Here is a 57,671-nt window from a genome sequence, read left to right as displayed (position 1 = left end):
CCGCGCCCGCAAGCATCGGATTCAGCAAGCCGAAGGCGGCCAGCGGAATGCCGACCAGGTTGTAGACGAATGCCCAGAACAGGTTCTGCTGGATCTTGCGCCACGTTCTGCGCGAGATGTCGATCGCGTCGGCGACGAGCGCCGGGTCGCCGCGCATCAGCGTGATGCCGGCGGCGTGCATGGCGACGTCGGTGCCGCTCGCCATCGCGATGCCGATGTCGGCGGCGGCGAGCGCGGGCGCGTCGTTGATGCCGTCGCCCGCCATCGCGACGATGCCGGCGTGGCGCATCTTCAGGTCGCGGATCACGCGGGCCTTGTCGTCGGGCAGCACCTCGGCGTGGAATTCGTCGATGCCGAGCGCCCGCGCGACGCTCGCCGCACTGCCGCGGTTGTCGCCAGTCACGAGCACGCTGCGGATGCCCATCTGCGCGAGCCGCTTGACGGCCGCGCGCGCGGTCGGCTTCACCGTGTCGCCGAACGCGATCAGCGCGAGCACTTCGGGGGCGTGAGGCGCGCGCGTCATCAGCCACGACACCGTGTTGCCCGCCGCTTCGAGTTCCTGCGCGCGCGTGGCAAGCGCGGTCGGCAGCGCGATGCCGAGCTCGCGCAGCCAGCGCGTGCTGCCGAGGGCGAGCGTGCGGCCGTCGACGTCGGCTTCGACGCCCCTGCCGGCGACGGCGCGAGCGGCGGCGGCGCTTGGCCCGCCCTCGTGTTCGCCGGCCATTTGCCCGAGCTGAGCCTCGTGCGCGCGCATCACCGCCCGCGCGAGCGGATGATCGCTATGCCGCTGCACCGCCGCCGCGAGCGCGAGCGCTTGGTCGCGGCTCGAGCCGCCGATCGGCTCGAACGCCGTTACCGATGGTTGGCCGAGCGTCAGCGTGCCGGTTTTGTCGAACGCGACGATCGACACGCGATGCGCGATTTCCAGCGCTTCCGCGTCCTTGATCAGCACGCCGTGGCGCGCGGCGACGCCGGTGCCGGCCATGATCGCGGCGGGCGTCGCGAGGCCGAGCGCGCACGGGCAGGCGATCACCAACACCGCGACCGCGTTCAGGATCGCGGTTTCCGCGCCCGCGCCGGCGAGCAGCCAGCCGATCAGCGTCAGCGCGGCGAGCGCGAGAATCGCCGGCACGAAGACTTCGCTGACGCGGTCGACGAGCCGCTGGATTGGCGCCTTCTCGGCCTGCGCGCTTTCGACGAGCCGGATGATGCGCGCGAGTGTCGTCTCCGCGCCGATTGCGGTGGTCGTCACCACGAGCGCGCCTTCGCCGTTGATCGAGCCGGCCGTGACGGCGTCGCCGGTCTGTTTCGGCACCGGTAGGCTTTCGCCGGTGATCAGCGCTTCGTCGATATGCGTGCGGCCTTCGAGCACCGCGCCGTCGACCGGTACGCGCTCGCCCGGCCGCACGATCACGACGGTGCCGACCCGCACCTGCGCGAGCGGCACCTCGCGTTCGCCGGCGCCGTCGCGGATGCGCGCGCGCTCGGGGCGCAGCGCGTTGAGCGCGCGGATCGCGTCGGTGGTCTGGCGCTTGGCGCGCGCCTCGAGCCACTTGCCGAAGCGCACCAGCGTGATCACGACCGCCGATGCCTCGAAGTACAGATGCATCGTGTCGCCCGGATGCATCGCGAGTTCGTACACGCTGATGCCGTACGCCGCCGATGTGCCGAGCGCGACCAGCAGGTCCATGTTGCCCGCGCCGGCGCGCACCGCGCGCCAGGCTGCCCGATAGAAGCGCGCGCCGAATATGAACTGCACGATCGACGCGAGCACGAATTGCAGCCAGGCTGGCAGCATCGCGTGGAGGCCGAACCATTCACCGAACATCGGTGCGACTAGCGGCAGCGTCAGCAGCGCGGACGCAACGACGCTCGCGAGGTCGCGGCGGGTTTGAATCCGCTTGCGGTCGACGACGGGGGCGTGGGTCGTGTCGAGGATGTCGCGTTCGTCGCCGGACGCGGCGATAGCTGCCGTTGTCTCGGCTGGAGCGGCAGCAGCGGGCGGCGCGCTCAACGTCGCTTCGTAGCCAGCTTTCCTGACGGCTGCGAGCAGCGCGCCGGTAACGGCGGATGCGCTGCCTTGCGGATGAACGGTGGCGGTTTCGGTCGCCAGATTGACCGACGCGCGCGCGACCCCAGACACCTTCGCCAGCGCTTTTTCGACGCGCAACGCGCAGGCTGCGCAGGTCATGCCGCCGATCTCCAGTTCAATGCTTCCCGGGGCGGCGGCGGGTGTCGCGGTTTGCGTCGCGCTTGGCGCGGCAAGCTCGGCGTTCGCGACCGGCGTCGCTTCGTATCCGGCCTTGCGCACGGCATCGGCCAGTTGCTGAGGCCCGAGCGTCGCGTCGCTTTCCACGCGGACGCGCTCGGTCGCGAGATTCACCGACGCGCGCGCCACTCCCGGCAGCTTGGTCAGTGCTTTTTCGACGCGGCTCGCGCACGACGCGCAAGTCATCCCGCCGACGTCGAGTTCGACGACGCGCATGGGCGAAGAAGAAGCAGAAGCGGCAGCGTCGGCGGGGCGCTGCGGGTTGGTAAGTGCGGTCATGGCAGGCGAGGCTCGTGGCGGCATTGGGCCGCATCGTGGATCCAGTATCGACCTTCCCATGACGGGAAGGTCAAGGCCGGATTATGCGGCCGCCGTCAGAACGCCGGCGGCGCATCGAGCATCGCCTGTCCCACCGCCTTCTGTTGATCGCCGTCGCGCGCGAGCAGCGTTTGCGCGGCGCCGCGCCGGTCTTCGGCCGCCTTGTTCTGCCCGAGCTTCCATTTGCCGACGAGCCGCGTTACCTCGATCTCGATACCGACGATCGCGCCGAGCATCTGCGCGATGTAGTCGGCGGGCGCGTCGCCCATCTTCCATGGCACCGGCTCGCCGGCCTCCATCTCGCGCGTGAGTCGCGCGACGAGACCGCGCACGAACGATTCATCGTCATGCACCACGATCCTGCCATGTGCATGCACGACCATATAGTTGTAGGTCGGCACCTGCTTGTGCGTTTCGTGTTTGCTCGGATACCAGCTCGGGGAAATATAAGCGGTCGGCCCCTGGAAGATCACGAGCGCTTCGGGATGGGTCGCGGCTTCCTGCCAGACGGGGTTCGCCCGCGCGACGTGCGCGCGCAGCACCAGACGTGACGAATCCGCCGCATCCGCCTGCGCCTCGAACGGCAGATGATTCGCATCGAGCCCGTTGGGGCCGTGCGTAATCAGCGCGCCGAACGGGTGCTCGGCGATCAGGCGATGAAGAACCTCTGGACGGTTCTCTTCGAAATGGGCGGGCATGTACATTGAAGTATTCCGAATGCAGGACGACGAAAGAGTGGAGGCGAACGGCCAAGCTTGCGGTTCGACGAATGCGCGAATCGAAAAAGCGTGGCGCGCTCGCGCGAGCCGTTGGCGCGGGAACATAATGTGGCGGCGACGTCGATTGTCACATCGGTGACGCGCCTGCGCGCTGTCAGCCGCAATTCCGTGCTTTGTGCTTGCCTGGCTAGCAAGGATACGATACAACGCGATGTTGTCGGAATCGCAATCCGCGGACTCGCTGCGCAGTGTTTCGGGAGAACTGCGCATGCACCAGGCGCTGCACACCGGCATCCCCCATAGGACCGCACGTTCCGCACTCTGAACGAATGACAAAAAATCTCCGAGAACTGTTTTTGCTTCAACGAACCTGCGCGTCGCTCGCGGGTCTCGCACTGCTGGCCAGCTGTGCGTCGACCCCCACCGCGACGCAACAACGCACCGGCTGGATCAAGGACGAAGTCGCCGACTCCTACGTATTCGGCTATCCGCTCGTGCTGATGAGTGCCGCGCGCGATGCGGCGGTTGGCACCGAGCCGGGTCAGGCGCCTTTCAACACGCTGCGTCACGCGCAGGCGCGGCCGCCGATCGGCGCGACCAATCCGCCGCAGCCGAGCCTCGACACGCTCGGCTCGACCGGCTGGCTCGACCTTGCCGCCGAGCCGGTGATCCTGGCGCTACCTGATTCGCATGGCCGTTACGTCGATGCGCGGGTGCTCGACATGTGGACCAACGTCGCGTGGTCGACGGGGCCGCAGTTCGCCGCGGGCATGGGCACCGCGAAGAGCTTGCGCGCGCAGACGATCGCGTTCGTCGCACCGGGCTGGAAGGGCGAGCTGCCGAAGGGCGCACAGCGCGTCGAAGTGCCGACGCGCAACGCATGGATCAGCGTGCGCATCCAGTCGAACGGCGCGCGCGATCTGAACGCGGTGCGCAAGCTGCAGCACGCGGTCCGTCTGGAGCCGCTGAGCGTGTTCGTCGGCGACGCGGAGCCGGCGGTGCCGCCGCGCGGTTACGCAAGCGGCGTCGCGGGCCCGAGCGGCACGCCGGCGCAGCAGGTCGCCGCGCTCGACGCGAGCGGCTTCTTCGGCCGTCTCGCCGACGCGTTGCCTGACAATCCGCCGACACCGGCCGATCCGCACGCGCTCAAATTTCTCGCCGACCTCGGCGTGACGCCGGGCGATCCTGTGAAGCTGCCGAAGTCATCCGATGCGCTCGCGGCCGGTCTCGCCGACGGTCGCAATCGTGTCGCGACGCCGCCGTCGAATCTGCTGAGCGCGAACGGCTGGAGCTGGTTCGGCGATACCGTCGGCAACTACGGTCCCGACTATGGGTTGCGCGCGTATGCGGCGAGCACACAGTTGGGCCTCGGTACGAAGGACGACGAAGTACGCGCGTTGGTCACGCAGGACAGCGACGGCAACGCGCTGAACGGCGCGAATCGCTATGTGATCCACTTCGCGGCGAACCAGCTGCCGCCGGTGCGCGGTTTCTGGACGATCACCGCGTATAAGAAGGATGGCGCGCTGGGCGAGAACGCGCCGGCGCGGCTCGCGGTTGGCGATCGCAATGGCGCGCGCCGCAATCGCGATGGTTCGCTCGACGTGGTCGTGTCGTCGACGCGCAGCCGGACCGGTAACTGGCTGCCCGCACCGCGCGCGGACATGCAACTGGTGCTGCGCCTGTATGCGCCGAAGCCGCAAGCCACCGACGGCAGCTGGCAGCCACCGCCGGTCGTGCGGCAATGATGTGAACGGCGCGCGGGCAAACCGCGCGCCGTCCGGTTTCGTTATCTAACGCTCGCGAAAATCTCGTTCGCGGGAAAGCCAGTCAGTCAGCAGCACGAATCGTCAAGGCGGGCCTGACATTCCTGTCTAACCATTGGTTCACGCCTTATACTGCCGCTTGCGGGATCTCTGTTTTTCGCGGCGGGCTTGCCGCCGCATTCCTCCACATCGAGCATGGCAAGCCTCAATAAAGCATCGTTAGCCTCCTCCATACAGACCGTGCGCGCAGTCGCGCAGTCGCGCCGTACGCGACGGATTCTCGTCGGTCTGCTGATCTTCGTCGTCGTGTTCGGCCTGCTCGGCTTTTTCGCAGCGCCTCCGCTGATTCGCCACATCGCGAGCCAGCAACTGAGCAAGCAGCTTGACCGGCCGGCGTCGATCGGCCGCATCTCGCTCAATCCGTACACACTGCGTTTCGAGGCCGACAACGTGCACATCGGCGAGCGCGGCGGCGCGGGCGACTTCGTCGATATTTCGCGCCTCATCGTGAAGCCATCGTGGAGTTCGCTGTTTCGCGGCGCGCCCATCGTCGACGAAGTGCAGGTCGATTCGCCGCGCTTTCATATCGTTCGCCTCGATGCGCAGCACTTCAATTTCAGCGACCTGATCGAGAAATTCGCGAATCAGCCGGCAAAACCGAATAGCAAGCCGACGCAGTTCTCTGTCTCCAACATTCGCGTCGAAAACGGCCAGATCAGGTTCGACGACCGGCTGCTCGGCACGAGCCACGTGATCGATCAATGGAAGCTCGGCATTCCGTTCATCGCGACGCTGCCATCGAAGACCGATATCTTCGTCGAGCCGCTGCTGCGCGCACGCATCGACGGCGACAGTCAGCTCGCGATCGACGGCAGGACCAAGCCGTTCGCGGCATCGCGCGAGTCGGAAGTGTCGCTGCGCTTCGACGAGTTCGACGTGCCGAAGCTGGTGTCTTACGCGCCGTCGAAGCTGCCGGTGATCGTGCAGTCGGGCAAGCTGTCCACCGACCTGAAGCTGAACTTCGAGATGTCGAACGACACGCCGTCGCTGCGCGTCGCCGGCACCGTCGATCTGAACGACGTCAACGTGCAGGATCAGGGCAAGGCGCCGTTTTTCGCGGCGCGCGCCGTGCATGTGGCGGCGGCATCGCTCGAACCGTTGAAGAGCATCTATCACTTCGACGATATCCGCATCGACGCGCCGAGCGCGAGCCTCGCGCGCGACAAGGACGGCGTGTTGAGCGTCGAGCATATGTTCGCGCCCGCGCCGGAAAAAACCACGGCAAAGGAAACCGCGGACGCGAATGCCAACGCCAAAACCGCCGCCGCCGAAAAGGCGGCCCCGCCGTTCGACGTCGCGATCAAACGTTTCACACTCAACGACGGCACCGTGAACGTACACGACGAAGCCGTGTCGCATCCGGTAGAAGCCGGGCTGCAAAACCTCGCGGTTACGCTGACCGATTTCTCGACGCTCGCGTCAGCGCCAGCGCACTACACGCTGAACACGAACCTGAAGAACATTGGCGGTTCGCTCGCCGCCGATGGCACGGTCGGCCTCGCGGCGAAGACGGCGAGCGCGAAGCTCGATCTGAAGTCGCTGAAGCTGCCGCCGTTGCAGCCGTATCTGGATACCGCGACGTCCGCGCAGGTGCTCGACGGCGCGTTGTCCGCGACGACGAAGATCGACGCGAACTGGTCGAAGTCGCCGATGGCGCTGACGGTCGCGGACACGCACCTGGACATGCAGGCGGTGAAGCTCGCGGCGCGCGGCGGCAAGACGCCGGTGATCTCGCTCGCGCAGGGCAACGTGGTAGTCAAACAGGTCGACGTCGCGGCGCGCACGGCCGACGTGACGAGCGTAGACGTAACCGGTCTCGCGGTAGACGCGCAGCGCCTGAAGGACGGCACCATCAATCTGAATGCGCTCGCGGGGGCGCATCAACAGGCGACGGAGCGCACGGCGATCCACGCGGCGAAACAGGCGCACGCGGAAGGCCCCGCATGGCACTACAAGATCGCCGAATTGACACTCAAAGACGCGACCGCCGATTTCACCGACAACACGACGCCGCAGCCGGTCAAACTGAGCTTTACGCCGGTGCAGCTGAAGGTGCAGAAGATCAGCGACGACTTGAGCCGTCCGCTGCCGGTAGACCTGCAAGCGACGTTGAACAAGAAGGGCACGCTTGCCGTGAAGGGCGACGTGACCGCGACGCCGCTGAAGCTGGCTGTCAAGATCAACGCGAACCGGCTCGACGCGGCCGCGTTCGAGCCGTACTTCGGCAACAAGCTGAACGCGGCGCTCGCGAGCGCGCTGCTGAACGCGAACGGGGATCTCGCGGTCGCGCAGGCGAAGTCGCTGAAAGCGAACTATCACGGCGACATGGCGCTCGTCGACGTGCGCATGCTCGACAAGGCGACGTCGAACCCGTTCGCGGGCTGGGGCTCGCTCGCGCTGTCGAACCTGAAGGCCGATTACGACGAGCACGGCACCGTGGTCGACGCAAGCCGCGTGACGTTCTCGAAGTTCTATGGGCGTGTGCTGCTCGACGCGCAAGGTAAGCTGAACCTGAAGGATGTGGTCGCGCACGAGGGCGGTACGGCGCAGTCGCTGACGCGCGACAAGAGCGGCTCGCACCCGATTCCGCTGACGCCCGAGGCGGTGTCCGAGGCAGTCGCGGCGCCGGCGCCGGTCGCGGCATCTGCCGCAACGCCCGGCAAGCCTGCCGCCACGGCCGTCGCCAGTGCCACGGCCGCGAGGCCGCCAGCAAACCCGGTCAAGATGCACTTCGGGCAACTGGTGTTGCAGCAGGGCCGCGTGACCTATACCGACAACTTCGTCAAACCGAACTACACGGCGAACCTCGTCGCCATTCAGGGCACGATCGGCGCGTTCGGTACGGAATCGACGACGCCCGCGCCGGTCGACGTGGCCGCGAAGCTCGCGGCCAACGGTCCGCTGACGATCCGCGGCACCATCAATCCGCTGATCGCGAAACCGGCGCTCGATCTGACCGCGAGCGCGCACGACATCGAGCTGACCAACCTGACGCCGTATTCGGCGAAATACGCGGGCTATCCGATCACGAAGGGCAAACTCAACGTCGATCTGCATTACAAGCTCGAGAACGACCTGCTGAACGCGAACAATCACCTGTTCATCGATCAGCTCACCTTCGGCGATCACATCGACAACGACACCGCGACCAAACTGCCGGTGCGTTTCGCGATCTCGCTGCTGAAGAACTCGCGCGGCGAGATCGACGTGAACCTGCCAGTGTCGGGCTCGTTGTCGAACCCCGAGTTCAGCATCGGCGGGCTGATCTGGCATGCGGTGCTCAATCTGCTCGAAAAGGCGGTGACCGCGCCGTTCTCGCTGATCGCGCACGCGTTCGGCGGCAATGGGGAGGACCTCGGTTACGTCGAATTCGAGGCCGGCTCGGCGACGCTCACCGATGCCGACAAGCAGAAACTCGACACGATCGTGAAGGCACTCACCGACAAGCCGTCGATCCGCATGGACCTGATCGGACGCGTCGATCCGAAGGTCGACGAGCCGGCGCTGCGCACGCAGTACGTCGATCAGATGGTCAAGCGGCAGAAGATCAAGGATACGGTGGGTAATGGTGAGAGCGTCGATCCATCGACGGTCACGGTCGATCAGAAAGACTACGACAAATATCTGACCAAGGCCTACAAGTCCTCCGACTTCAAGAAGCCGCACAACTTCATCGGCATGACGAAGACGCTGCCCGACGACGACATGAAGGGCGCGCTCGCGGCCAACGCACCGATCGACGACGCGAGCTTGCGGCAACTCGCGCAGCGGCGCGCGCAGAGTGTGCAGCAGTACCTGGAAGGCAAGATCGACAGAAGCCGCGTGTTTATCGTCGCGCCGAAGATGAATGCCGACGACATCAAGGACAAGGGTGCGACGACGCGGGTCGATTTCGGCTTGAAGTGACGCAGGAGTCGCGGCGCACGAGCCGTGCCGTTCGGCGAGCCGATAAAAAAAGCCCGACCTGAGGTCGGGCTTCAAAGTCGGCTGCGCCCTCCACAGGACGCAGCCCCTGCAAAACAGCGAGGCTGTATGCGTTGCCGCGTGGCTTAAGCAGCCAGCAGCGAGCGCAGCACGAACGGCAGAATCCCGCCGTGCTTGTAGTAGTCGACTTCGATCGGCGTGTCGATACGCAGCAGCACCGGAACACGCTTGTCGCCGTCCTTGCCGTGGATCACGAGCGTGACTTCCTGTTGCGGCTTGAAGTCGTCGCCGAGGCCTTCGATGTCGTACGTTTCTTCGCCGGTGATGCCGAGCGACTGCACGCTATCCGAGCCCTTGAACTGCAGTGGCAGAACGCCCATGCCGACCAGGTTCGAACGATGGATCCGCTCGAAGCTGCGTGCGACCACAGCCTTCACGCCCAGCAGTTGCGTGCCCTTGGCCGCCCAGTCGCGCGACGAGCCCGTGCCGTACTCTTCGCCCGCGAACACGACGGTCGGCGTATCGGCGTCGATGTACTTCATCGCTGCGTCATAGATGGACAGCTGTTCGCCGCTCGGCTGATGAATCGTCAGGCCGCCTTCGACGCGCGAGCCGTCCGCCTTCACCGGGATCATCAGGTTCTTGATACGGACGTTCGCGAACGTGCCGCGCATCATCACGTCGTGGTTACCGCGCCGCGAGCCGTAGCTGTTGAAGTCGGCCTTTTGCACGCCGTTTTCCTTCAGCCAGCGGCCTGCCGGCGAGTCTTCCTTGATCGAGCCTGCCGGGCTGATGTGGTCGGTCGTGACCGAGTCACCGAAGATGCCCAACGCGCGTGCGCCCTTGACCGGTGGGATGCTGGAAGCCGGCGTCATCGAGAAGTCCTTGCCGAAGAACGGCGGCTCGGCGATGTAGGTCGACTTCGGCCAGTCGTAGACCTGACCTTCTTCGCCCTCGATCTTGCTCCACAGGTCGCCCTTCTTCGTGAGCTGCGAGTAGTTCTTGCGGAACGCGTCGGCATCCATCGCGTACTTCAGCAGCGCGTTGACTTCTTCGCTGCTCGGCCAGATGTCGCCGAGGTAGATGTCCTTGCCGCCCTTGCCCTTGCCGACCGGCTCGGTCATCAGGTCGCGCGTGATGTTGCCGGCGATCGCGTATGCCACGACGAGCGGCGGCGACGCGAGGAAGTTCGCGCGGATGTTCGGGTGGATACGCGCTTCGAAGTTACGGTTGCCCGACAGCACCGCTGCCGCGACGATGTCGTTCTTCGTGATCGCGTCGTTCAGTTCCGGCGTCAGGTCGCCCGCGTTGCCGATACAGGTCGTGCAGCCGTAAGCGGCCAGCGTGAAGCCGAGCTTGTCGAGGTACTTCAGCAGGTCGGTCTTCGTCAGATACTCGGTGACGATACGCGATCCCGGCGCCAGCGACGTCTTGATGTGGGGAGCGACCGTCAGGCCAGCTTCGACCGCCTTCTTCGCAAGCAGACCGGCGGCCAGCAGCACGCTCGGGTTCGACGTGTTCGTGCACGACGTGATCGCGGCGATCAGCACGTCGCCGTTCTTGACGTCGACGCCGTTGCTGGTCGTGTATTGCGCGTCGAGATCGGCGGCCTTCTTCGCAAAGCCGTTTTCGGCGACCGGCTTCGAGAACAGGTCGGTGAAGGTCGACTTCACGTGGCCGATCTCGATGCGGTCCTGCGGACGCTTCGGGCCTGCCAGCGACGGCGCGACCGTCGCGAGATCCAGCGTGACGACCTTCGTGTAATCGATATCGCCTTCGCCCGGAATGCCGAACAGCTCCTGCGCCTTGAAGTAGTTCTCGAACGCCGCGATTTCCGCGTCCGTGCGGCCGGTGCCGCGGAAGAAGTCGATGGTCTTTTCGTCGACCGGGAAGAAGCCCATCGTTGCGCCGTATTCCGGCGCCATGTTGCCGATCGTCGCGCGGTCCGGCACCGACAGCGAGCGCGTGCCTTTGCCGAAGAACTCGACGAACTTGCCGACGACCTTCTCCTTGCGCAGCAGTTCGGTGATCGTCAGCACGAGGTCGGTCGCCGTCACGCCTTCGATCAGCTTGCCCTTCAGGTGCACACCGACGACGTCCGGCGTCAGGAAGTACACCGGCTGGCCAAGCATGCCTGCTTCGGCTTCGATACCGCCCACGCCCCAGCCGACCACCCCGATGCCGTTGATCATCGTCGTGTGGCTGTCCGTGCCGACCAGCGAATCCGGGTAGTACACGGTGTCCGCGCCGTCGGCCTTCTTGTGCACGCCGCGCGCGAGGTATTCGAGGTTCACCTGGTGAACGATGCCGACGCCCGGCGGCACGACCTTGAACGTGTCGAACGCCTGCATGCCCCACTTCATGAACTGATAGCGCTCGTTGTTGCGCTGGAATTCCAGCTTCATGTTCAGGTCGAGCGCGTTCTTCTCGCGGAAGTGGTCGATCTGCACCGAGTGGTCGACGACCAGATCGACCGGCACCAGCGGCTCGATCGACTTCGGGTTCTTGCCGACGGCCTTCGCGACGCCGCGCATCGCGGCGATGTCGGCGAGCAGGGGCACGCCGGTGAAGTCCTGCAGCACGACGCGCGACACGACGAACGGAATTTCGTCGACGCGCGCCGCGGTCGGCTTCCAGTTCGCGAGTTGCGTGACATGTTCTTCGGCGATTTTCTTGCCGTCGTAGTTGCGCAGCACCGATTCCAGCACGATACGGATCGAGACCGGCAGGCGGTCGATCTTGAGGTTTAGAGCCTTGCCGAGTTGCGGCAGGGAGTAGAACTTGCCTTTGCCGGAACCGCTGTCGAATTCCTTGAGCGTTTTGTGGAGGTTGTGGGCCATGGTGTTTTCCTTGGTTTGGATCGCGGAACTACAGTACTCAACCTAGATGACGTACAGATCGACGTATTCATTGACCGGCGTCGCTTCGAGCTTGGCCTGGTCGAGCGATACCTCGAGAATCGCCCGTTGTTGCTTGACCGGAAAGCGCCGCGCGAGGTTGGTCTTGAACTTCTCGACCAGCAACGGAATACCGTCTTCACGACGGCGCTTATGACCGATCGGGTATTCGACTACGACTTCATCGAACTTCGACCCGTCGTTGAATTCGATCGTCAGTGCGTTGGCGATCGAACGCTTCTCCGGGTCGTGATAGTCCTTCGTGAACTGTGGGTCTTCGACGCATTCCATCTCCGCGCGCAATGCATCGATACGCGAGTCCTGCGCGACTGAATCTTCGTAATCGGCAGCCGTCAGACGGCCGAAAATCAGCGGCACCGAGATCATGTACTGGATGCAATGATCACGGTCAGCCGGATTGTTCAGCGGACCTTTTTTATCGATGATGCGAATCGCCGCTTCGTGCGTGCGGATCGTGATGCGGCGAATGTCTTCGACGCGCCGGCCCTGCGCGGCGAGCTGCACGTGCAGCGCGAGCGCGGCTTCTACGGCGGTTTGCGCGTGGAACTCGGCCGGAAACGAGATTTTGAACAGCACGTTTTCCATCACGTACGAGCCGTACGGACGCTGGAACCGGAACGCGTTGCCGTTGAACAGCACGTCGTAGAAGCCCCACGTTTTCGCGCTGAGCACCGACGGATAGCCCATCTCGCCGGTCTTCGAGATCAGCGCGAGGCGCACGGCGCGCGAGGTCGCGTCGCCGGCGGCCCACGATTTGCGCGAACCGGTGTTCGGCGCATGACGGTAGGTGCGCAGCGCCTGCCCATCGACGAGCGCCTGCGATACCGCGTTGATCAGCTCGTCGCGCGTAAGGCCGATCAGCTGACCGACCACCGCGGTCGACGCGAGCTTGACGAGCAGCACATGATCGAGCCCGACCTTGTTGAACGAGTTCTCAAGCGCGATGCAGCCTTGAATTTCGTGCGCCTTGATCATGGCGATCAGGACGTCTTTCATCGTCAGCGGCGCTTTGCCGGCTGCGATGGCGGTGCGCGAGAGCCAGTCGGCCGTAGCGAGAATACCACCGAGGTTATCGGACGGATGGCCCCATTCGGCGGCGAGCCAGGTGTCGTTGAAATCGAGCCAGCGAATCATCGCGCCGATGTTGAAGGCGGCCTGGACCGGGTCCAGCTGGAACGACGTACCCGGCACCTTCGCGCCGTTGGGGACGATCGTGCCTGCCACGATCGGTCCCATCAGCTTGGTGCAGGCTGGGTAGGTAAGCGCTTCGAGTCCGCAACCGAGCGTGTCGATCAGGCAATGACGCGCGGTTTCCAGCGCGAGCGCGCTGTCGATCCGGTAATCCAGCACGTAGTCGACGATCTCGACCAGGACGGCGTCCGGGGCGGGTCGTACGTTGGAGATCGGGGCGGACATCGGGGGCTTCCCTGGCGGCGAAAATCAGTTGCCGGTCTTGTTGATCGCGTTCGATTGCGTTGCAGCCGGCGCGCCCTGTTCCATGGCGACCGTCTTGCACTCGTCGGCGAGACGCGAGCTGTCCTTGTCCTGGAACAGCATGGCCTTCGTCGGGATCACGACGAGGTCCATACCCGACGCTGCATCGTGGAAGCGGTCGGCGCCCGTCGTGGTCGCTTCGCGCGGCAGGTTGTAGTTCTTGTTCGCCCAGTGAACCACGACGATCTGGTCGCGCTTCATGTCGCCTTTCATTTCGAAAGCAAGGCCGTCCTTGCACGCCCACTTTTCAGCGCCTTCCGGGATCGGATCGACCTTCGCTTCCTTCTCCGGATTCGGCTTGCGCTTGATCAGGCGGCGCGGCTCCGGGCGCTTCGCGACGGCCTTGGTGGCCGGCTTCTTCGTGGTAGTGGCCGTGTCCGCAGCGGTGGCGTCAGTCGCGACGGTCAGCATCGTCGTGGACAGGGCGCCAATCATGGCGGCGATCATCAGCTTTTTCATGGAGAAAACCTTTCTATCAAAATCAGTTAAACAGTGCGCGGACGACCGGTCCGGCGGCCGCGCGGGTTGAACTGCACGCGCTGTGGAGCGCGCAGCGATCGTTATTTTCTCCTATTTAGCGGCACGTACTTTAAATTCTCGGGTCCGGTGTAATTCGCGCTCGGGCGGATGATCTTGTTGTCGACGCGCTGTTCGATGATGTGCGCGCTCCATCCTGCCGTACGCGAGATCACGAACAGCGGCGTGAACATCGCGGTTGGCACGCCCATCATGTGATACGACACCGCGCTGAACCAGTCGAGGTTCGGGAAAATCTTCTTTGCGTCCCACATCACCGATTCGAGCCGTTCGGCGATCGAGAACAGTTTCGTGTTGCCCGCTTCCTTCGACAGCTTCTTCGCGACTTCCTTGATGATCTTGTTGCGCGGGTCCGAGATCGTGTACACCGGATGACCAAAGCCGATCACGACTTCCTTGTTCTCGACGCGGCGGCGGATGTCGGCTTCGGCTTCGTCAGGCGTCTGGTAGCGCGACTGGATTTCGAACGCGGCTTCATTGGCGCCGCCGTGTTTCGGGCCGCGCAGCGCGCCGATCGCGCCGGTGACCGCCGAGTACATGTCCGAGCCCGTGCCCGCGATCACGCGGCCGGTGAACGTCGACGCGTTGAACTCGTGCTCCGCGTACAGGTTCAGCGACACGTGCATCGCATCGACCCACGCCTTCGACGGCTCGACGCCGTGCAGCAGATGCAGGAAATGCCCGCCGATCGAATCGTCGTCGGTTTCGACCTCGATGCGCTTGCCGTTGTGCGAGTAGTGATACCAGTACAGCAGCATCGAGCCGAGCGAGGCCATCAGCTTGTCGGCGATATCGCGCGCGCCGGGCAGGTTGTGATCGTCTTTCTCCGGCAGCACGGTGCCGAGCACCGACACGCCGGTGCGCATCACGTCCATCGGATGCGCGGCGGCCGGAATCCATTCGAGCGCGGCTTTCACGTTGGCGGGCAGGCCGCGCATCGACTTCAGCTTCGTCTTGTACGCGGTCAGTTCGGCCTGCGTCGGCAGCTTGCCGTGGACCAGCAGATAAGCGATCTCCTCGAATTCGCACGCCTCGGCGATGTCGAGAATGTCATAGCCGCGATAGTGCAGATCGTTGCCGGTCTTGCCGACCGTGCACAGCGCGGTGTTGCCCGCGGTCACGCCCGACAGCGCGACGGATTTTTTCGGTTTGAAGCCGCTTTGCGTTTCGTTGCCGCCGGTTGCGCCAGCGGCTTGCGTCGTCTCGCTCATGTTCCGCCTTCTCCTGTGTGCCGGCTCATCGCTGCCGTTTGAAAAACGCGTCGCTTATGCCACCGACTGTCGGTTGGCGCCCACTTGCAAAAAAAGCGGCGCCGCTTCTTGTGGAACAGCGCGGCCGGTGGTTTGCGCGCGGCGCAGCACCGACCAGTAATAGCGGTAGCTCGCGCGGTCGTGCAGCGTATCGCCGTGACGCGTCGGGCCCCAATGCGCGGACTGCGCGGCCAGCAGGATTTCGGTGGCCGTCGCGATTTCTTCGTCGCGCGGGGCGAACGCGGCGACGATCGCCTCGATCTGCGCGGGGTGGATGCTCCACATGCGCGTGTAGCCGAACTCGTTGCGGGCGCGCTGTGCGTCGTTCGCGACCACGCTCATGTCGCGCACTTCGGTGGTGACGTTGTGCGACGGCACCTTGCCGAACGCATGGCAGGCCGCCGAAATCTCGAGCTTCGCGCGCCGCACGAGTGGATGATCGAATTGGCCCGGCGAGCGCATCGCGGTATCGGGGATCGCGCCGTCGTGCGCGGAGACGAAGTCCATCAGGCCGAAGCTCAGCGCCTCGACGCCGGGCAGCGCGGCGAGTTCGAACACACGCGTAAGCGCGCCGTGGGTTTCGACCAGCAACTGCACCGGCACCGGCTGCGCGAGGCTGAGCTCGCGTCGCGTCGCCTCGATGAACGCGATCATTTCGGCGGCGTCGTGGACGTTGCGGATTTTCGGCAGCGTGATGTAAGCGGGTGCTCGCTTTGCGGCGCGCAGAATGAGGCGTACGTCGTCGCGCCAGTGCGCGTGAGCGAAGTCGTGGATGCGCACGCCGACGCGGCCGAAGCGGTCATGCTCGCTGCCCAGTAGCGATGCGACCAGTTCCGCGTGCTCGGCCTCGCGGCCGACCTGCGCGCCGTCTTCGCAATCGAGCGTGAGATCGAACACCGGGCCGAGTTGCCGCTGTAACGCGAGCGACTTCAGCATCAGCTTTTCGCTGCCCGCGTAGTGATCGCAGGCAGGCAGCACAGCGGGCGGCGCTTCGCCCTCGAACAGCACTTCGGCGGGTGTGAGAACGCGCATCTTCGGCGTGTGGGGCGTGGTGAGGATCAAGGATGTCGGATTCGGGCGTGCTCTGCACGAGTGCGGTCGGGCAACGGCAAAGCACGTTCGAATCAGAGGCGAATGGCGATGATCGCACGGCCATTCACACGAAAAAAACCGGAACCCGCCGCGCTGACGCTTCGGAGTTCCGGTTGATCGGCATCAGATGCTTAGCCGAGCAGGTGCTGAACGCCGTCGCGCTCTTCCAGCAGTTCCTGCAGCGTGCCGTCCATCTTTTCGCGCGAGAACGCGTCGATTGCCAGACCTTCGACGCGCTTGTACTCGCCGTTTTCGCAGGTCACGGGCACGCCGTAGATGATGTCTTCAGGGATGCCGTACGAGCCGTCCGACGGGATGCCCATCGTGACCCACTTGCCGTTCGTGCCGAGCACCCAGTCACGCACGTGGTCGATTGCAGCGTTAGCCGCCGATGCCGCCGACGACAGGCCGCGCGCTTCGATGATCGCCGCGCCGCGCTTGCCGACGGTCGGGATGAACGTGTTGCGGTTCCATTCTTCGTCGTTGATCAGCTTGGTCAGGTCCTGACCTTCAGCCGTTGCAACGCGGAAGTCCGGGTACATGGTCGGCGAGTGGTTGCCCCACACTGCGAGCTTTTCGATCGACGCGACCGGCTTGCCCGACTTGGCGGCCAGTTGCGACAGCGCGCGGTTGTGGTCCAGACGCAGCATCGCGGTGAAGTTCTTCTTCGGCAGATCCGGCGCCGACTTCATGGCGATGTATGCATTCGTGTTGGCTGGGTTGCCGACCACCAGAACCTTCACGTCGCGGCTGGCGACGTCGTTCAGCGCTTTGCCCTGAACCGTGAAGATTTCGGCGTTGGCCGACAGCAGATCCTTGCGCTCCATACCCTTCGAACGCGGACGCGCGCCGACGAGCAGTGCAATGTCTGCGTCCTTGAACGCGACCTTCGGGTCGTCCGTGATCACGACGCCCGACAGCAGCGGGAATGCGCAATCATCCAGTTCCATCACGACGCCTTTGACGGCGGCTTGCGCTTGCGGCAGATCGAGCAGTTGCAGGATCACCGGCTGGTCCTTGCCGAGCAGGTCGCCATTGGCGATGCGGAATAGCAGGGAGTAAGCGATTTGACCTGCGGCGCCGGTGACGGCAACGCGCTTTGCGGGCTTAGCCATTGAGAAATCTCCAGGACGATGCGTTAGACGCTAGGGAAAACGCCATTCTATATGCGCGTTCAGCGAAGCGTGATGAAACACGGCGGAATTCACTGTTCGCGTGCGGGCTCGGAATTGGCGAGACCGGGCGGCGCGTTGGGGCAAGACCGCCGTGCCGGAAAGCTGTACTGCCGGAGCGGGAGGGGATGGCCCAGGGCTTACGCCGGGCCGGGGCCGCAACTGCACGGTGCGGGCTCCTGCAAACAGCGCGTTTCGGCAAGCGTCGGGCCAGCGGGTGCAACACGGAGACAGCGCGCGAATGCAACGGATGGCGGCGAATCGAAACCTGGACTGCGTAGGGGGCAGCATGGTGCAGAGTGGCTGCCGGAGCGTCGCGGCACTGCATCAAACCGCCGCCGAAAAATCCCGCAAACCCTTGCTCGACAAGGAGTGTAGGAGTCGAAACAGACAAAGTCAACAGTATCTTATGTCTTATATAAGACACATCTATCGCGGGGAAAACCCTAGACGTGCCCCAGCCCTTTATGATGAAATGCGCGCATGAATTCGAACCCGGCGAATCCTGTGAACCCGAACGGCCAGGGGGCCGCCGGCGAAGATGTATCCGCTGTTTCCGCTGCGGCGTCGCCTACCTTCAGCCCCTTATATCAGCAGATCAAGGGCTTGATTACGCAGAGCCTCGAAAGTGGCGAATGGAAGCCAGGCGAGATCATTCCTAGTGAAGTCGAACTGGCCGCGCGTTTCAAGGTGAGTCAGGGTACGGTGCGCAAGGCGATCGACGAACTCGCCGCCGACAACCTGCTGGTGCGCCGCCAGGGCAAGGGCACGTTCGTTGCGACGCACAACGAAGAGCGCGCGCAGTTCCGTTTCCTGAGATTGCTCGCCGACGACGGTGTCGAGCATCCGCACGTGAGCCGTCTGCTCGAATGCCGGCGGCTGCGCGCATCGGCGGAAATCGCGCGGCAGCTCGATCTGAAGCCGGCCGATCCGGTCGTGCTGATCAAGCGTTTGCTGCAGTTCGACGGCGAAGTCACCGTGCTCGACGAAATCTGGCTGCCCGGCGTCGTGTTCCGCGGGCTCACGCTCGAGCGGCTGTCGGAGTACAAGGGTCCCCTCTACGCGATGTTCGAGACGGAATTCGGCACCCGCATGATTCGCGCGACGGAAAAAATCCGCGCGGTCGCGGCGGAGCCTGCCGTGGCGGACCTGCTGCATGTGCCGGCGGGTTTTCCGTTGCTCTCGGTCGAACGCGTGTCCTATACCTATGGGGACCGGCCGGTCGAAGTCCGGCGAGGTTGGTATGTCACAACCGGGTATTACTATCAGAACGATCTGAGCTGAATCGGGCTGAAACGAGGCGCGGCGTCCCACACGCGTGCCAATCGGAAGGCGCTTTCAATGCGCGCGCGGCAAAGGACCCAGCGTGGTTTTCGCTGCAGCGCGATATAAAAAGGCGCTAAAATCGCGGATTAGTGTGACTACATAGTAGGGGTCTAGCATGGCAGAAGCCGTAAAAAAACCGAGGCCGGAATTCCGGAACATCGGTATTGGGCAAATACTGACGGCATACCGTCTCCCGCTGGCGGGGCGCGTGTCGATTCTGCATCGCGTGAGCGGTGCCTTGTTGTTTCTCTTTCTTCCGTTTCTGCTGTTCCTCTTCGATCAGAGCCTGACTTCCGAACTGAGCTTCGAAGTCTTCAAGGGCTTCCTCTCCAATATCATCGTCAAGCTGATCACGCTCGTTCTCGCGTGGGCTTTCCTGTTCCACTTCTGCGCCGGCGTCCGTCACCTCGTGATGGATACGAATCATGATGCCGTGTCGAAAGAGAAGGGCAAATCGACCTCCATCGTGGTGATCGTCGTCTCGTCGCTGCTTACCATCGCATTCGCGGCAAAACTGTTCGGAGCATTCTAAAAAATGTCAGCCAATAACCGAATCGGTTCGAAGCGTCTCGTCGTCGGCGCGCATTACGGTCTGCGCGACTGGCTCGCGCAACGCGTCACCGCCTGCGTGATGGCGGTGTACACGGTGATTCTGCTCGCGTGGTTCTTCCTCGCGCACGACTTTTCGTACGACGGCTGGGCGTCGATCTTCGCGACGCAGTGGATGAAGCTCGCCACGTTCGTCACGCTTCTCTCGCTGTTCTACCACGCTTGGGTGGGTATGCGCGACATCTGGATGGATTACGTGAAGCCCGTTGGCACGCGTCTCGTCCTGCAGGCGCTGACGATCCTCTGGCTGCTCGCATGTGCGGGCTACGCTGCGCAGATTCTCTGGAGAGTATAAAAGCATGGTTGCAATCAAGAATTCTCTGCCGCGTCGCCGCTTCGACGTGGTCATCGTCGGCGCGGGCGGTTCGGGGATGCGCGCGTCGCTGCAACTGGCGCGCGCCGGTCTGTCGGTCTGCGTGCTGTCCAAAGTGTTCCCGACGCGTTCGCACACGGTCGCTGCCCAGGGCGGCATCGGCGCTTCGCTCGGCAACATGAGCGAAGACAACTGGCACTATCACTTCTACGACACGATCAAGGGCTCCGACTGGCTCGGCGACCAGGATGCGATCGAGTTCATGTGCCGTGAAGCACCGAACGCCGTCTACGAACTCGAACACTTCGGCATGCCGTTCGACCGTAACGCGGACGGCACGATCTATCAGCGCCCGTTCGGCGGCCACACTGCGAATTACGGCGAAAAGCCGGTGCAACGCGCCTGCGCGGCGGCTGACCGTACCGGTCACGCGCTGCTGCACACGCTGTACCAGCAGAACGTTGCTGCCAAGACGCAATTCTTCGTCGAATGGATGGCGCTGGACCTGATCCGCGACGCCGACGGCGACGTGCTCGGCGTGACCGCGCTGGAAATGGAAACCGGCGACGTCTACATTCTCGAGGGCAAGACCACGCTGTTCGCCACGGGCGGCGCGGGCCGGATCTTCGCGGCATCGACCAACGCATTCATCAACACCGGTGACGGCCTCGGCATGGCGGCCCGTTCGGGCATCGCGCTGCAGGACATGGAATTCTGGCAATTCCACCCGACCGGCGTGGCCGGCGCGGGCGTGCTGATCACCGAAGGCGTGCGCGGCGAAGGCGGTATTCTGCGTAACTCGAACGGCGAACGCTTCATGGAGCGCTATGCGCCGACGCTGAAGGATCTGGCGCCGCGCGACTTCGTTTCGCGTTCCATGGACCAGGAAATCAAGGAAGGCCGCGGCGTGGGTCCGAACAAGGATCACGTGCTGCTCGACTTGTCGCACATCGGCGCCGAGACGATCATGAAGCGTCTGCCGTCGATCCGCGAAATCGCGCTGAAGTTCGCGAACGTCGACTGCATTAAAGAGCCGATTCCGGTCGTGCCGACCATCCACTACCAGATGGGCGGTATTCCGACGAACATCAACGGCCAGGTCGTCGGTACGCCGCGCGGCCCCGAAGAAGTCGTCAACGGCTTCTACGCAGTGGGCGAATGCTCGTGCGTGTCGGTGCACGGCGCGAACCGTCTCGGCACGAACTCGCTGCTCGACCTCGTGGTGTTCGGCCGCGCTGCCGGCAACCACATCGTCAAGCACGTGAAGGAACTGAAGGAACACAAGCCGCTGCCGGCCGATGCAGCCGACTTCGCGCTGTCGCGTCTGGCGAAGCTCGATAACTCGTCGTCGGGCGAGTACGCGCAGTCGGTCGCGAACGACATCCGCGGCACGATGCAGAAGCACGCTGGCGTGTTCCGTACGTCGGCACTGCTGGCCGAAGGCGTCGAGGCCATCCGTGAAGTGGCGGCACGCGTCGACAACATCCATCTGAAGGACAAGTCGAAGGTCTTCAACACGGCCCGTATCGAAGCGCTCGAAGTGGCGAACCTGATCGAAGTGGCGCGCGCCACGATGGTCTCCGCCGAAGCGCGCAAGGAAAGCCGTGGCGCGCACGCGCAAAACGACTTCGAACATCGCGACGACGAAAACTGGCTGCGCCATACGTTGTGGTTCAGCGAAGGCGATCGCCTCGACTACAAGCCGGTTCACATGAAGCCGCTGACCGTCGAATCGGTTCCGCCGAAAGCGCGTACCTTCTAAGGCACAAGTCAAAGGAATTCAGAGAAATGGCCAAGCGTACATTTGAAATTTACCGCTACGATCCGGACAAGGACGCCGCTCCGCGTATGCAGACGTACGAGATCGAAATCGACTCGCACGAACGCATGCTGCTCGACGCGCTCATCAAGCTGAAGGCGCTCGACGAAACCCTGTCGTTCCGTCGCTCGTGCCGCGAAGGCGTGTGCGGTTCGGACGCAATGAACATCAACGGCAAGAACGGCCTCGCGTGCCTGACGAACCTGAACGACCTGCCGCAGAAGATCGTGCTGCGTCCGCTGCCGGGCCTGCCCGTCGTGCGTGACCTGATCTGCGACTTCACGCAGTTCTTCAACCAGTATCACTCGATCAAGCCGTACCTGATCAACGATACGCCGCCGCCGGAGAAGGAACGTCTGCAGTCGCCGGAAGAACGCGACGAGCTCGACGGCCTGTACGAATGTATCCTGTGCGCGAGCTGCTCGACGTCGTGCCCGAGCTTCTGGTGGAACCCGGACAAGTTCGTCGGCCCGGCTGGTCTGCTGCAAGCCTACCGCTTCATCGCGGATAGCCGCGACCAGGCAACCGGCGAGCGCCTCGACAACCTGGAAGATCCGTACCGTCTGTTCCGTTGCCACACCATCATGAACTGTGTCGACGTTTGCCCGAAGGGCCTTAACCCGACCAAGGCAATCGGCAAGATCAAGGAATTGATGGTTCGCCGCGCTGTCTAGTATCAATGAGCTCCGCGCTCCCTGGCGCGCGCTGCCCCCGAGAGGGCGGTCAGTGCGCTCGGGCGCGGCGCGGGGTGTACCGACATGACCGAAACATCGCATCAGTCCGACCCTCTCCGCCGCGCGCGTCTTCGCTGGCGCGCACGGCGGGGCCTGCTGGAAAACGACCTGATTTTCGAGCGTTTTTTCAGCCGATATGAGCATGACCTCAGCGATGCCGACGTGGGCGCACTCACGCGCCTGCTCGAGCTGAGCGATAACGACCTGATGGACTTGCTGCTCGCGCGCAAGGAACCAGAAGGCGATCTGGCCGACCCGGACGTGGTCCGGGTTCTGGAGTTGCTGCGCAACGCTTGAGCGCCGCCAGTCCGTTGTTCCAGGCGTGCAATTATCGAAACCCTGTATCCATACTTCGATTGAGGATGTGCTATGACCCCGTCAGATGTTAAAGCCACGCTATCGTTCAGCGACAATTCGCCGAGCGTTGAAATGCCGATTTACAAGGGCACGATTGGCCCGGATGTGATCGACATTCGCAAACTGTACGGCCAGACCGGCAAATTCACGTACGACCCGGGCTTCATGTCGACGGCGGCGTGCAATTCGGCGATCACCTACATCGACGGCGACAAGGGCGAACTGCTCTACCGCGGCTACCCGATCGACAACCTCGCGCAGAACGCCGACTTCCTCGAAACCTGCTACCTGCTGCTGAACGGCGAGCTGCCGAACGAGAAGCAGAAGGCCGAATTCGTCGGCACCGTCACGAAGCACACGATGGTGCACGAGCAGATGCAGTTCTTCTTCCGTGGCTTCCGTCGCGATGCGCACCCGATGGCGATTCTGGTCGCCGCGGTCGGCGCGCTGTCGGCGTTCTATCACGACTCGCTCGACATCAATAACCCGCGTCACCGCGAAGTGTCGGCGATCCGTATGATCGCGAAGCTGCCCACGCTGGTCGCGATGGCGTACAAGTACAGCATCGGCCAGCCGTTCGTGTATCCGAAGAACGACCTGTCGTACAGCGCGAACTTCATGCGCATGATGTTCTCGAACCCGTGCGAAGAGTACGTGGTCAACGACGTGCTGGTGCGCGCGCTCGACCGTATCCTGATCCTGCACGCGGACCACGAGCAGAACGCGTCGACGTCGACCGTGCGTCTCGCCGGTTCGTCGGGCGCGAATCCATTCGCGTGTATCGCGGCGGGTATCGCGTGTCTGTGGGGCCCGGCGCACGGCGGCGCGAACGAAGCCGCGCTGACCATGCTGGAAGAAATCGGCTCGGTCGACAACATTCCTGAGTTCATCAAGCAGGTGAAGGACAAGAACTCGGGCGTGAAACTGATGGGCTTCGGTCACCGCGTGTACAAGAACTACGATCCGCGCGCGAAGCTGATGCGCGAAACCTGCCACGAAGTGCTCGAAGAGTTGGGCCTGCACGACGATCCCCTGTTCAAGCTCGCGATGGCGCTGGAAAAGATCGCGCTCGAAGACGAGTACTTCGTGTCGCGCAAGCTGTACCCGAACGTCGACTTCTACTCGGGCATCGTGCAGCGCGCGCTGGGCATTCCGACGTCGATGTTCACCTGCATCTTCGCGATGGCACGCACGGTCGGCTGGATCGCGCAGTGGAACGAAATGATCGCCGATCCCGAGCAGAAGATCGGCCGTCCGCGTCAGCTGTTCATCGGCGAGACGCTGCGTGAAGCGAAGCCGATCGTACAGCGCTGATCGCTGATCGAACCCGATACGCGCGCTTCGTCGCGGCATACTTGCCGCGCACAAGCGCGAAATTGAAGTGAATGAAACGCCTCAACGGGTTGACCGTTGGGGCGTTTCTGTTTCTGCGGCCGCCGCGGGTCGGGCGTGCGGCGCATTGGCGTCGCCGGTCGCCGATGGTTGCCGGGTAACACCGATACAGGTATCGGCACTACCAGCCAACCCCATGTTTTTTATCGGTTTTTTCGCCGTCTATGCAGCCCATCGCGGTGCGCAGCGTGGCATAATCGATCGACACAGTCAGCCCGCAGTCATTACTACCCCGCATACCATGGCACAGACCCTCTACGACAAATTGTGGAACACGCACGTGGTCCACACGGAAGACGACGGCACCACGATTCTCTACATCGACCGCCACCTGCTGCATGAAGTGACCAGCCCGCAGGCGTTCGAAGGCCTGAAAATCGCCCAGCGTCCGGTGTGGCGCATCAGCGCGAACCTGGCCGTGTCCGACCACAACGTGCCGACCACGGACCGCAGCCACGGCATCGCCGATCCGGTGTCGAAGCTGCAGGTCGACACGCTCGACGCCAACTGCGACGCCTTCGGCATCACACAGTTCAAGATGAACGACCTGCGTCAGGGCATCGTTCACATCATCGGGCCGGAACAGGGCGCCACGCTGCCGGGTATGACGATCGTCTGCGGCGACTCGCACACGTCCACGCACGGCGCGTTCGGCGCGCTTGCGCACGGCATCGGCACGTCGGAAGTCGAGCACGTGCTGGCCACGCAAACGCTGCTGCAGAAGAAGAGCAAGAACATGCTCGTGAAGGTCGAGGGCCAATTGCCGCGCGGCTGTACCGCGAAGGACATCGTGCTCGCGATCATCGGCAAGATCGGCACCGCGGGCGGCACCGGCTACGCGATCGAATTCGGCGGTTCGACGATCCGTTCGCTGACAATGGAAGGCCGCATGACGGTCTGCAACATGGCGATCGAAGCGGGCGCGCGCGCCGGCATGGTCGCCGTCGACGATACCACGGTCGAATACCTGAAAGGCCGTCCGTTCTCGCCGCAGGGCGTCGAGTGGGATCACGCGGTCGAGTACTGGAAGCAGTTCAAGTCGGACGACGGAGCGCATTTCGATCGCGTGGTCGAGTTGAACGCCGCCGAAATCGTGCCGCAGGTCACCTGGGGCACGTCGCCGGAAATGGTCACGCCGATCGACGGCCGCGTGCCGGATCCGGAGCGCGAAAAGGACCCGGTCAAGCGCGACGCGATGGAGCGCGCGCTCAAGTACATGGCGCTCGAGCCGAACGCGCCGATCGAGTCGATCAAGCCGGATAAAATCTTCATCGGGTCGTGCACCAACGCGCGCATCGAAGACATTCGCGCCGCGGCTTACGTCGTGAAGAAGCTCGGCCGTCGCGTCGCGCCGAACATCCGTCTGGCGATGGTCGTGCCGGGTTCGGGTCTCGTGAAGGCGCAGGCGGAGCGTGAAGGCCTCGACAAGGTCTTTACCGAGGCCGGTTTCGAATGGCGCGAGCCGGGCTGCTCGATGTGTCTGGCAATGAACGCCGACCGGCTCGAGCCGGGCGAGCGTTGCGCGTCCACGTCGAACCGCAATTTCGAAGGTCGTCAGGGCGCTGGTGGCCGCACGCACCTGGTGAGCCCCGCAATGGCCGCGGCTGCGGCCATCGAAGGGCATTTTGTCGACATTCGCAAGCTCGGATAAATCGCATGATGAAGAACATGAATCGCACCACTCTATTGCGCCGCTTCGCACTCGGCACGTTCGCCGGGCTCCTGCTCGGTCTTGCCGGCTGCAACACGGTGCACGGATTCGGCCAGGACATGTCGCACCTCGGCAATTCGATCAGCAATCACGCTGAGAAATAAGCGGTTTTTGATTTTTGCCGGCGATACGGCGCGGGGGTTCCAGCCGCCAGTCGCATCGCCCGGTCCTGAACAGGCGCAAGCGTCATGGATAAATTCATCGTACACACCGGCGTCGTGGCGCCGCTCGATCGCGAGAACGTCGACACGGACGCGATCATTCCGAAGCAGTTCCTGAAGTCGATCAAGCGCACGGGTTTCGGTCCGAATGCGTTCGACGAATGGCGCTACCTCGACCACGGCGAACCGGGTCAAGACAACTCGAAGCGTCCGCTGAACCCGGATTTCGTGCTGAACCAGCCGCGCTACCAGGGCGCCTCGGTGCTGCTCGCGCGCAAGAATTTTGGCTGCGGCAGCTCGCGCGAACACGCGCCCTGGGCATTGCAGCAATACGGCTTTCGCGCGCTGATCGCGCCGAGCTTCGCGGACATCTTCTACAACAACTGCTTTAAGAACGGCGTGCTACCGATCGTGCTGACCGAACAGCAGGTCGATCATCTGTTCAACGAGACGTATGCGTTCAACGGCTTCGAGCTGACGATAGACCTCGAAGCGCAAGTCGTGCGCACGGCCGACGGCGGCACCGAATATCCGTTCGAAGTCGCGGCGTTCCGCAAGTATTGTCTGCTGAACGGTTTCGACGACATCGGCCTCACGTTGCGTCACGCGGACAAGATCCGCCAATTCGAAGCGGAGCGTCTCGCGAAGCAACCGTGGCTGAACAATCGCCTCATCCGTTAAGCGAAACCGTGAGGGCGGTAGGGGCGTGAAGTCCGCGCGCCAATGTCGGTTCGCGCCAGAAAGATCCGAAAAAATCATCAAGGAATTCGCATGAAGATCGCAGTGTTGCCGGGCGACGGCATCGGTCCCGAAATCGTCAAGGAGGCCGTCAAGGTCCTGAACGTGCTCGGCGAGAAGTTCGAACTCGAAGAAGCGCCGGTCGGCGGCGCGGGCTACGAAGCGAAAGGCCACCCGCTGCCGGATTCGACGCTCGCGCTCGCGAAGGAAGCCGACGCGATCCTGTTCGGCGCGGTCGGCGACTGGAAGTACGACAAGCTCGAACGCGCGCTGCGCCCTGAGCAGGCGATTCTCGGTCTGCGCAAGCACCTGGAACTTTTCGCGAACTTCCGTCCGGCGATCTGCTACCCGCAACTGACGGGCGCATCGTCGCTGAAGGAAGAAATCGTTTCGGGTCTCGACATCCTGATCGTGCGCGAACTGAACGGCGACATCTATTTCGGCGCGCCGCGCGGCCTGCGTACGTCGCCGGACGGCCTGTTCGCCGGCGCGAAGGAAGGCTTCGACACGATGCGCTATTCGGAACCCGAAGTGCGTCGCATCGCGCACGTCGCGTTCCAGGCGGCGCAAAAGCGCGGCAAGAAGCTCACCTCGGTCGATAAAGCCAACGTGCTCGAAACGTCGCAGTTCTGGAAGGACGTGATGATCGACGTGTCGAAGGAATACGCGGACGTCGAACTGTCGCACATGTACGTCGACAACGCCGCGATGCAGCTCGTGAAGGCGCCGAAGTCGTTCGACGTGATCGTGACCGGCAACATGTTCGGCGACATCCTGTCCGACGAGGCGGCCATGCTGACCGGCTCGATCGGCATGCTGCCGTCGGCATCGCTCGACAAGAACAACAAGGGCTTGTACGAGCCGTCGCATGGCTCCGCGCCGGATATCGCCGGCAAGGGCGTTGCCAATCCGCTCGCCACGATCCTGTCGGCCGCGATGATGCTGCGCTATTCGCTGAACAAGGCGGAGCAGGCCGATCGCATCGAAACCGCGGTGAAGAAGGTGCTCGAACAGGGCTATCGCACCGGCGACATTCTCACGCCGGGTTGCAAGCAGGTCGGCACCGCCGCGATGGGCGATGCCGTCGTGGCCGCGCTGTAAAACGCGTGCACCGCATGCGCTCGCAGAGCGAGGGCGTGCGGCGGCCAGGTCAACGATACCGGCCTTTTAAAAACGCGAATCGGGCCTTGAAACAGGCCGATTTGCGCGTCATACGGCGAAGAACGCCGCCAGTTTTCCGTTTTCGTGTATATTCTTGCGATGGCTCAGATCTCCCCAATCTCCTCGATTTCCAAAATGCATGGCACAACGGCCCGTGCGATCGAGTTCGCCATTACCATCAAAACCATTACCCCGAAAACGATCACGAAGCGCTGATCGTCCGCCGTGCCCGCCCATCTTCCCCGCGCGGTCACTGCGGGCAAAGATGCGGGGAAGTTTCCATTCGAAGGGTATGAAGTCATGAACGTAGGTCTCGTAGGTTGGCGCGGCATGGTCGGCAGCGTCCTGATGCAACGTATGCAGCAGGAAGGCGATTTCGACTTGATCGAACCGGTGTTTTTCAGCACCAGCAACGCGGGCGGCAACGCGCCTTCGTTCGCCAAAAACGAGACCAAGCTCAAAGATGCGACAAGCATCGACGACCTGAAGAAGTGCGACGCGATCATTTCCTGCCAGGGCGGTGACTACACGAACGACGTGTTCCCGAAGCTGCGCGCGGCGGGCTGGAACGGCTACTGGATCGACGCGGCATCGTCGCTGCGCATGAAGGACGACGCGGTCATCATTCTCGATCCGGTCAACCTCGACGTGATCAAGAACGCGCTCGTCAAAGGCCAGAAGAATTTCATCGGCGGTAACTGCACGGTCAGCCTGATGCTGATGGCATTGGGCGGCCTGTTCCGCGAAAACCTCGTCGACTGGATGACGGCCATGACTTATCAGGCCGCATCCGGCGCGGGCGCGCAGAACATGCGCGAATTGCTGTCGCAAATGGGCACGCTGCACGGCGCGGTGAAGAACGAACTGGCAGACCCGGCTTCGGCGATTCTCGACATCGACCGCCGCGTGCTCGAAGCGATGAACAGCGACAGCATGCCGACCGACCACTTCGGCGTGCCGCTCGCGGGCTCGCTGATTCCCTGGATCGACAAGGATCTCGGCAACGGCATGTCGAAGGAAGAGTGGAAGGGCGGCGCGGAAACCAACAAGATCCTCGGCAAGCCGGCCATGGGCACGCCGGGTTCGATTCCCGTCGATGGTCTGTGCGTGCGGATCGGCGCAATGCGCTGCCATTCGCAAGCGCTCACGATCAAGCTGAACAAGGACGTGCCGCTCGACGAAGTGAACGACATCCTCGCGTCGGGCAACGACTGGGTCAAGGTTGTGCCGAACGAACGCGAAGCGTCGATGCGCGATCTGTCCCCGGCGGTTGTCACCGGTACGCTGACGGTGCCGGTCGGCCGCGTGCGCAAGCTCGCGATGGGCGGCGAGTATCTGTCGGCCTTCACGGTCGGCGATCAACTGCTGTGGGGCGCGGCTGAACCGCTGCGTCGTATGCTTCGCATTGTGCTCGACAAGTAAAGTAAACTACGCGCTCACGACGCGTAGACAACTCAAGAAGCGTCGCGCTTGCGCGGCGCTTTTTTCATTGTGTGCTCCGATCATCTTGTCTCTTTCCACTCGCAAAAAAGGCTGCGCGCTGACGCGCCAGGAGTCCCGATGAACTTTCGACGCTCCGCTCTTCGGGCTATGTCCATTCGTCACGAGAAGGTGCGATTCAGCAGCCGTCCGGCGGCGATGGCCGCTTGTGCCGCTTTCGTCCTTGCGCTGCTCGGCGGTGGCGCGGGCAATGCGCTTGCCGCGCCGGCTAGTGCCACGAGCGCGCCGGATGCCGCTTCCGCTGTCAGTTCCGCTACCGCTGTCGTTGCTGTCGCTGCGGGCTCTCAGTACACCGTACACGCAGGGCAGTCGCTGAACGATGTCGCGATCGCTATTACGCAGTCGCATGACCGGGCGGTACTCGCGCGCGCTACGCACGCATTGTTCGACACGAATCCAGCCGCGTTCATGAATCACGATCCGAGCCGGATGCGTGTAGGAGCGGTGTTGATCGTGCCGGCGCTCGATGCGTCGGGGGCCTTGGCGGCTTCGTCGACTGGGGCCGCGGCAGGGGCGTCGGAGTCCACGGCGGCTGCGCCCGCTTCCGCGCCGACTGCCGCGCCGGCCGCGGCGGCGGCTGCCGCCAGCACGGCGAGTGCAGTCGCGCAGGTCAACGCCGCCGCCGCGAGTGCGGCCAGCGCGGCGGCTCAAGCGACGACGCCAGCCGCACCCACGGTTTCCGGCGCGGCCAGCGCGGCGGTATCGACCGGCGCGGCGGCGGGCGGTGCGGTTTCGTCCGCGCCAGTGGCCGGTTCGGCGCCGGTGGCGACGAGTGGCACGCAAGAATGGGCCGGATCGATTCAACCGGGGGCGAGCGCGCCCGCCGGACAAGCGCCGTCGGTAGCGACCGCGACTGCACCGGCGGCCGCGGCCGCGCAGGCGGCTTCGCAGCCGCATCCGCAGGTGTCGAGTCTGCAGCAATTGCTGGCGCTGAAAAACCGCGTGCTGATGGAGTTGCAGAAGCACGGTATCGGCGGGGCGCCCGTCGCTTCAGGCCCAACGCCGACGAGCGCTGCGCAGCCGGCACCGGCAGGTTCCGCGGCGACTGTGGCCGTGGCGCCGGAGCGCGCGAATGTGACGACGTCGCCGTCGAATGAGGGCGGCATCTCTCAGCGCGATTTGAGCATCGCGGCGGCCGTGGGCGCGGCACTGATCGTTCTGCTCGCTGCTCTGCGCATGGGTCGCCGCAAGCGCGATAAAGAGGCCGCGGCACGGACTGCCCAGGCAACTGATGCAGAAATGGCGAGATCCGCGCGTGAGGCCGATTCGCGCAATGGCGGCGCGGCGGCGGGGCAGGCGGCGGTCACGAAAGGATCGGACGCACAAGACCAAGAGGTTGCACGGCAGGCCGCAGCAGCAGAGCATGCGGCTGCGGAACGTGCGGCAGCCGAACAGGCAGCGACAGAAAGCGCGGCTGCGGAGCGGGTGGCAGCGGAGCGCGCGGTGGCCGAGGAGGCGGCGGCCAAGCGCGCCGCAGCGGAACGTGCGGCTGCGGAACCTGCAGCAGCCGAGCAAGCCGCAGCAGAAAGCGCGGCAGCCGAACGTGCAGCAGTCGAGCAAGCCGCAGCGGAAAGTGCAGCGGCCGTAGAACACGCCGCGGCGGAACGCGCAGCAGCGGAACAAGCGGCAGCCGAACAGGCAGCAGCCGAACAAGCAGCAGCACGCGTCGCCGCCGAACATGCGGAAGCGGAACGCATAGCAGCAGAACGCAGCGCATCCGAGCGCGCCGCAGAAGAACAGGCGGCACAGCAAGCAGGCACGCCCGAACCTACTGCACCGACGGCGCCACTCGCCAGCATCCCGCTACCCAGCGAAAGCGAACTGTCCAGCGAACCACCGGCGGTCGCGCCCGCCCATGACGAGACGCTTCGCTCCGCCGCGACGGCCGCCAATCTCGCCGCCGCGGCAGAACTCGGCGCCGACGCGTTGCCGCTGGGACCGCTCGAACCGGTCAGCGCCGCGACGCAGGACGAGAACGCGCATCGCCTGCAATGGGACGAGGAACCCACAGAAAGTCCGACCGCAGAGAAAACGACAGGCACGACGACAACCCCGAGCCCGAGCGCCGCAGAACCGCCCTCGACAGCGTCGCACACCACGACGGCCGAACCGCAGTCCCCCTTGAACGTTCCACCCCCAGTGATCGATTTCACGCAACATCAGATCGAACCGCGCCCCACCACGTCGTTCGGTCAGCCGTTCAGCGACATCCCCGTGCCGACGGAACCCGCGCCGTCCGCACCGACCGAGTTCCCGCGCGAGGCCGTCGACGCGTTCGGCAGCCTCAACATGCCGCTGCCACCGCGCATCGACGTGCCCACCGTCGGCGAAGCGGAGCCTTCCACGTCGCTGTCGACGCAACCGGTCGCATCGCCCGACACGACCGCGCAGCAGGCCTTCGGCGTCCATGGCGCGGACGACGACGCCCCGCACATCGCCGACCAGATCGCCGCCGGCACAGCCGGCCACGGCGCCGTCGCGGGCCTCGGCGCGGCCGGCTTCGGCGCGCTGAAGCTCGACTTCGACCTCGAGTTGCCGCCGAGCCCGGCTCAGCCATTGCCGGCCTTCACGCCGGCCGATCTCGGCCGCATCGCTCGCAACAAGCTGGAATTGGCCTCCGAGTACATCGAGCTCGGCGATCTGGCGGGCGCGCGCGCGCTCATCAACGAAGTGATCGAAGCGAACGATCCAGCCACGCGCACCGAAGCCCGCGCGTTGCTTTCGACTCTCGCACCGCTGTCGTGAAGCGCATCGCATTAGGCGTGCAATACGACGGCGCCGGATTCGCTGGATGGCAGTCGCAGCCGCACGGCAACACGGTACAGGACGAGCTCGAACGGGCGCTGCGCGAATTCACGCGCACGCCCGTGCAGACGGTGGTCGCCGGCCGCACTGACCGCGGTGTGCACGGCTTGGGCCAGGTCGTGCATTTCGACACCGACCTCGATCGCCTCGACATCTCCTGGGTGCGCGGCCCAAATGCGTTTCTGCCGAAGACGATCGGCGTGCAATGGGCCAAGCCGATGCCCGACGATTTTCACGCGCGGTTTTCGGCATTCGAGCGGACCTATTACTACGTGCTGTACATAAGTCCGGTTCGCTCGCCGATGCTCACGACGCGCGCCGGCTGGATGCACACGCCACTCGACGTCGACGCGATGCGCTCGGCCGCCGAGCACCTGATCGGCGAGCATGACTTTTCGGCGTTTCGTTCGTCGCAATGCCAGTCGAAGACGCCGTTCAAGCACCTGTACCAGATCGACGTCAAACGACAGGGTAACTTCGTGCATTTCCGCTTCCGCGCGAACGCGTTCCTGCATCACATGGTGCGCAACGTGATGGGCTGTCTGATCGAAATCGGCGGCGGCCGCCGCCCGGCCGCGTGGATGGCCGACGTGCTCGCGAGCCGTAGCCGCGATTGCGCGGCGCCGACCTTCATGTCAGACGGCTTATACCTCGCGCAAGTGGGCTATCCTGAGCGATTCGGCGTGCCCGACCCGGCGACGGGCAGCGTGCCGTGGAGCAGCGTATGGACCGAGCAACCGGAAACATGAAAGCAGCAGAGAACCCCGCCATTCAGACCGACGCCACCGCCTTGCAAGGCGTGCCACATCGCACGCGCATCAAGCTGTGCGGACTATCGAAACCCGTCGACATTGCACACGCGATCGACCTCGGCGCCGACGCGATCGGCCTCGTGTTCTATCCGCCGAGCCCGCGCTCGGTGAGCGTCGCGCAAGCGGTCGAACTCGTGCATGAGGTGCCGCCGTTCGTGTCGGTCGTCGGTCTGTTCGTCAACGCGACGCCGGAATGGGTTCACGAAGTCGCGAGCAACGTGAACCTGACGCTGTTGCAGTTCCACGGCGACGAGACGCCTGAGCAGTGCGAGGCGCTCGCCGGCGTTGCGGGTTTGCCTTGGTTGCGCGCATTGCGGGTTGCGGCGGATACTCGATCGGCCGATTTGGTAAAATCGGCGTTCAACTATTCAGCAGCCAGTGGTCTCCTGTTCGACACCCATGTCGAAGGCTACGGCGGCGGTGGGAAGGTTTTCGATTGGTCACTTATTCCAGCAGAGCTCGCGCATCGGGCCGTTTTGAGTGGTGGGTTGAACGCGCAAAACGTCAGTGATGCGATCCATCGCGTGCGCCCGTACGCGGTCGATGTCTCGAGCGGCATCGAAGTAGCGGGCGCCCGGGGCGTGAAGGATCACGCCCGGATGGCGGCGTTCGTACGCGCGGTGCGCGCTGCGGACGCTGAATGATTCAGGCTCGCGGGCGCTTTCCGATGAAAGCCGCGAGCCATCCTGAGAAGAGTGATCACCATGTACAACTTGCCTGACGAAAGAGGCCACTTCGGCCAATTTGGTGGTGTATTCGTCGCCGAAACGCTGTTTTCCGCACTCGACGAGTTGCGTGAAGCGTACGAGAAATATCAGAAAGACCCGGAGTTCGTCGCCGAGTACGAGCGCGAATTGAAGTATTTCGTGGGTCGCCCGTCCCCGATTTATCACGCACAGCGCTGGAGCGAATTGCTCGGCGGCGCGCAAGTTTATCTGAAGCGTGAAGACCTGAATCACACCGGCGCGCACAAGATCAACAACGTGATCGGCCAGGCGCTGCTTGCCAAGCGCATGGGCAAGCCGCGCGTGATCGCGGAAACCGGTGCCGGTCAGCACGGCGTGGCCACGGCGACGATCTGCGCGCGCTTCGGAATGGAGTGCGTGGTCTACATGGGCGTCGAGGACGTGCACCGCCAGGCCGCGAACGTTTATCGCATGAAACTGCTCGGTGCGACGGTCGTGCCGGTCGAATCGGGGTCGCGCACGCTGAAGGACGCGCTGAACGAAGCGATGCGAGACTGGGTCACCAACGTCGAAAACACGTTCTACATCATCGGCACTGTTGCGGGTCCGCATCCGTACCCGATGATGGTGCGTGACTTCCAGCGCGTGATCGGCGACGAATGCCGCGTGCAGATGCCAGAACTCGCTGGCCGTCAGCCGGACGCCGTCATCGCGTGTGTTGGCGGCGGTTCGAATGCGATGGGAATCTTTTACCCGTATATCGACGATAGTTCCGTGCAGTTGGTCGGCGTCGAAGCGGCCGGCGACGGCCTCGAAACGGGGCGTCACGCGGCATCGCTGATCGCCGGTAGTCCCGGCGTGTTGCACGGTAACCGCACCTATCTGCTGCAAGACGAAGACGGCCAGATCATCGAGACCCATTCGGTGTCGGCAGGCCTCGACTACCCGGGCGTCGGCCCCGAGCATGCGTGGCTAAAAGAGAGCAATCGCGCTCAATACGTAGGCATCACCGACGAAGAAGCCCTGAAGGCGTTCCACGATTGCTGCCGCATCGAGGGCATTATTCCTGCGCTGGAGTCGAGCCACGCGCTCGCTTACGCTACGAAACTCGCGCCGACCTTGTCGAAAGACAAGATTCTGCTGGTCAACCTGTCGGGCCGCGGCGACAAGGACATGCACACGGTCGCCGAGCGATCGGGTATCCAGTTCTGAGCCGCGACGATGCGTGACGAGTTCGACGAGCCGCAGCCGGCAATTGAAACCGCGAATCCGGCCGCCGAGGTACCGACGGCCGCGGCATCTGCACCGCTGCTGGCGCAGGTGCCGGCCGGCATTCAGCTGTTGAACCGCGATTTTCTAACCGATGTAGCGAACATTCCCGATGGGTCGATCGACCTGATCGTCTGTGATCCGCCTTATGGGTTGGGGAAGGACTATGGCAACGACTCGGACATGCGCACGGGCGAGGAATTTCTCGTCTGGACGCGCGGCTGGCTAGAGCTCGCTGTACCGAAGCTCAAGCCAACAGGGTCGCTCTATATCTTCTGCACCTGGCAATACGCGCCGGAAATCTTCAGTTTCCTGAAGACGAAACTCACGATGGTCAACGAAATCATCTGGGACCGGCGCGTGCCGAGTATGGGCGGCACCACGCGCCGCTTCACGTCAGTGCACGACAACATCGGTTTCTTCGCGGTGTCGAAGGACTATTTCTTCGATCTCGATCCCGTCCGCATCCCGTACGATGCAGTCACGAAGAAGGCCCGTTCGCGAAAGTTGTTCGAAGGAAGCAAGTGGTTGGAGCTTGGCTATAATCCGAAGGATGTCTGGTCAGTTTCGCGTCTGCATCGGCAACACGCCGAGCGCGTTGCGCACCCGACCCAGAAACCACTGGAAATCGTCGAGCGAATGGTACTGTCCAGCTGCCCGAAGGGCGGCCGCGTGCTCGACCCATTCATGGGCAGCGGCACCACCGCAGTCGCTTGCGCCCGTCATCAGCGCGAATTCGTCGGCTATGAGATCAACGAGAGCTATTGCGCGATAGCGCGCGAGCGCGTCAGCGCCGCCGCTACGCCTGCTGCGCCCCGTCGGACCCGAGCCAGGCCAAAAGTGCAGTCGTCGACCGAAGTGCAGTGAAAAGCGCGAGATTCGCCGCTAAGTTCGCTGAAAAGCGCGCGGCAATGGGCGCGCGATGGCCCTAATTCGAGAGTACTTCCATGTCCCGTATCAAGAACACGTTTGCCACGCTGTCCGCCCAAGGTAAGAAAGGCTTGATCCCGTTCATGACCGCTGGCGATCCGGACCCGGCTCGCACGGTTGAGTTCATGCACGCCCTCGCCGCCGGCGGCGCCGATGTGATCGAACTTGGCGTGCCGTTTTCCGACCCAATGGCCGATGGTCCTGTCATTCAGCAGTCGTCTGAACGCGCGCTCGCGAAGGGCGTGTCGCTACGCCATGTGCTGGCCGACGTCAAACGCTTCCGCGAAGCCGACGACAAAACCCCGGTCGTGCTGATGGGCTATGCGAATCCGATCGAGCGAATGGGCGCCGAGGCCTTCGCGAAAGCCGCGAAGGAAGCCGGTGTCGATGGCGTGCTCGTGGTCGACTATCCGCCTGAAGAGTGCGCAAACTTCGCGGAACAGATGCAATCTGCCGGGATCGATCCGATCTTTTTGCTCGCGCCGACTTCAACCGACGAACGTATCGCGGAAGTCGGCCGCATCGCCAGCGGCTACGTCTACTATGTGTCGCTGAAAGGAGTCACCGGCGCCGCAAATCTGGACGTTTCCAGCATCGCGAGTAAAATCCCGGCCATCAAGTCGCGCGTCCCCCTGCCGGTGGGCGTCGGTTTCGGCATTCGCGACGCGCAAACGGCGCGTGCGGTGGGCGAGGTGGCCGATGCCGTCGTGATCGGCAGCCGTATCGTTCAATTGCTCGAACAGGCAGCGCCCGACGCCGCTGCCGAGACGCTCACGCGTTTCATTGCCGAGGTGCGCGAGGCGCTCGATAGCCTCGCGAATGCCCGATAACAGTTATTTTTTGTCGCGGTAACGTGAGCGGCGGGCTCGTCCCGCCGTTCGCGCGACTGCTGACCCAGAAGGATTCCCTATGAGCTGGCTCGATAAGCTGCTGCCGCCAAAAATCAAACAAACCGACCCGAAAAACCGCAAGGGAATTCCGGAGGGCCTGTGGATCAAGTGCCCGTCGTGCGAAGCCGTGCTGTATCGCAACGACGTCGAGGCCAATCTGCATGTTTGCCCAAAGTGCGACCATCACATGCGCATCGGCGCACGTGAGCGGCTCGACGGCCTGCTCGATCCGGAAGGCCGCTACGAAATCGGCCAGGAAATCGTTCCGGTCGACGCGCTGAAGTTCAAAGATAGCCGCAAGTACCCTGAGCGCATTAAAGAGGCGATGGACGAAACCGACGAGACCGACGCAATGGTCGTGATGGGCGGCGCGATTCACACGCTGCCGGTCGTCGTGGCGAACTTCGAGTTCTCGTTTATGGGCGGCTCGATGGGTTCGGTGGTCGGCGAGCGTTTCGCGCGCGGCGCGCAGAACGCGCTCGAACAGAAAGTGCCGTTCATCTGCTTCACCGCTTCGGGCGGCGCGCGAATGCAGGAAAGCTTGCTGTCGTTGATGCAGATGGCAAAGACCACCGCGATGCTCACGAAGCTGGCGGAAGCCAAGCTGCCATTCATCTCGGTGCTGACCGACCCGACGATGGGCGGCGTGTCCGCGAGTTTCGCATTCCTCGGCGACGTCGTGATCGCCGAACCGAAGGCGCTGATCGGCTTTGCTGGTCCGCGCGTGATCGAACAGACCGTGCGCGAGAAACTGCCGGAAGGCTTCCAACGCGCCGAGTTTCTGCTGCAAAAGGGCGCGATCGACATGATCGTCGATCGTCGCAAGCTGCGCGAAGAGATCGCGCAATTGCTGGCGCTGTTGAGCCATCAGCCGGCGGACGCAGTCGCGTAAAAGCCGGGCAGCACCGCATTTGCCGCTCTTTCGCCCCGCTGTCGAAGACGCGGCGGAGCCAGAGAAGCAATCAAAAAAATAGCGCGCCGCGTGAGCAATCAAGCGGCGCGCTGTCATTTCCAGGATAATTACGGTCGCCTGCGATGCGGCAGCGGTCGAAGCCGAAGCTGGCGCGGCTCAAGGCGCGGGTTTGTGCGCATAAACCGCGCAACGGCCTACGCTCATGACCGGCGACCGCGACCGCGACCGCGACCGCAACCGCAACCGCAACCGCAACCGCAACCGCAACCGCAACCGCAACCGCAACCGCCTGACCAGCACCCTTCGCAGCACTGCAGAACCGGACTACCGCGACCCACTCAAGATTCACCCGATGACGACATTCCCCACTCTCGACGCGTGGCTCACGCACCTTGAATCTGCGCATCCGGTCGGCATCGACATGGGTTTGGGCCGCATCTCCCAGGTACGTGATGCGATGCAGCTATCGTTTGCGTGCCCGATCATCACGGTCGGCGGCACGAATGGCAAAGGCTCGACCTGCGCGATTCTCGAAGCGATCCTGCTGCGCGCGGGCTATACGGTCGGCTGCCACACGTCGCCGCATCTGCTGTCGTTCAACGAGCGCGCGCGCATCGATGGGGCAATGGCAAACGACGCAGATCTGCTGCCGCACTTCGAAGCCGTCGAGGCCGCGCGCCTGAGCCTCGCCAAACCGGTCACGCTGACCTACTTCGAATTCACGACGCTAGCGATCATGAGCCTGTTCGCGTCGCACGGCCTCGACGCGGTGATTTTCGAAGTGGGCCTCGGTGGCCGTCTCGACGCGGTCAATATCCTCGATACCGACTGCGCGATCATCACGAGCATCGATATTGACCACACAGACTACCTCGGCGACACGCGCGAAAAAATCGCGTTCGAAAAGGCCGGTATCTTCCGTCCCGGCAAGCCCGCGATTTGCGCGGACCCGGTGCCGCCGCAATCGTTGATCGATCACGCGGAAAAGATCGGCGCGCAATTGTGGTTGTTCGGCCGCGATTTCCGTTACGAAGGCCAGGCCGGCAGCGAGCGACAGCAGTGGAGCTATGTCGGCCCGACGCTGCGGCGCTCGGCGCTCGCGTATCCATCGCTTCGCGGGGCGAATCAGCTGATCAACACGTCGGCGGCGCTGGCCGGGCTCGAAGCTTTGCGCGACCGTCTGCCGGTGTCCGCGCAGGACATCCGGCTCGGCATCGCCAACGTGGATCTTCCGGGCCGTTTCCAGGTGCTGCCGGGCAAGCCGTCCATCGTGCTCGACGTCGGCCACAATCCGCATGCCGCCGCGGTGCTCGGGCAGAACCTCGGCAACATGGGCTTTTTCCCGTACACGTACGCGGTGTTCGGCGCGATGCGTGACAAGGACATCGCCGGCGTGCTCAATCATCTGAAAGGCGAGATCGATCACTGGTGCGTAACCGATCTGCCGACCCCGCGCGCTGCGTCCGCGCAAGAGATCGAAACCGTGTTGCGCGAGCTGGGCGTGGAAGACGGCGCCGACAGCAGCGTCACGCGTTACACAACGCCGGCGCTGGCTTTCCAGGACGCGCTAAAACGTGCGTCAGAGAATGATAGAATCGTCGTCTTCGGCAGTTTCTATACGGTAGCGGGTGTGATGGCCTACCGGAAATCGCAGCAACACTGAGCGGGCACCAGGCTCGAACCAAGCGATTCATGGGAATTTTCTCGTTCGGCAAGAAAGACGACGCGCCCAGCCGGCGCGGCGCAAACACCAGTTCCAATCGGGCCGCCCGGGGCGAACGCGTCGAGCGGCGCACCCGCCGCACCGAGCGCACCGTCGATGCAGATGCAATGCTGCTCGACCCCACACTGCCTGAAAAGCAGCGCGCGCGCCGCCGGCTCGTCGGCGCAATCGCACTGGTTGTCGCGGCGGTGATCATCCTGCCGATGGTGTTGGACTCGCACCCCAAGCCCGTCACCGACGACATCTCGATCGACATTCCGAACCGGCCCGCGCCGAAGCTCTCCAGATCCACCGACAACGAAGACGTGCAGGCCGGCGTCGCGCCGGACAATCCGCCGGCCGCCGACACGGGCGTGGCTGCGTCCAGCCTCGCGCCGGCAACGAGCGCGGCGACCACGGCGGCAGCCTCGGCCTCCGCCGCCAAACCGACGCAATCGACGCAATCGACCGCAGCGAAACAAGGAGCGACCCCCTCCGCCGCAACTGGCGCTCTTACCGCCGTCACGCCGAAACCCGCCGCGAAGCCGCAAACGCAGTCGCTCGCAGCCAACACTGCGCCTGCTGCCCCCGCCAAACAGACGAAGGCACCCGCCACCGCACCGTCGGCGTCGACCGACGACGAAGCGAACACGGCCACCGCCAGCGCCGACGCGAACTCCGGCACGCCGGCCTCGCCGCCTGGCAACCGTTTCGCGGTGCAGCTCGGCGCCTTCTCAAACGAAACGAACGCGCGCAATTGGGCAGCGAAGTTGAAAGCGGCAGGCGTGCCCACATATACGGAACATAGGAAACAAGCCGACGGCTCGACGCTGACATTGCTGCGTGCGGGCCCGTTCGCCGACCGTGCCGCGGCCACCGCTGCTGTCGCGAAGGTCCGCGAGGCGGGCCTCGTGTCGGGCTCGAACGGCAGCAGCGCACAGTAAGCGAGCGATGTTCACTGCCTTCGACTACGCTGTAATGGCGGTGATCGGTTTGTCGGCGCTGCGAGGCGCCTGGCGCGGTTTGCTGTCGGAAGTGTTTGGTTTGATCGGCTGGGTCGCGGCGTTTTTCATCGCTTGCGAGTTCGTGGGCTACGTGGTCCCGTATATCCCGTCTACCTGGCCGGGCGGCGCGTTGACGCAGTGGCTGCTGGCTTTTTCGCTCGTGGTGATCGGCGTAGTGCTGGTCACGAGCGTGGTTAGCGCGCTGCTCAGCCGCCTCGTGCAGGTCACGGGACTGGGCGGTGCGGACCGCTCGCTCGGCTTGATGTTCGGCCTCGTGCGTGGGGTCGTTCTGGTGCTGATTCTGGTCGCCCTCGCAGGCTTGACCGAACTGCCCAAAGAGGAATTCTGGCGCAACGCGCTGCTTCGTCCGTATGCGGTTGCGGGCGTACGCGCAATGAAACCGCTGCTCCCCGAGGCGCTCGCCGCTTACGTCCATGTGGACGATTCGGGCGTCCCGAGCAATGCGCAACAGGACTCCGGCGCATACCGACTGCCTTGACGTCGTAGCGCGTCCCGTCGCATGAAAGCGCGGGCGCGGTCGCAGGCACCGGTCGCCATCACGAATTTCGTACCTTTGAAGGACATGCCATGTGCGGCATCGTAGGCGTAGTTTCCCACTCCCCGGTCAACCAGCTGATCTATGACAGCCTGCTGCTTCTGCAGCATCGCGGTCAGGACGCCGCCGGCATCGCGACGGCGAACGGCAGCAATTTCCACATGCACAAGGCCAATGGCATGGTGCGCGACGTGTTCCGCACGCGCAACATGCGCGGCCTGCCGGGCACGACGGGCATCGGCCAGGTCCGTTACCCGACCGCCGGTTCGGCGTCGAGCGAAGAAGAAGCGCAGCCGTTCTACGTGAACGCGCCGTTCGGCATCATCCTCGCGCATAACGGCAACCTCACCAACTGGCAGCAGCTGAAAGATGAGATGTTCCGCATCGATCGCCGCCACGTGAACACCAATTCCGATACCGAAGTGCTGCTCAACGTGCTCGCGCACGAGCTGCAACTGTCGAGCTCGGGTCTGCAGCTCGATCCGGCCGCGCTGTTCAAGGCGGTGTCGGGTGTGCATCGCCGGGTGCGCGGCTCGTACGCGATCGTTTCGCTGATCGCCGGCTACGGCCTGCTCGGTTTCCGCGACCCGTTCGGCATCCGTCCGCTGTGCCTCGGCAAGCAGGAAACGGCAGAGGGTGTCGAGTGGATGCTGGCGTCGGAATCGGTGGCGATCGAAGGCATCGGTTTCGAATTCGTGCGCGACGTGCAGCCGGGCGAGGCGATTTTCATCGACACCGAAGGCCAACTGCATTCGCAGCAATGCGCGACGACCACGAGCCTGAACCCCTGCATCTTCGAACTCGTGTATCTGGCGCGTCCGGATTCGGTGCTCGACGGCGTGCCGGTCTACAACGTGCGTCTGCGCATGGGCGACTACCTCGCCGAGAAGATCAGGCGCGAGCTGCCCGACGTCGCAATCGACGTGGTGATGCCGATTCCCGATTCGTCGCGCCCGGCCGCGATGCAGGTCGCGAAGAAGCTCGGCGTCGAGTATCGCGAGGGCTTCTTCAAGAACCGCTATGTAGGCCGTACCTTCATCATGCCGGGGCAGGCGGTGCGCAAGAAGTCGGTGCGCCAGAAGTTGAACGCGATGAACATCGAGTTCAAGGGCAAGAACGTGCTGATCGTCGACGACTCGATCGTGCGCGGCACGACGTCGCATGAAATCGTGCAGATGGCACGCGATGCGGGCGCGAACAAGGTGATTTTCGCGTCGGCGGCGCCACCGGTGAAATTCCCGAACGTCTACGGCATCGATATGCCGACGCGCGGCGAACTGGTCGCGCACGGCCGCTCGGACGAGGAAGTTGCGCGCATGATCGGCGCGGATCACCTGGTGTATCAGGACGTCGATGCGCTGAAGCAGGCGGTGCGCGATATCAATCCGGCGCTGAAGGAATTCGAGGCTTCGTGCTTCGACGGCAACTACGTGACCGGCGACATTACGACCGAATACCTCGACCGCATCGAAAGCGCGCGTCTCGCGCCGTCGTCGCAATCGGATCGCGATGCCGCGAGCGAAGCGATCGACGGTGGCGGCCCGGCGCGTTCGCAGTTGCATCTGCAACTGTCGGTGGGTTGAGCGTACACACCGCGCCACGAGCGTATTAACACGTTGGCTTGCGTCGATTTGATCTCAGCTTGTGGACGCGGGGCAACCCGAAACAGCTAAAGCGAAGGGCGGAACGCCACGGTCGTCCGCCCTGGCTCCAACCTCCCCGCGCATGAAGCCCGCTTATGCCGACGCAAAAGCGGGCTTTTTTGTTGCTGCCTCATTTACCCACGGAAGCAGCCACGGAAACCTGGAGACCAGAACCAACATGGACGACTTCCACGACTTTGACTTCGACACGCTGGCCGTTCGCTCGGGCACCGTGCGCAGCGATTTCAACGAGCACTCGGAAGCGATTTTCCTGACCTCGAGCTTCGTGTTCTCGAGCGCCGCGGACGCCGCCGAACGCTTCAGGAACTCCGAGGACTATTTCACGTACTCGCGCTTCTCGAACCCGACCGTCTCGATGTTCCAGGACCGTCTGGCCGCGCTCGAAGGCGGCGAGGCCTGCATCGCGACGGCTTCGGGCATGGCCGCGATCATGTCGGTCGTGATGTCGACGTTGCAGGCGGGCGATCACCTCGTCAGCTCGCGGGCGCTATTCGGCTCGACGCTCGGCATGTTCTCGCAGATCTTCAGCAAGTTCGGCATAACGACTACGTTCGTCGATCCGACTGATTTGAACGCGTGGAACGAAGCGGTGCGTCCCGAAACGAAGATGTTCTTCCTCGAAACGCCTTCCAACCCGCTGACGGAAGTGTCGGATATCGCAGCGATCAGCAAGATCGCGAAGGCCGCGAATGCGCTGTTCGTCGTCGATAACTGCTTCTGCAGCCCGGCGTTGCAGCAGCCGCTGAAGCACGGCGCGGACGTCGTCATGCATTCGGCGACAAAGTTCCTCGACGGCCAGGGTCGTGTGCTCGGCGGCGCGCTGGTCGGTTCGAAGAAAATCATCATGGAAAAGGTGTTTCCGTTCGTACGCAGCGCCGGGCCGACGCTGTCCGCGTTCAACGCGTGGGTACTGTTGAAAGGCATGGAAACGATGTCGCTGCGCGTCGAGAAGCAGTCGGCGAATGCGCTCGAAATCGCGCGCTGGCTCGACTCGCATCCGGCCGTCAATCGCGTGTTCTATCCGGGGCTCGAATCGCATCCTCAGCACGCGCTCGCGATGCGTCAGCAGAAGTTGGGCGGCGCGATCGTGTCGTTCGAGTTGAAGGGCGACACGCCCGAGCAGATGCGTACGAACGCATGGCGCGTGATCGACGGCACGAAGGTCTGCTCGATCACCGGCAACCTGGGCGACACGCGTACGACGATCACGCATCCGGCGACGACCACGCACGGCCGCATTACGCCCGAAGCGCGCGCGGCGGCAGGCATCAGCGAAGGTCTGATCCGGCTTGCGGTGGGGCTTGAAAACGCGGGCGATATCCGTGCGGATCTGCAATGTGGGCTCGAAAGCTGACAGGCAGGGCAAAGCCTGTGCGCGGCATACAGGCTTCAAATGGCCTCAAAGCCCTCAAAGCCCTCCGCGCCATCTCCGCCGCGCTCAGTGCCGCAACGCGCGCCACTGCCCGGGGGCCAGCCCGAAACGCCGCGTGAACGCGTGCGTGTAAGCGCTCTGATCGCCGAAGCCGATCTCGAGCGCGATATCGGTCAACGAAAGACGCGGGTCCGCAAGCAGCGTGATCGACGTGTCGAGCCGCAGCCGCTGCAAATAGCGATGCGGCGTCTCGCCGAACGCATCGATAAACAGTTGATGAAAACGCCGCATGCCGAAGCCGCAGTGCGCGGCGAGGTCCGCGATCTTCAGCGGCTCGGACAGATGCGCGCGCAGCCAGCGGTCGATGCGCGCGAAATCGAGACGAACGCCTTCGCTCTGCACACCGGCAAGTGCCCCGGAATCGGCGACAAGCGCGGCGCCCAGGCGTGCCGCAGCATCCCAATGAAAGCGACGGTGACCGAAGGCATTACCTTGCGCTTCGCCCACGCCGCCCGCAGCATGCGCGGCAATCGCGCGCACGAGCTGCGCGAGCGACGGATCGACGGCCACGGCGCGCGCGCTCGAACAACCGCTCGGGCACCGCCAGCGACGCCGCAGGCAAATCGAGCACGAGCTGCCGGTTCGTGCCGACACCCGCATAATCGTGCCGCGCGCCGGCCGGGATCAGCCATGCGGAGCCGGCGTCGATCTGTTCGGCGACGCCATCTACCGCCATCACCATTGCGCCGTCGAGCCCCAGCACGACCTGGTGGAAGTCGTGCACGTCCGACGCTTCGATCGCGCCATAGCAGCGCAGCGAAACGTTGGGGGCGGCGACGGCGGCGTGGCTCATGACAATACTTTGGTGTAACTCAGACTTCGAGCAGTTCGACTTCGAACACGAGCGTCGCGTTCGGCGGAATCACCCCGCCCGCGCCGCGCACGCCGTAGCCGAGTTGCGGCGGAATGGTCAGCTTGCGCTTGCCGCCGACCTTCATGCCTTGCACGCCTTCGTCCCAGCCCTTGATGACCATGCCGCCGCCCAGCACGAACGCGAACGGGTCATTGCGGTCCTTGCTCGAATCGAACTTCTGGCCGTCGGTCAGCCAGCCCGTGTAATGCACGGTCACGGTCTTGCCGGCCACGGCTTCGGCGCCGGTGCCTTCCACGAGATCTTCGTACTTCAGGCCGGATTCGGTCGTCACAGTCGACATGCGTTGCTCCTCAGATCAAAACGTAAAACCGACATTGTAGGCGCGTTGACGTCGATCGCGGAGTCTGGTCCGGTTCCGCGCATGGCATGCGGATTGCGTCCCGCATCGCGATTCGGCCTCGACTGGTCGGTCCGACCGGGATGCCTATAATGAGGCTTCCGCCCATCATCCAGCATTGCCTGAGAGGACTCGATCGTGACTACGTCACCCAACGGGACTGCTGGCGCCCAGCCGGCGTCGGCCGGCTTCGTCATCACCGAACGCAGCGCGCGGCTGCGCGCGGAAACCGCGTTGTTCATGCGCGATCACGTGCTGTCGCTGGTGTCGCACGACCTGCGCGGTCCGTTGAATGCGATTCATAGCTGGGCGTACGTGCTCGAGCGCAAGCTCGACGCGAACGATCCCAATTCGCAGCGCGCGATCACGGGCATTCGCAGCGGCGTCGATCAGCAGGTGAAGCTGCTCGAGACGATCGTCGATGCGACGCGCGCCGAAACGAAATCGCTCACGCTCACGTATGAACCCTTTCCGCTGCATCCGCTGCTCGACGAAACCGTCGACGAAGTCCGCGCCGGCCTCGCCCGCGCGCGCGGCGTCGAAGTGCGGCTCGACTCGCAGATCGCCACCGAGCAACTGAACGGCGACCGCGCTCGGCTCGCCGCCGCGGTGTGGCTGATGCTGACGTTCGCCGTCGAAGCGAGCGCGCGGGGCACCGAGGCCGCACTGGCCGCGCGCGCGGACAACGGCACATGGCATGCGAGCGTCACGTACGAGCCGAACGAGGCCGCGTTGAACGACGCCGCGCTGCCGCATGTGCTCGAAGCGTTCGCGCGCAAGCAGGCGGGCGAACCGCGCGAGGCGAAGCGCATCGCGTGGGTGTTCGCGTTGTGCAAACGCGTCGCGGAGGCGCACGGCGGAAGCTTCGAGCAAAGCGATACGACGGAAGCGGACGGCGTTACCGCGACCCCCGCCACGCTCGTGCTGCGCGTGCCATTCAGCGCGGCGGCGCCGAAATGAGCGTCGCGCGCGAATGCGTTGGCGCACAATCAAGATTTCATCGAGCTTTCAGCCCCTATACTGACAACTTTTGTTGCCGGAGCCCGTCGCTTTGATCCAGGTTGTCGCTCTTATCGGTGCAATGTTTCTGGTTGCGCTCAACGGCTTTTTCGTCGCCGCCGAATTCGGTCTGGTCAAACTGCGGCAGACCCGCGTGCAAAGCCTCTCCACCCAGCATGGCATGCGCGGACGTCTGCTCGCGAAGGTGCACGGACAGCTCGACGCGTATCTGTCGGCGTGTCAGCTCGGCATCACGCTCGCGTCGCTCGGCCTCGGCTGGATCGGCGAACCGGCGTTCGCGCAACTGCTCATGCCGCTTTTCACCGTGGTCGGCGTCGAGTCCGAGAAGCTGATGCATGGCATTTCACTGTTCTTCGCGTTTTCGTGTATTTCGTTCCTGCATATCGTGGTCGGCGAACTCGCGCCGAAGTCGCTTGCGATTCGCGAGGCGGAGAAAATTTCGCTGTGGGCCGCGGCGCCGCTGTACGGTTTCTATTGGGCCATGTACCCGGCCATCTGGCTGCTCAACACGAGCGCGAACGCGGTGCTGAAGGCCGCGGGGCTCGATACCGACCAAGGTCACGACTCGCATTACTCGACCGAGGAACTCAAGCTGATCCTGCGCGGCCGCCGCGCGAACGTCGCGAGCGAACTCGGTGCGTCGACCGGCGCGTACAGCCAGGACGAATGGAACACGATCGCGCACTCGCTCGACTTCTCGCGAATGACCGTATCGGACCTGATGCGGCCGTCGCATGAAATGGTGTGCCTGCGGCGCGATCTGCCGCTGCGCGACAACATGCAGGTGGTCGCGCGGCACCGCTTCAGCCGCTATCCGCTATTCGAGGATGCATCGGGCGAACGCGTGGCCGGCATGATCCATCTGAAGGACCTGCTGCTCGCGCGCCAGGCGGGCAGCACGCTCGACGACCTGTCGCGCTACGTCCGCCCCGTGCAGTACGTGAAGCCGGACATGCCGGCGCTCGATCTGTTCCGGCGCTTTCGCAAGGGCGCGCCGCACTTCGCGCTGGTCGGCCACAAGAACGCGAAACCGATCGGCTTCCTGACGCTCGACAACCTGCTCGGCGCGCTGGTCGGGCAGATCCACGATGAATTCCGCCAGGGCGACGCCGACTGGACCCGCATGGACGACGGCACGCTGATGGGCAAGGGCAGCTTGCCGGTGGTGTCGCTCGAACGTGCACTGGGTATCGACATCGATGAAGGCAAGGCCGAATCGGTGGGCGGGCTCGTGATCCAGGCGCTCAACGATCTGCCGAGCGAAGGGCAGCGCGTCGAGTTCGAAGACTTCGACGTCGTGGTCAAGAAGATGAAGGGACCGCGCATCGTGCTCGTGCGCGTATATCCGAAGGTGTTCGACGACGAGGGCGGTTGAGGCCCGAGCCAACCCGAAGCCTCAACCCTTTTTGGCCGCCTTAGCTTCGAGGCACCCCATCCTCCACCAGCACCGCGACCGGCATCGCGGCGAGCGCGTCGCGCAGATACAGCAGCCCGTAATCGTCGACTTTCGGCGCGGCGGGGCTCAGCCAATCGAACAGCGCACGCGCCGACAGATCGGGCGGCATTTCGATGGCCGTATCCGCCCATTGCGCCGGCTCGACGAGCGGCAGACCAGCATCATCGCCAAGCAGTCGCGCGGCCAACCGGCTGGCAATCACCACGGCCCACGCGTTGCCATGCCGCCGCGCGAACGCGATCACACTCGACGCATGCGCGCCGCGCACCGTGAGCGGCAGATACGTGCCCTGACTCAGCAGCTCCGGCAGATGCGCGCGCAACGCCAGCACGCGCTGGATCACCGCGAACTTTACGCGCCCGTCGCGCCAGTCCGCCAGAAATTCCGACGGCGGCGTTTGCGTCTGCGGCAGCCACGCCTCGCGTTTCGCGAAATCGACGGGCCGCCGATTGTCCGGATCGACGAGGCTGAAGTCCCACAGCTCGGTGCCTTGATAAAGATCAGGGATCCCAGGCGACGCGACGCGCAACACCGTCTGCTGCAGGCTGTTGAGCGCGCCCGCGCGACCAATGCGCTCGACGAACGCCGACAGCTCCTTCAGAAAGGCGTCGCGCCGCTGCGGCGCAAGGATACCGAACAGGAATTCGCGGCAGCCGGCCTCGTAAGCTTCGTCGGGCGCGAGCCAGCTGGTTTGCAGCTTCGCCTCGCGCAGCGCCTTCAACTGCCATTGCGCGACGCGCTCGGCCAGCTCCTTGACGCCGGCTTCGTCGTCGGCGCGCAGCGCCGGCGGCCAGCAGCCCACCAGCGTTTGATACAGCATCGCCTCGGCGGCGGGGCCGGGAGCCCATGCATCGCTCTTGTCCTGGCTCACGCTGCTGATCGGCGTGCCGTCGAGCGCTCGACGCTGCGGCGCGTTCAACGTCGACCATGCACGCAACGTCGCGCCCCATTCGTCGGCGATCTCGCTGAGCACCGCGAGCCGCGCGCGCACGTCTTCACCGCGCTTGTGATCGTGCGTGGCGGTCGCAAGCATCGCATGAGGAAAACGTTGCGCGCGCTCGAGATTGCCCGCATGAAACCGCTCCACCGACAGCGCGAACTCGCCCGGGTCCGAGCCGACTTCGTTGCGCGACAGCAGACGGCCGTAGCGATAGCACGCGGTGTCCTCGATCGCCTTGGCGGCGAGCGGCGCGGTCAGCTGCGAAAACAGCGTTTGCGCGCTGCGCCGGGACGAGCCCGCGTGCGGCGGCGCTCCGCCGCCTTGCGCCTGCTGCTGCGACTGCGCGCCGGGCCGCGCGGGCGGGGCCTCTTCGGCGCTGCCGCCGAGCCACGCATTCACGCGCTCGAGCGCCGCATGGTCCGAGCGCGGCAGCGAAGCGCGCGCCCCCGCGAGCGCCTCCTCGAAATAGACGTTGTCGGCGGCGCTGCGCAGTCCGCCCAGCGGATACATGCGGTACACGGGGAAATGCACGACCAGTTCGGTCAGCACGCGGCGCAGCGCCGGGTACGTGAAGTCGCGCGTGCTCAGCGAATCGCGTGCGATCCGATGCAGCGCGCGCGCCGCGCGGTCCAGTTCCGCGGAGAAGTTTTCCGCGAGAATCTTGCGCCGCGCCGCGTGCGCTTCATCGGCGAAGCGCGCGCTGCGGCCGGTGAGCTCGGCCCACGTAGCGGCGAGCGGGTCCGCGCCGGCCGGATCGTGCAGCAGCGCGCCGACGTCGCTCATGAAGTCGTAGCCGGTCGTGCCGTCGACGGGCCAGTCGTCGCGCAACGGCTCGCCACGGCCGAGAATCTTCTCCACCAACACATACGGCGCGGTGTCGCGCAACTCGCTGAGCCGTTGGCGCAAACGCTGGCAGTATTCGCGCGGCTCGGCGAGCCCGTCGATGTGATCGATCCGCAAGCCGTCGACGAGCCCTTCGCGATAGAGGCGAAAGATCAGCGCGTGCACTGCCTCGAACACCTCGGGCCGCTCGACGCGCACGCCGGCGAGCGTCGAGATGTCGAAGAAGCGCCGCCAGTTCACTTCGTCGGAGGCGGTGCGCCACCACGCGAGCCGGAAATGCTGCCGCTCGATCAGCCGATGCAGCCGGTCGCGCGTGACCGGATCCTCAGGCGCGTAAGTCTCCAGCACGAACTCGATCGCCGACTCGCCTTCGCGCGCGACGAACTCGCGCAGCTCGTCGCGCGCCTCGGCGGCGCGTGGTTGGTCGGCGGGCTGCGTGGTGAGTCCCTGAAAGCGATTCGCGAGCGCGCTCAGATCGGCGCGGTCGGCGCCTTGCAGGATCGCCGCGTAATCGACCGGGCAGATCGGGAACACGTGGGGACCATAGCCGATTTGAAAGCGTCCGCTGTCGGCCGCGAAATGCAGCCTGATGCGGCCCGCCGCCAGTTCTTCGCCGTACGACGCGCCGAGCGTCGGCAGCAGCACCTTGCCGCGCAGCGCGGGATCGGGCGAATGCCAGTCGACGTCGAAATGTCGCGCATACGAGCTGTGGCGGCCCCATTCGAGGATGTCGAGCCACCACGCGTTGCTCGACCCGCCGACGCCCATATGATTCGGCACCATGTCGACGATGAGCCCCATGTCGTGCGCGCGCAGCTTGTCGACGAGGCGCTTCAGGCCCGCCTCGCCGCCGTATTCGGCACTGACCTGGGTGTAGTCGACGGTGTCGTAGCCGTGCATCGAGCCGGGCTCGGCCGTCGTGATCGGCGACGCGTACAGGTGGCTGATGCCGAGCGCGGCGAAGTAGTCGACGTGTCGCGCGGCGTCGTCGAACGTGAAGCCTCGATGGAACTGGAGGCGCAGTGTGGAGCGTGGAACGGTCATGGCGTGTCAGGCTCCGCGGAAGTGTTGGATGAACGCGCGGCGGCGCGGCGCGCGCCGTCGACGGCCAGCAGGCGGTCGGTGAACACGGGGTCGTCGAACATCGCGTCGACGGGCAGCGTCATGCGGCGGCGCCAGTTCGGATGTTCGTCGATCGAGCCCGGCAGGTTCGGCTGCTCGTCGAGCGCGAGCAGGTCTTCGAGCGGAAACGTGACGAGCGGCCCGGGTGTCGCGGCGACGAATGCGAGCGCTTCGTCGACCGGCGCGTTGTCGGCGTCCGGCGGCGCGACGTCGGGCGCGGCCACGCCCGCTTGCTGGAACGCGCGCCACAAGTCGGCGCGCTGCTGCGCGCGCTCTTCGAGCGCCGCTTCCTCGGGATCGCGCCCGTCGGCGCGCGCCATCGTCTGGCCGATGCGGTTGCGCCACATGATGTCGCTGCCGCGCCACCAGCCGGCGACGGTCGGCAGATCGTGCGTGGTCGTCGTGCCGACCGCGTAGCGGTCCCAATCGGCCGGCGCCTTGAAGCCGTTGCCGTCGGGGGCGCCTTCGAACCACAGCACGCGAATCCCCTCGATGCCGTGCTCGTCGAGCCGCTCCCGAAACCCGGACGGCACGGTGCCGAGGTCCTCGCCGATCACGATCGCGCGATGCCGCCACGATTCGAGCGCGATCAGCCGCAGCAGGTCTTCGAGCGGATAGCGCAGATACGCGCCATTGCGCGCGCTTTCGCCTTCGGGCACGAGCCACAGACGCCGCAAGCCGAGGATGTGATCGATGCGGATGCCGCCGGCATGCGCGAACGCCGCGCGCAGCATGTCGATGAACGCGGCGAAGCCTTGTGTGCGCATCGCGCGCGGCGAAAAGGTCGTGAGTCCCCACGACTGGCCGGCCTGATTGAAGAGATCGGGCGGCGCGCCGACCGACACGCCCTGCAGCATGTCGTCGGGATAGGACCATGCATGACTGCCGGCGCTGTCGCAACCCACCGCGAGATCGGCGATCAGGCCGACCGCCATGCCGGCTTCGCGCGCGGTGTGCTGAGCGTGCAACAGGCCGCGCGATGCCAGCCACTGCAGGAACAGATGAAAGTCGACCTCGTCGCGATGCGCGGCGGCGAACGCCTCGACTTCGGGGCTGCGTGGGTCGCGCAACGCGTCGGGCCAGTTGCGCCAATGGCCGTCGCCGCCTTGCGCGAGTTGCGCGGCCTGCAGCGCTTCGAAGCGCGCGTGATCTTCGAGCGCGCGCCCCGCGCGTTCGCAGAAGCCGTGAAATTCGAGCGCGCGCGGCGAGTGCTGCGGGCGCTCGTTGGCGCTGAACTGCTCGTAGAGCGCGCGCAAAACCGTGAGCTTCAGCGGGGTCGCGTGCGGCCAATCGATCAGCGGCAGGTCTTCGTATTTGGACCACGCGTTGCCGGCCTGCGCCGATGCGGACGCTGATGCATCCGCGCCGAACACCGCGGCCGGATCGATATGCGTGACGTTGAGCCATAAACGCGACGACGGCGCATACGGGCTGAAGCGCTCGGGCTGCGCGCTGAACATCGCGTGGGTCGGACTGACGGCGAGCGCGTGCGCGCCGCGCTGCGCGCCGTGCCGCGCCAGCTGCGCGAGCGCCGTGTAATCGCCGATGCCGCCGTCGCCGGTGCGGCGCAAGCCATACAGTTGCGCGGCGATGCCCCACAGTGGCGGCGCGGGCGGCGCGGCTTCGCGTTCGCCTTCTCCGTCGCCGCCGTGCAGCGTGCGCCACGCGTCGGCGACCGTGTAGCAGCGCGGCGGCGCGACCGCGAGCGTTATGCGCTGGTCGTTGATCACGAGCGTGTGATAGCCGGCTTCGTCGATCGGCGCGAGCAGCGCTTCCTCGCCTTTCGGCGCGGTGAAGCGGCCGTCGATGATCGAGCCGCTCTCCAGCTCGATCCGGTAATGGCTGCCCGACTTGACCGCGGCCGCGGGTAGCGCGATGCCACGCCCGATCACCGCGGTCATCAGCGGCGGCAGCCTACGGCCCGATAGTTCGGCCTCCAGAGCAGCGGCGCTGTGGCGGATATCCGTGGCGTTGCCGCACGGCAGACCCATGCGTTCGAGCAGCGTGCCAAGTGTCTTTTCGGGCACATGCTGCGTATTGTGGTGCGCGTCCTGCCACTCCACCTCGAAGCCTGCGCGGGTGGCGAGCGCGGCGAGCCTGTCGTTGGGGCGTCGGGTCGTCACGCGCGCTGCTCCTCGTGCGATGCGATGCGCGCATCGTGGCGGCTCGCGAATTCGTTGATGTCGCCGGTCAGCCACGCGATGCACGCATGCGCGGGCAACACCCGCGCGTCGGCCTGTTCGCGCGCGCGCGGCGGTGTTTCGAAAATGATCTTGCCGTCGGGGATGGCGTCGAACGCGACGTTCTGCTGCGACAGATTCAGCGCGATCGACAGCGTCTCGCCATCGCCGAGTTTCCAGCGCGCGATCAGCGCGTTCGCGTCGCCGCCACCGGCATCGCGCAGCACGGTCGCGCCGCATGCCTTCGTATGTTTCAGGCGCGGCGTGATCAGCTTCGCGCGCACCGCGAGCGCGGACTTGTAGTAATGCATCCAGTCGAGCCGATCCGGCGTCGGCTTTACATCGGGCGCGGGTGGCGACGAGGCGGCGAAGGTCTGGGCATCGTTCGGATCGGGAATCTGCGCGCGGCGTTTCTCATCGCTGAACGCGGCAAAGCGCGCGAATTCACGGCGTCGCCCTTCGCGCACCGCGTCGGCGAGATCGCCAGTGTAATCGGTGAAAAACAGGAACGGTTGCGTCGATCCATGCTCCTCGTCCATGAACAGCAGCGGAATTTGCGGCGACAGCAACATCAACGCGGTCGCGGCGCGCAGCGCGTCATCCGAGGTCAGCTTGCGCAGACGTTCGCCGAACGCACGGTTGCCGATCTGATCGTGGTTCTGCAAAAACATCACGAACGACGTCGGCGGCAGATGCGCGCTCGCTTCGCCACGCGGCGCACCATCGTGCAGCGGCGACGGCTCGCCCTGATACGCGAAGCCTTCGGACAACACTCGCGCGAGCCGGCGAATCGGTTCGTTTGCATACGCGTGGTAATAGCCTTCGGTTTCGCCGGTCAGCAGCACGTGCAGCGTGTTGTGCGCGTCGTCGTTCCATTGTGCGTCGAAATGCGCGTCGAGCAGGCTCGCGCTGTTGTGCTCGTTTTCGAGCACCAGATGCACGTGGCGGCCATGCTGCACGTGCGCGCGGATATGGTCCGACAGCTCGCGCAGCCACTCGGGATTGTCGATCGCATGCACCGCATCGAAGCGCAGTCCGTCGAAGCGGTACTCGTTGATCCAGTAGACGGCGTTGTCGGTGAAGAAGTCGCTGACTTCGCTTCGCTCGAAGTCGATCGCGGGGCCCCACGGCGTGTTCACGCCTGCGCGGAAAAACGGCTCCGCGTAAGTATGCAGATAGTTGCCGTCCGGTCCGAAGTGGTTGTAGACGACGTCGAGAAACACCATCAGGCCCACACCATGCGCGGCGTCGATCAGCGCCTTCAGTTTTTCGGGGCGGCCGTATGCGGAGTCGGGCGCGTACGGCAACACGCCGTCGTAACCCCAGTTGCGACGACCGGGAAAGTCGTTCAACGGCATCAGTTCGATTGCGGTGACGCCGAGCGCGACGAGCTCGGGCAGGCGCTGTTGCACGCCCGCATACCCGCCCATTGCACCGACGTGCAATTCGTACAGCACCGTCTCTTCCCATGGCCGGCCGTGCCATTCGGTGTGTTCCCAATGGTAGGCGCGCGGATCGATGACCTCGCTCGGGCCGTGCACGTCCCGCGGTTGGAACCGCGAGGCCGGATCGGGCACCGCCTGCCCGTCGTCGAGCTGGAACCGATACAGCGTGCCCGCGCCGCTCTCCACGGTGATCTCGAACCAGCCGTTGCCGGTCGGAGCCATGTCGTGCGCGCCTTGCGCCGGGCCATTTTCGACGACCACCTGCACGCTGTTGCACGACGGTGCCCAAAAACGGAACCGCGTGCGCGGTCGCGTGCCGCTCGCGCCGATCAACTGCGCGCTGAACGGCAGGCAGTGCGCGTGATGATGCGTGTGAGGATCAATCGGACTTTCAGACATGTGTTCACCATTCGAATCTGCTAACGAGCCTGGACGGCAATGCGACGCAACGCAAGCAGGCATTGCATCGCAACATTCTTGCCACCCCGGCTGCGGTGCGATTGGTTCACGCTCGAAGGAGGTCGCCGCAGTGCATCGTTCATTGCGAACCATCGTCCTTTGCGGTCTGCGCGCCCGGATCGGGCGGCAGCGCGGTCAACAGCCGCGGCCCGTGCTGCGCGCCAGCCACCCAGCCGGCTTGCCAATCCGCTTCGCCGGTCGGTTGCGCGGCGAGTATCACGAGGCCGTGCGCGGCAACCTCGAGTTCGGCCGTCGCGAGCCGCTGCGGCGCGCGTTCCGGATCGGCCGTGTCTAACAGCACATGCCATTCCAGGTGCGGCGCGGGAGGCGCGAACTGCAGCGGTTCCTCGTGAGCGTTGAGCATCAGTAACAATACTTCGGTTTCGCCATTCAGGCCCGGCCCCGCGCGACGCAACGTGAACGCGCGTCCCTCCGGGTCCTGCCACGCTTCGATCGTCAGCGGATCGCCGTGTTCGTCGAACCAGCCGACGTCGAACAGGCCGGGCAGCACTTCGCGGTCGCCGAACAGAAAGCGCGTTTCACGTAGCAGCGGATGGCGCTTGCGCAACCCGATCACGCGCGCGACGAACTCGGTCATGCGCCGACCTTCCGGCGAATCCGCGAGGTCCCAGTCGATCCAGGATAGGTCGTTATCCTGACAGTACGCATTGTTGTTGCCGCGCTGCGTGCGCAGCGCTTCGTCGCCGGCGAGCAGCATCGGCGTGCCGAGTGCGATCATCAGTGTCGCGATCAGCGAGCGCGACACGCGACGGCGGGTCGCGAGGATCGCGGGGTCGTCGGTCGCGCCTTCGAGACCCCAATTGCGGCTGCAATTCTCGTTGTGGCCGTCGTTGTTGTCTTCCAGGTTGGCTTCGTTGTGCTTCTGCTCGTACGCGGTGACATCGGCCAAGGTGAAGCCGTCATGCGACGTGACGAAGTTGATCGACGCCCACGGCTTGCGATGCCGCCGGTTGAACAGATCGGCCGAACCGGTCAGGCGCGCGGCGAGGTCGGGCCGCAGGCCGGCATCGCCACGCCAGAAACGTCGCACCGTGTCACGGAAACGGTCGTTCCATTCGCTGAATCCCGGCGGATGATTGCCGAGCTGATAGCCGCCAGGGCCGATATCCCAGGGCTCGGAAATCAGCTTGCGTTGCGATAGCACCGGGTCCTGGCGCAACGCGTCGAACAGGCCCGAGCCCGGATCGAAGCCGTGGCTTTCGCGCCCGAGCGTCACGCCGAGATCGAAACGGAAGCCGTCGATATTGAACGCGGTCGACCAGTAGCGCAGTGAATCCATCACCATCTGCAGCACGCGCGGATGCGGCAGATTGACCGTGTTGCCGCAGCCCGTGTCGTTGATATGGTGACGCTCGTCGCCGGGAATCAGCCGGTAATAGCTGGCATTGTCGAGGCCGCGCCATGAAATGGTCGGGCCCATCTCATTGCTTTCGCAAGTGTGGTTGTAGACCACGTCGAGAATCACCTCGATGCCGGCCGCGTGCAGCTGGCGCACGGCGATGCGCATTTCGTCGAGCCGGTGCGTGCTCAGATAGGTCGGCTCCGGCGCGAAGAACGCTGCCGTGTTGTAGCCCCAGTAATTGCGCAGGCCGCGCTCCACGAGGAAGCGGTCGTTCAGAAACGCGTGCACGGGCAGCAGCTCGACTGTGGTCACGCCGAGCTTCAGCAGATGCTCGATGAACTCCGGCGACGCGAGCGCCGCGAACGTGCCGCGTTCATGCTGGCGCAGATCAGAGCGCAGCATCGACGCGCCGCGCAAGTGCGTTTCGTAGATCACGGTCTCGCCCCACGGCACGTCGGGCCGCCTGTCGTGCGACGAGTCGAACGCCTCGTCGATCACGACGCACTTGGGCATCGCGGGCGCGGAATCGCGCCGGTCGATCGAAAGGTCCGCGCGATTCGAGTGCACGCGATAGCCGAACAGCGCGTCGGACCAGCGAAACTGCCCGACGAGCTTGCGCGCATACGGGTCGAGCAGCAGTTTGTGCGGATTGAAACGATGCCCGAAGTGCGGCTGATACGGCCCATGCGCGCGAAAGCCGTACGCGGTGCCCGGATGCGCGTTCGGCAGATAGCCGTGCCAGATCTCGTCGGTGCATTCGGGCATGGTGAAGCGGCGAATCTCCTTGCGGCCGGTTGAGTCGAACAGGCATAGCTCGATTTTCTGCGCATTGGCCGAGAACACCGCGAAGTTGACGCCCAGCCCATCCCAGTTCGCGCCGAGCGGATACGGCGAGCCGGGCAGCAACCGGTCGGGCAACGCATGCGACATGATTTCCCTTTCCTGTTCTGATTGTCGAGCTGGAGCTCGGGTCTGCCTGGGTCCTCATGCAACGGGCGCGCGGCGGCTGCCTGTGCGCCGCGCGCCCGGGTTACGGCACGTTTCCTCAGTCCGCGCGCAATACGATCGTCGCGAGCGGGGGCAAGGTCAGCGCGGCGGAATATGGCCTGCCGTGGCTCGATACATGGTCGGAATGAATCAGCCCGCCGTTGCCCATGTTCGAGCCGCCGTACACGCCTGCATCGGTATTCAGCACTTCCACCCAGCGTCCGCCGCGCGGCATGCCGAGCCGATAGCCGAGACGCGGCACCGGCGTCATGTTGCACACCACGACGAACTCCTGGCCCGCGCCGTCGGTGCGCCGATAGGCGAACACGCTGTTGCCGCTGTCGTCGCCGATCAACCATTCGAAGCCGCCCGGTTCGCTGTCGAGCAGATGCAGCGCGGGCTCGTTGCGATACAGATGGTTCAGGTCGCGCACCAGCAATTGCACGCCGTGGTGGTTCGAATCGTCGAGAAGATGCCAATGCGGCGAGCCGTCATGGTCGAACTCCGCCATCTGGCCGAATTCGCCGCCCATGAACAGCAGCTTCTTGCCTGGGTGCGTCCACATGAAACCGAAGTACGCGCGCAGATTAGCGAAACGCTGCCAGCGGTCGCCGGGCATCTTGCCGAGCAGCGAGCCTTTGC

The 57,671-nt window shown here is 64.5% G+C and carries 42 protein-coding genes and 1 pseudogene (2 of these 43 only partly in view); 28 read left to right on the top strand and 15 right to left on the bottom strand.

The genetic code is table 11. The features are described 5' to 3' along the window. Window positions 1–2,548 carry the 5' portion of a heavy metal translocating P-type ATPase gene (locus HDG39_RS06990; protein WP_311665908.1) on the bottom strand. 95 nt of this gene lie to the left of the window's left edge, so only the first 2,548 of its 2,643 coding nucleotides appear in the window; the start codon lies at window positions 2,546–2,548; the stop codon falls past the left edge of the window. A gap of 95 nt (window positions 2,549–2,643) precedes the next feature. After that, window positions 2,644–3,291, bottom strand: coding sequence for an FMN-binding negative transcriptional regulator (locus tag HDG39_RS06985; protein WP_184004367.1), 648 nt, complete (start codon window positions 3,289–3,291; stop codon window positions 2,644–2,646). Window positions 3,292–3,635: 344 nt separating this feature from the next. Here HDG39_RS06985 and HDG39_RS06980 point away from each other — a divergent pair, with 344 nt between their 5' ends. Continuing rightward, window positions 3,636–5,054, top strand: a complete 1,419-nt coding sequence (locus tag HDG39_RS06980) for a DUF1254 domain-containing protein (RefSeq protein ID WP_184004366.1) — start codon at window positions 3,636–3,638, stop codon at window positions 5,052–5,054. A gap of 213 nt (window positions 5,055–5,267) precedes the next feature. Continuing rightward, window positions 5,268–9,038: a DUF748 domain-containing protein gene (locus HDG39_RS06975; protein ID WP_184004364.1), complete on the top strand. Its 3,771-nt coding sequence runs from the start codon at window positions 5,268–5,270 to the stop codon at window positions 9,036–9,038. 143 nt (window positions 9,039–9,181) lie between these two features. Here the strand turns inward: HDG39_RS06975 and acnA are convergent, their stop codons facing one another. The 6 genes from acnA to HDG39_RS06945 all read right to left on the bottom strand — a co-directional run bounded on the left by acnA (window position 9,182) and on the right by HDG39_RS06945 (window position 17,462). Next, window positions 9,182–11,896: an aconitate hydratase AcnA gene (gene acnA, locus HDG39_RS06970; protein ID WP_184004362.1), complete on the bottom strand. Its 2,715-nt coding sequence runs from the start codon at window positions 11,894–11,896 to the stop codon at window positions 9,182–9,184. Between the two features lie 42 nt (window positions 11,897–11,938). Continuing rightward, a complete protein-coding gene (locus tag HDG39_RS06965) occupies window positions 11,939–13,390 on the bottom strand; it encodes a bifunctional 2-methylcitrate dehydratase/aconitate hydratase (RefSeq protein WP_184004360.1) in 1,452 nt (483 codons plus the stop codon). Between the two features lie 24 nt (window positions 13,391–13,414). Next, complete coding sequence (locus tag HDG39_RS06960; RefSeq protein ID WP_184004358.1) at window positions 13,415–13,927, bottom strand: hypothetical protein; 513 nt, start codon at window positions 13,925–13,927, stop codon at window positions 13,415–13,417. A 101-nt stretch (window positions 13,928–14,028) separates the two neighbouring features. Next, complete coding sequence (prpC, locus tag HDG39_RS06955; protein ID WP_184004356.1) at window positions 14,029–15,216, bottom strand: bifunctional 2-methylcitrate synthase/citrate synthase; 1,188 nt, start codon at window positions 15,214–15,216, stop codon at window positions 14,029–14,031. A 54-nt stretch (window positions 15,217–15,270) separates the two neighbouring features. Further along, window positions 15,271–16,287, bottom strand: a complete 1,017-nt coding sequence (locus HDG39_RS06950; RefSeq protein ID WP_184005200.1) for an HpcH/HpaI aldolase/citrate lyase family protein — start codon at window positions 16,285–16,287, stop codon at window positions 15,271–15,273. Between the two features lie 191 nt (window positions 16,288–16,478). Next, complete coding sequence (locus tag HDG39_RS06945; RefSeq protein ID WP_090808272.1) at window positions 16,479–17,462, bottom strand: malate dehydrogenase; 984 nt, start codon at window positions 17,460–17,462, stop codon at window positions 16,479–16,481. A gap of 540 nt (window positions 17,463–18,002) precedes the next feature. On the opposite strand from HDG39_RS06945, the gene HDG39_RS06940 reads away from it, so the two are divergent. The 24 genes from HDG39_RS06940 to HDG39_RS06825 all read left to right on the top strand — a co-directional run bounded on the left by HDG39_RS06940 (window position 18,003) and on the right by HDG39_RS06825 (window position 43,925). Next, window positions 18,003–18,803, top strand: coding sequence for a GntR family transcriptional regulator (locus HDG39_RS06940; protein WP_184004354.1), 801 nt, complete (start codon window positions 18,003–18,005; stop codon window positions 18,801–18,803). Between the two features lie 157 nt (window positions 18,804–18,960). Continuing rightward, window positions 18,961–19,377 carry a succinate dehydrogenase, cytochrome b556 subunit gene (sdhC, locus tag HDG39_RS06935; protein ID WP_018424112.1) on the top strand — a complete coding sequence of 139 codons (417 nt, stop codon included), beginning with the start codon at window positions 18,961–18,963 and terminating at the stop codon, window positions 19,375–19,377. Between the two features lie 3 nt (window positions 19,378–19,380). Then, window positions 19,381–19,749, top strand: coding sequence for a succinate dehydrogenase, hydrophobic membrane anchor protein (sdhD, locus tag HDG39_RS06930; RefSeq protein ID WP_018424113.1), 369 nt, complete (start codon window positions 19,381–19,383; stop codon window positions 19,747–19,749). Window positions 19,750–19,753: 4 nt separating this feature from the next. Continuing rightward, on the top strand, window positions 19,754–21,529 hold the full coding sequence (gene sdhA / locus HDG39_RS06925) for a succinate dehydrogenase flavoprotein subunit (protein ID WP_184004352.1): 1,776 nt from the start codon (window positions 19,754–19,756) through the stop codon (window positions 21,527–21,529). Window positions 21,530–21,555: 26 nt separating this feature from the next. Continuing rightward, window positions 21,556–22,260, top strand: a complete 705-nt coding sequence (locus HDG39_RS06920; protein WP_184004350.1) for a succinate dehydrogenase iron-sulfur subunit — start codon at window positions 21,556–21,558, stop codon at window positions 22,258–22,260. 84 nt (window positions 22,261–22,344) lie between these two features. Continuing rightward, window positions 22,345–22,617, top strand: coding sequence for an FAD assembly factor SdhE (locus HDG39_RS06915; protein ID WP_018424116.1), 273 nt, complete (start codon window positions 22,345–22,347; stop codon window positions 22,615–22,617). Between the two features lie 72 nt (window positions 22,618–22,689). Beyond that, window positions 22,690–23,991, top strand: a complete 1,302-nt coding sequence (gene gltA / locus HDG39_RS06910) for a citrate synthase (RefSeq protein WP_184004348.1) — start codon at window positions 22,690–22,692, stop codon at window positions 23,989–23,991. Between the two features lie 319 nt (window positions 23,992–24,310). Next, window positions 24,311–25,720, top strand: a complete 1,410-nt coding sequence (gene leuC, locus HDG39_RS06905; protein WP_090808290.1) for a 3-isopropylmalate dehydratase large subunit — start codon at window positions 24,311–24,313, stop codon at window positions 25,718–25,720. A gap of 5 nt (window positions 25,721–25,725) precedes the next feature. Then, a complete protein-coding gene (locus HDG39_RS06900; protein WP_184004346.1) occupies window positions 25,726–25,884 on the top strand; it encodes an entericidin A/B family lipoprotein in 159 nt (52 codons plus the stop codon). Window positions 25,885–25,968: 84 nt separating this feature from the next. Continuing rightward, window positions 25,969–26,622, top strand: coding sequence for a 3-isopropylmalate dehydratase small subunit (gene leuD / locus HDG39_RS06895; protein ID WP_184004344.1), 654 nt, complete (start codon window positions 25,969–25,971; stop codon window positions 26,620–26,622). Between the two features lie 90 nt (window positions 26,623–26,712). After that, complete coding sequence (leuB, locus tag HDG39_RS06890; RefSeq protein ID WP_184004342.1) at window positions 26,713–27,780, top strand: 3-isopropylmalate dehydrogenase; 1,068 nt, start codon at window positions 26,713–26,715, stop codon at window positions 27,778–27,780. 360 nt (window positions 27,781–28,140) lie between these two features. After that, window positions 28,141–29,262: an aspartate-semialdehyde dehydrogenase gene (asd, locus tag HDG39_RS06885; protein WP_184004340.1), complete on the top strand. Its 1,122-nt coding sequence runs from the start codon at window positions 28,141–28,143 to the stop codon at window positions 29,260–29,262. Between the two features lie 138 nt (window positions 29,263–29,400). Continuing rightward, window positions 29,401–32,085, top strand: coding sequence for a FimV C-terminal domain-containing protein (locus HDG39_RS06880; RefSeq protein WP_184004338.1), 2,685 nt, complete (start codon window positions 29,401–29,403; stop codon window positions 32,083–32,085). Then, the gene (truA, locus tag HDG39_RS06875; RefSeq protein ID WP_184004336.1) at window positions 32,082–32,894 is read left to right on the top strand and encodes a tRNA pseudouridine(38-40) synthase TruA; all 813 of its coding nucleotides are present in this window, start codon (window positions 32,082–32,084) and stop codon (window positions 32,892–32,894) included. Before HDG39_RS06880 ends, truA begins: the two co-directional genes overlap by 4 nt. After that, on the top strand, window positions 32,891–33,601 hold the full coding sequence (locus tag HDG39_RS06870; RefSeq protein WP_018424126.1) for a phosphoribosylanthranilate isomerase: 711 nt from the start codon (window positions 32,891–32,893) through the stop codon (window positions 33,599–33,601). The genes truA and HDG39_RS06870 overlap by 4 nt, the downstream gene beginning before the upstream one ends. A gap of 60 nt (window positions 33,602–33,661) precedes the next feature. After that, window positions 33,662–34,855 (top strand): tryptophan synthase subunit beta, encoded by a 1,194-nt coding sequence (gene trpB / locus HDG39_RS06865; RefSeq protein WP_184004334.1) that lies wholly within the window; start codon window positions 33,662–33,664, stop codon window positions 34,853–34,855. A 9-nt stretch (window positions 34,856–34,864) separates the two neighbouring features. Beyond that, window positions 34,865–35,779 carry a DNA-methyltransferase gene (locus tag HDG39_RS06860; protein WP_184004332.1) on the top strand — a complete coding sequence of 305 codons (915 nt, stop codon included), beginning with the start codon at window positions 34,865–34,867 and terminating at the stop codon, window positions 35,777–35,779. 80 nt (window positions 35,780–35,859) lie between these two features. After that, complete coding sequence (trpA, locus tag HDG39_RS06855) at window positions 35,860–36,672, top strand: tryptophan synthase subunit alpha (RefSeq protein WP_018424129.1); 813 nt, start codon at window positions 35,860–35,862, stop codon at window positions 36,670–36,672. A gap of 79 nt (window positions 36,673–36,751) precedes the next feature. Further along, window positions 36,752–37,624: an acetyl-CoA carboxylase, carboxyltransferase subunit beta gene (accD, locus tag HDG39_RS06850; RefSeq protein WP_018424130.1), complete on the top strand. Its 873-nt coding sequence runs from the start codon at window positions 36,752–36,754 to the stop codon at window positions 37,622–37,624. A gap of 373 nt (window positions 37,625–37,997) precedes the next feature. After that, window positions 37,998–39,308, top strand: a complete 1,311-nt coding sequence (folC, locus tag HDG39_RS06845) for a bifunctional tetrahydrofolate synthase/dihydrofolate synthase (protein ID WP_184005198.1) — start codon at window positions 37,998–38,000, stop codon at window positions 39,306–39,308. Between the two features lie 29 nt (window positions 39,309–39,337). Beyond that, entirely contained in the window at window positions 39,338–40,291 is a 954-nt protein-coding gene (locus HDG39_RS06840) for an SPOR domain-containing protein (RefSeq protein WP_184004330.1), read from the top strand. A gap of 7 nt (window positions 40,292–40,298) precedes the next feature. Then, window positions 40,299–40,850 carry a CvpA family protein gene (locus tag HDG39_RS06835; protein WP_184004328.1) on the top strand — a complete coding sequence of 184 codons (552 nt, stop codon included), beginning with the start codon at window positions 40,299–40,301 and terminating at the stop codon, window positions 40,848–40,850. A gap of 89 nt (window positions 40,851–40,939) precedes the next feature. After that, window positions 40,940–42,490 carry an amidophosphoribosyltransferase gene (gene purF / locus HDG39_RS06830; protein ID WP_018424135.1) on the top strand — a complete coding sequence of 517 codons (1,551 nt, stop codon included), beginning with the start codon at window positions 40,940–40,942 and terminating at the stop codon, window positions 42,488–42,490. A 238-nt stretch (window positions 42,491–42,728) separates the two neighbouring features. Continuing rightward, window positions 42,729–43,925 (top strand): O-succinylhomoserine sulfhydrylase, encoded by a 1,197-nt coding sequence (locus tag HDG39_RS06825; RefSeq protein ID WP_184004326.1) that lies wholly within the window; start codon window positions 42,729–42,731, stop codon window positions 43,923–43,925. An 84-nt stretch (window positions 43,926–44,009) separates the two neighbouring features. Here HDG39_RS06825 and HDG39_RS06820 read toward each other — a convergent pair. Both HDG39_RS06820 and HDG39_RS06815 read right to left on the bottom strand, forming a co-directional pair. Continuing rightward, window positions 44,010–44,796: pseudogene (locus HDG39_RS06820) on the bottom strand (helix-turn-helix domain-containing protein). A gap of 19 nt (window positions 44,797–44,815) precedes the next feature. Further along, entirely contained in the window at window positions 44,816–45,157 is a 342-nt protein-coding gene (locus tag HDG39_RS06815) for an FKBP-type peptidyl-prolyl cis-trans isomerase (RefSeq protein WP_018424138.1), read from the bottom strand. 195 nt (window positions 45,158–45,352) lie between these two features. Between HDG39_RS06815 and HDG39_RS06810 the strand changes: the two genes are divergently transcribed. Both HDG39_RS06810 and HDG39_RS06805 read left to right on the top strand, forming a co-directional pair. Further along, entirely contained in the window at window positions 45,353–46,174 is an 822-nt protein-coding gene (locus HDG39_RS06810; RefSeq protein ID WP_184004324.1) for a sensor histidine kinase, read from the top strand. A gap of 91 nt (window positions 46,175–46,265) precedes the next feature. Beyond that, a complete protein-coding gene (locus HDG39_RS06805; protein WP_184004322.1) occupies window positions 46,266–47,609 on the top strand; it encodes a hemolysin family protein in 1,344 nt (447 codons plus the stop codon). Between the two features lie 40 nt (window positions 47,610–47,649). Here HDG39_RS06805 and treY read toward each other — a convergent pair whose 3' ends face one another. From treY to glgB, 5 genes are all read right to left on the bottom strand, one after another. Next, window positions 47,650–50,517: a malto-oligosyltrehalose synthase gene (gene treY, locus HDG39_RS06800; RefSeq protein WP_184004320.1), complete on the bottom strand. Its 2,868-nt coding sequence runs from the start codon at window positions 50,515–50,517 to the stop codon at window positions 47,650–47,652. Continuing rightward, complete coding sequence (gene malQ, locus HDG39_RS06795) at window positions 50,514–52,718, bottom strand: 4-alpha-glucanotransferase (protein ID WP_184004318.1); 2,205 nt, start codon at window positions 52,716–52,718, stop codon at window positions 50,514–50,516. The genes treY and malQ overlap by 4 nt, the downstream gene beginning before the upstream one ends. After that, a complete protein-coding gene (treZ, locus tag HDG39_RS06790; RefSeq protein WP_184004316.1) occupies window positions 52,715–54,619 on the bottom strand; it encodes a malto-oligosyltrehalose trehalohydrolase in 1,905 nt (634 codons plus the stop codon). Before treZ ends, malQ begins: the two co-directional genes overlap by 4 nt. Window positions 54,620–54,758: 139 nt before the next feature. Continuing rightward, window positions 54,759–56,972 (bottom strand): glycogen debranching protein GlgX, encoded by a 2,214-nt coding sequence (gene glgX / locus HDG39_RS06785; RefSeq protein ID WP_184004314.1) that lies wholly within the window; start codon window positions 56,970–56,972, stop codon window positions 54,759–54,761. 115 nt (window positions 56,973–57,087) lie between these two features. Next, window positions 57,088–57,671 carry the 3' portion of a 1,4-alpha-glucan branching protein GlgB gene (gene glgB / locus HDG39_RS06780; RefSeq protein ID WP_184004312.1) on the bottom strand. 1,627 nt of this gene lie beyond the right edge of the window, so 584 of the gene's 2,211 nt are visible here — the last part of the coding sequence; the start codon falls outside the window, past its right edge; its stop codon occupies window positions 57,088–57,090.

The organism is Paraburkholderia lebeckiae, assembly GCF_014201005.1.
Classification (GTDB): Bacteria; Pseudomonadota; Gammaproteobacteria; order Burkholderiales; family Burkholderiaceae; genus Paraburkholderia; species Paraburkholderia tuberum.
This window is presented reverse-complemented; position numbering and strand designations above follow the sequence as displayed.

Coding starts and splice junctions, on each gene's coding strand:
- accD (WP_018424130.1), top strand. CDS start 36,752: ATGAGCTGGCTCGATAAGCTGCTGCCGCCAAAAATCAAACAAACCGAC.
- treY (WP_184004320.1), bottom strand. CDS start 50,517: ATGACCGTTCCACGCTCCACACTGCGCCTCCAGTTCCATCGAGGCTTC.
- HDG39_RS06920 (WP_184004350.1), top strand. CDS start 21,556: ATGGCCAAGCGTACATTTGAAATTTACCGCTACGATCCGGACAAGGAC.
- sdhA (WP_184004352.1), top strand. CDS start 19,754: ATGGTTGCAATCAAGAATTCTCTGCCGCGTCGCCGCTTCGACGTGGTC.
- HDG39_RS06945 (WP_090808272.1), bottom strand. CDS start 17,462: ATGGCTAAGCCCGCAAAGCGCGTTGCCGTCACCGGCGCCGCAGGTCAA.
- HDG39_RS06980 (WP_184004366.1), top strand. CDS start 3,636: ATGACAAAAAATCTCCGAGAACTGTTTTTGCTTCAACGAACCTGCGCG.
- leuD (WP_184004344.1), top strand. CDS start 25,969: ATGGATAAATTCATCGTACACACCGGCGTCGTGGCGCCGCTCGATCGC.
- HDG39_RS06985 (WP_184004367.1), bottom strand. CDS start 3,291: ATGTACATGCCCGCCCATTTCGAAGAGAACCGTCCAGAGGTTCTTCAT.
- sdhC (WP_018424112.1), top strand. CDS start 18,961: ATGGCAGAAGCCGTAAAAAAACCGAGGCCGGAATTCCGGAACATCGGT.
- HDG39_RS06840 (WP_184004330.1), top strand. CDS start 39,338: ATGGGAATTTTCTCGTTCGGCAAGAAAGACGACGCGCCCAGCCGGCGC.
- sdhD (WP_018424113.1), top strand. CDS start 19,381: ATGTCAGCCAATAACCGAATCGGTTCGAAGCGTCTCGTCGTCGGCGCG.
- HDG39_RS06870 (WP_018424126.1), top strand. CDS start 32,891: ATGAAAGCAGCAGAGAACCCCGCCATTCAGACCGACGCCACCGCCTTG.
- purF (WP_018424135.1), top strand. CDS start 40,940: ATGTGCGGCATCGTAGGCGTAGTTTCCCACTCCCCGGTCAACCAGCTG.
- trpB (WP_184004334.1), top strand. CDS start 33,662: ATGTACAACTTGCCTGACGAAAGAGGCCACTTCGGCCAATTTGGTGGT.
- gltA (WP_184004348.1), top strand. CDS start 22,690: ATGACCCCGTCAGATGTTAAAGCCACGCTATCGTTCAGCGACAATTCG.
- HDG39_RS06880 (WP_184004338.1), top strand. CDS start 29,401: ATGAACTTTCGACGCTCCGCTCTTCGGGCTATGTCCATTCGTCACGAG.
- HDG39_RS06860 (WP_184004332.1), top strand. CDS start 34,865: ATGCGTGACGAGTTCGACGAGCCGCAGCCGGCAATTGAAACCGCGAAT.
- prpC (WP_184004356.1), bottom strand. CDS start 15,216: ATGAGCGAGACGACGCAAGCCGCTGGCGCAACCGGCGGCAACGAAACG.
- HDG39_RS06950 (WP_184005200.1), bottom strand. CDS start 16,287: ATGCGCGTTCTCACACCCGCCGAAGTGCTGTTCGAGGGCGAAGCGCCG.
- HDG39_RS06900 (WP_184004346.1), top strand. CDS start 25,726: ATGATGAAGAACATGAATCGCACCACTCTATTGCGCCGCTTCGCACTC.
- folC (WP_184005198.1), top strand. CDS start 37,998: ATGACGACATTCCCCACTCTCGACGCGTGGCTCACGCACCTTGAATCT.
- leuB (WP_184004342.1), top strand. CDS start 26,713: ATGAAGATCGCAGTGTTGCCGGGCGACGGCATCGGTCCCGAAATCGTC.
- HDG39_RS06940 (WP_184004354.1), top strand. CDS start 18,003: ATGAATTCGAACCCGGCGAATCCTGTGAACCCGAACGGCCAGGGGGCC.
- HDG39_RS06835 (WP_184004328.1), top strand. CDS start 40,299: ATGTTCACTGCCTTCGACTACGCTGTAATGGCGGTGATCGGTTTGTCG.
- HDG39_RS06815 (WP_018424138.1), bottom strand. CDS start 45,157: ATGTCGACTGTGACGACCGAATCCGGCCTGAAGTACGAAGATCTCGTG.
- HDG39_RS06965 (WP_184004360.1), bottom strand. CDS start 13,390: ATGTCCGCCCCGATCTCCAACGTACGACCCGCCCCGGACGCCGTCCTG.
- asd (WP_184004340.1), top strand. CDS start 28,141: ATGAACGTAGGTCTCGTAGGTTGGCGCGGCATGGTCGGCAGCGTCCTG.
- leuC (WP_090808290.1), top strand. CDS start 24,311: ATGGCACAGACCCTCTACGACAAATTGTGGAACACGCACGTGGTCCAC.
- acnA (WP_184004362.1), bottom strand. CDS start 11,896: ATGGCCCACAACCTCCACAAAACGCTCAAGGAATTCGACAGCGGTTCC.
- HDG39_RS06960 (WP_184004358.1), bottom strand. CDS start 13,927: ATGAAAAAGCTGATGATCGCCGCCATGATTGGCGCCCTGTCCACGACG.
- trpA (WP_018424129.1), top strand. CDS start 35,860: ATGTCCCGTATCAAGAACACGTTTGCCACGCTGTCCGCCCAAGGTAAG.
- HDG39_RS06915 (WP_018424116.1), top strand. CDS start 22,345: ATGACCGAAACATCGCATCAGTCCGACCCTCTCCGCCGCGCGCGTCTT.
- HDG39_RS06825 (WP_184004326.1), top strand. CDS start 42,729: ATGGACGACTTCCACGACTTTGACTTCGACACGCTGGCCGTTCGCTCG.
- glgX (WP_184004314.1), bottom strand. CDS start 56,972: ATGTCGCATGCGTTGCCCGACCGGTTGCTGCCCGGCTCGCCGTATCCG.
- HDG39_RS06975 (WP_184004364.1), top strand. CDS start 5,268: ATGGCAAGCCTCAATAAAGCATCGTTAGCCTCCTCCATACAGACCGTG.
- treZ (WP_184004316.1), bottom strand. CDS start 54,619: ATGTCTGAAAGTCCGATTGATCCTCACACGCATCATCACGCGCACTGC.